The sequence below is a fragment of the Dyadobacter bucti genome, from assembly GCF_005869225.1.
Taxonomy (GTDB): domain Bacteria; phylum Bacteroidota; class Bacteroidia; order Cytophagales; family Spirosomataceae; genus Dyadobacter; species Dyadobacter bucti.
On the sequence record NZ_SWFP01000007.1, the window covers coordinates 1 to 57,671 of the forward strand.

48 protein-coding genes (1 of these 48 running past the window's edge) are annotated in these 57,671 nt (G+C 42.8%); 24 read left to right on the top strand and 24 right to left on the bottom strand.

From position 1 onward, the window contains the following. Window positions 1–608: 608 nt before the first annotated feature. The gene (locus FBF61_RS21785; protein ID WP_138481346.1) at window positions 609–4,409 is read right to left on the bottom strand and encodes an nSTAND3 domain-containing NTPase; all 3,801 of its coding nucleotides are present in this window, start codon (window positions 4,407–4,409) and stop codon (window positions 609–611) included. Window positions 4,410–4,906: 497 nt separating this feature from the next. Between FBF61_RS21785 and FBF61_RS21790 the strand changes: the two genes are divergently transcribed. From FBF61_RS21790 to FBF61_RS21800, 3 genes are read left to right on the top strand one after another with little or no spacing between them, the layout of a single operon-like run. Then, window positions 4,907–7,012, top strand: coding sequence for an ATP-dependent nuclease (locus FBF61_RS21790; RefSeq protein WP_138481348.1), 2,106 nt, complete (start codon window positions 4,907–4,909; stop codon window positions 7,010–7,012). Beyond that, the gene (locus FBF61_RS21795; RefSeq protein WP_138481350.1) at window positions 7,003–8,757 is read left to right on the top strand and encodes a UvrD-helicase domain-containing protein; all 1,755 of its coding nucleotides are present in this window, start codon (window positions 7,003–7,005) and stop codon (window positions 8,755–8,757) included. The genes FBF61_RS21790 and FBF61_RS21795 overlap by 10 nt, the downstream gene beginning before the upstream one ends. A 22-nt stretch (window positions 8,758–8,779) precedes the next feature. Next, on the top strand, window positions 8,780–9,355 hold the full coding sequence (locus FBF61_RS21800; protein ID WP_138481352.1) for a hypothetical protein: 576 nt from the start codon (window positions 8,780–8,782) through the stop codon (window positions 9,353–9,355). Window positions 9,356–9,444: 89 nt separating this feature from the next. On the opposite strand, the gene FBF61_RS21805 is transcribed toward FBF61_RS21800, so the two are convergent. The 14 genes from FBF61_RS21805 to mnmE form a co-directional block, all read right to left on the bottom strand. Beyond that, window positions 9,445–11,289, bottom strand: a complete 1,845-nt coding sequence (locus tag FBF61_RS21805; RefSeq protein ID WP_138481354.1) for a UvrD-helicase domain-containing protein — start codon at window positions 11,287–11,289, stop codon at window positions 9,445–9,447. Continuing rightward, on the bottom strand, window positions 11,286–13,274 hold the full coding sequence (locus FBF61_RS21810) for an ATP-dependent nuclease (protein ID WP_138481356.1): 1,989 nt from the start codon (window positions 13,272–13,274) through the stop codon (window positions 11,286–11,288). Before FBF61_RS21810 ends, FBF61_RS21805 begins: the two co-directional genes overlap by 4 nt. A gap of 175 nt (window positions 13,275–13,449) precedes the next feature. Further along, window positions 13,450–13,746 carry a helix-turn-helix domain-containing protein gene (locus FBF61_RS35640; RefSeq protein ID WP_374756628.1) on the bottom strand — a complete coding sequence of 99 codons (297 nt, stop codon included), beginning with the start codon at window positions 13,744–13,746 and terminating at the stop codon, window positions 13,450–13,452. Further along, complete coding sequence (locus FBF61_RS35645; protein WP_138481358.1) at window positions 13,704–14,120, bottom strand: recombinase family protein; 417 nt, start codon at window positions 14,118–14,120, stop codon at window positions 13,704–13,706. The genes FBF61_RS35640 and FBF61_RS35645 overlap by 43 nt, the downstream gene beginning before the upstream one ends. A 375-nt stretch (window positions 14,121–14,495) precedes the next feature. Continuing rightward, window positions 14,496–14,969: a hypothetical protein gene (locus FBF61_RS21820; protein WP_138481361.1), complete on the bottom strand. Its 474-nt coding sequence runs from the start codon at window positions 14,967–14,969 to the stop codon at window positions 14,496–14,498. 315 nt (window positions 14,970–15,284) lie between these two features. Next, window positions 15,285–15,812 carry a hypothetical protein gene (locus tag FBF61_RS21825; protein WP_138481363.1) on the bottom strand — a complete coding sequence of 176 codons (528 nt, stop codon included), beginning with the start codon at window positions 15,810–15,812 and terminating at the stop codon, window positions 15,285–15,287. Next, window positions 15,805–16,503 carry a P-loop NTPase family protein gene (locus tag FBF61_RS21830; protein WP_138481365.1) on the bottom strand — a complete coding sequence of 233 codons (699 nt, stop codon included), beginning with the start codon at window positions 16,501–16,503 and terminating at the stop codon, window positions 15,805–15,807. The genes FBF61_RS21825 and FBF61_RS21830 overlap by 8 nt, the downstream gene beginning before the upstream one ends. After that, on the bottom strand, window positions 16,503–16,862 hold the full coding sequence (locus tag FBF61_RS21835) for a hypothetical protein (protein WP_138481367.1): 360 nt from the start codon (window positions 16,860–16,862) through the stop codon (window positions 16,503–16,505). The genes FBF61_RS21830 and FBF61_RS21835 overlap by 1 nt, the downstream gene beginning before the upstream one ends. 286 nt (window positions 16,863–17,148) lie before the next feature. After that, the gene (locus FBF61_RS21840; RefSeq protein ID WP_229215169.1) at window positions 17,149–18,357 is read right to left on the bottom strand and encodes a VapE domain-containing protein; all 1,209 of its coding nucleotides are present in this window, start codon (window positions 18,355–18,357) and stop codon (window positions 17,149–17,151) included. Window positions 18,358–18,463: 106 nt separating this feature from the next. Then, window positions 18,464–18,802: a helix-turn-helix domain-containing protein gene (locus FBF61_RS21845; protein WP_138481369.1), complete on the bottom strand. Its 339-nt coding sequence runs from the start codon at window positions 18,800–18,802 to the stop codon at window positions 18,464–18,466. 52 nt (window positions 18,803–18,854) lie between these two features. Then, window positions 18,855–20,108: a hypothetical protein gene (locus FBF61_RS21850; RefSeq protein ID WP_138481371.1), complete on the bottom strand. Its 1,254-nt coding sequence runs from the start codon at window positions 20,106–20,108 to the stop codon at window positions 18,855–18,857. Between the two features lie 4 nt (window positions 20,109–20,112). Then, the gene (locus tag FBF61_RS21855) at window positions 20,113–21,240 is read right to left on the bottom strand and encodes a site-specific integrase (RefSeq protein WP_138481373.1); all 1,128 of its coding nucleotides are present in this window, start codon (window positions 21,238–21,240) and stop codon (window positions 20,113–20,115) included. After that, window positions 21,240–21,590, bottom strand: a complete 351-nt coding sequence (locus tag FBF61_RS35650; RefSeq protein ID WP_138481375.1) for a helix-turn-helix domain-containing protein — start codon at window positions 21,588–21,590, stop codon at window positions 21,240–21,242. Before FBF61_RS35650 ends, FBF61_RS21855 begins: the two co-directional genes overlap by 1 nt. A gap of 258 nt (window positions 21,591–21,848) precedes the next feature. Beyond that, a complete protein-coding gene (gene mnmE, locus FBF61_RS21865) occupies window positions 21,849–23,243 on the bottom strand; it encodes a tRNA uridine-5-carboxymethylaminomethyl(34) synthesis GTPase MnmE (protein ID WP_138481377.1) in 1,395 nt (464 codons plus the stop codon). Between the two features lie 170 nt (window positions 23,244–23,413). Between mnmE and FBF61_RS21870 the strand changes: the two genes are divergently transcribed. The 6 genes from FBF61_RS21870 (at window position 23,414) to msrB (ending at window position 29,597) form a co-directional block, all read left to right on the top strand. Then, complete coding sequence (locus tag FBF61_RS21870; protein ID WP_138482078.1) at window positions 23,414–23,995, top strand: 7-carboxy-7-deazaguanine synthase QueE; 582 nt, start codon at window positions 23,414–23,416, stop codon at window positions 23,993–23,995. Then, on the top strand, window positions 23,995–25,893 hold the full coding sequence (locus FBF61_RS21875) for an OmpA family protein (RefSeq protein WP_138481379.1): 1,899 nt from the start codon (window positions 23,995–23,997) through the stop codon (window positions 25,891–25,893). The genes FBF61_RS21870 and FBF61_RS21875 overlap by 1 nt, the downstream gene beginning before the upstream one ends. 179 nt (window positions 25,894–26,072) lie before the next feature. After that, on the top strand, window positions 26,073–27,032 hold the full coding sequence (gene trxB / locus FBF61_RS21880) for a thioredoxin-disulfide reductase (protein ID WP_138481381.1): 960 nt from the start codon (window positions 26,073–26,075) through the stop codon (window positions 27,030–27,032). 82 nt (window positions 27,033–27,114) lie between these two features. Further along, a complete protein-coding gene (locus tag FBF61_RS21885; protein ID WP_138481383.1) occupies window positions 27,115–28,188 on the top strand; it encodes a peptidoglycan DD-metalloendopeptidase family protein in 1,074 nt (357 codons plus the stop codon). A gap of 10 nt (window positions 28,189–28,198) precedes the next feature. Next, window positions 28,199–28,930, top strand: coding sequence for a bacillithiol biosynthesis deacetylase BshB1 (gene bshB1, locus FBF61_RS21890; RefSeq protein ID WP_138481385.1), 732 nt, complete (start codon window positions 28,199–28,201; stop codon window positions 28,928–28,930). Between the two features lie 100 nt (window positions 28,931–29,030). Then, the gene (msrB, locus tag FBF61_RS21895) at window positions 29,031–29,597 is read left to right on the top strand and encodes a peptide-methionine (R)-S-oxide reductase MsrB (RefSeq protein ID WP_138481387.1); all 567 of its coding nucleotides are present in this window, start codon (window positions 29,031–29,033) and stop codon (window positions 29,595–29,597) included. 63 nt (window positions 29,598–29,660) lie between these two features. Here the strand turns inward: msrB and FBF61_RS21900 are convergent, their stop codons facing one another. The 3 genes from FBF61_RS21900 to FBF61_RS21910 are packed head-to-tail and all read right to left on the bottom strand — an operon-like array spanning window position 29,661 to window position 31,686. Continuing rightward, the gene (locus tag FBF61_RS21900; protein ID WP_138481389.1) at window positions 29,661–30,350 is read right to left on the bottom strand and encodes a DUF3575 domain-containing protein; all 690 of its coding nucleotides are present in this window, start codon (window positions 30,348–30,350) and stop codon (window positions 29,661–29,663) included. Next, on the bottom strand, window positions 30,347–31,111 hold the full coding sequence (locus FBF61_RS21905; protein WP_138481391.1) for an LVIVD repeat-containing protein: 765 nt from the start codon (window positions 31,109–31,111) through the stop codon (window positions 30,347–30,349). The genes FBF61_RS21900 and FBF61_RS21905 overlap by 4 nt, the downstream gene beginning before the upstream one ends. A 38-nt stretch (window positions 31,112–31,149) precedes the next feature. Beyond that, window positions 31,150–31,686 (bottom strand): LVIVD repeat-containing protein, encoded by a 537-nt coding sequence (locus FBF61_RS21910; RefSeq protein WP_138481393.1) that lies wholly within the window; start codon window positions 31,684–31,686, stop codon window positions 31,150–31,152. 210 nt (window positions 31,687–31,896) lie between these two features. Between FBF61_RS21910 and FBF61_RS21915 the strand changes: the two genes are divergently transcribed. Next, window positions 31,897–32,871, top strand: coding sequence for a c-type cytochrome (locus FBF61_RS21915; protein ID WP_138481395.1), 975 nt, complete (start codon window positions 31,897–31,899; stop codon window positions 32,869–32,871). A gap of 12 nt (window positions 32,872–32,883) precedes the next feature. Here FBF61_RS21915 and FBF61_RS21920 read toward each other — a convergent pair whose 3' ends face one another. The 5 genes from FBF61_RS21920 to FBF61_RS21940 form a co-directional block, all read right to left on the bottom strand. Next, window positions 32,884–33,594, bottom strand: a complete 711-nt coding sequence (locus FBF61_RS21920; RefSeq protein ID WP_138481397.1) for a pseudouridine synthase — start codon at window positions 33,592–33,594, stop codon at window positions 32,884–32,886. A gap of 19 nt (window positions 33,595–33,613) precedes the next feature. Beyond that, window positions 33,614–34,306, bottom strand: coding sequence for a DUF1361 domain-containing protein (locus FBF61_RS21925; RefSeq protein ID WP_229215170.1), 693 nt, complete (start codon window positions 34,304–34,306; stop codon window positions 33,614–33,616). Window positions 34,307–34,457: 151 nt separating this feature from the next. Further along, on the bottom strand, window positions 34,458–35,747 hold the full coding sequence (locus tag FBF61_RS21930; RefSeq protein ID WP_138481399.1) for a DEAD/DEAH box helicase: 1,290 nt from the start codon (window positions 35,745–35,747) through the stop codon (window positions 34,458–34,460). A gap of 198 nt (window positions 35,748–35,945) precedes the next feature. Then, on the bottom strand, window positions 35,946–36,311 hold the full coding sequence (locus tag FBF61_RS21935) for a DUF779 domain-containing protein (RefSeq protein WP_138481402.1): 366 nt from the start codon (window positions 36,309–36,311) through the stop codon (window positions 35,946–35,948). 17 nt (window positions 36,312–36,328) lie between these two features. Then, window positions 36,329–37,882 (bottom strand): aldehyde dehydrogenase family protein, encoded by a 1,554-nt coding sequence (locus tag FBF61_RS21940; protein WP_229215171.1) that lies wholly within the window; start codon window positions 37,880–37,882, stop codon window positions 36,329–36,331. Window positions 37,883–38,117: 235 nt separating this feature from the next. Here FBF61_RS21940 and FBF61_RS21945 point away from each other — a divergent pair, with 235 nt between their 5' ends. Then, window positions 38,118–39,050, top strand: a complete 933-nt coding sequence (locus FBF61_RS21945) for an AraC family transcriptional regulator (protein WP_138481404.1) — start codon at window positions 38,118–38,120, stop codon at window positions 39,048–39,050. 960 nt (window positions 39,051–40,010) lie between these two features. Beyond that, on the top strand, window positions 40,011–40,826 hold the full coding sequence (locus tag FBF61_RS21950; protein ID WP_138481406.1) for a LytR/AlgR family response regulator transcription factor: 816 nt from the start codon (window positions 40,011–40,013) through the stop codon (window positions 40,824–40,826). A 1,052-nt stretch (window positions 40,827–41,878) separates the two neighbouring features. On the opposite strand, the gene FBF61_RS21955 is transcribed toward FBF61_RS21950, so the two are convergent. Next, window positions 41,879–42,520: a 3-keto-disaccharide hydrolase gene (locus FBF61_RS21955; protein ID WP_138481408.1), complete on the bottom strand. Its 642-nt coding sequence runs from the start codon at window positions 42,518–42,520 to the stop codon at window positions 41,879–41,881. Window positions 42,521–43,058: 538 nt separating this feature from the next. Between FBF61_RS21955 and FBF61_RS21960 the strand changes: the two genes are divergently transcribed. The 12 genes from FBF61_RS21960 to FBF61_RS22015 form a co-directional block, all read left to right on the top strand. Beyond that, window positions 43,059–43,796, top strand: a complete 738-nt coding sequence (locus tag FBF61_RS21960) for a tyrosine-protein phosphatase (protein WP_138481410.1) — start codon at window positions 43,059–43,061, stop codon at window positions 43,794–43,796. Between the two features lie 225 nt (window positions 43,797–44,021). Further along, on the top strand, window positions 44,022–44,828 hold the full coding sequence (locus FBF61_RS21965) for a polysaccharide biosynthesis/export family protein (RefSeq protein ID WP_138481412.1): 807 nt from the start codon (window positions 44,022–44,024) through the stop codon (window positions 44,826–44,828). Between the two features lie 34 nt (window positions 44,829–44,862). After that, window positions 44,863–47,241 (top strand): GumC family protein, encoded by a 2,379-nt coding sequence (locus tag FBF61_RS21970; RefSeq protein ID WP_138481414.1) that lies wholly within the window; start codon window positions 44,863–44,865, stop codon window positions 47,239–47,241. A gap of 359 nt (window positions 47,242–47,600) precedes the next feature. After that, window positions 47,601–48,923 (top strand): UDP-glucose dehydrogenase family protein, encoded by a 1,323-nt coding sequence (locus FBF61_RS21975; RefSeq protein WP_138481416.1) that lies wholly within the window; start codon window positions 47,601–47,603, stop codon window positions 48,921–48,923. Window positions 48,924–49,279: 356 nt separating this feature from the next. Continuing rightward, window positions 49,280–50,800 carry an oligosaccharide flippase family protein gene (locus FBF61_RS21980; protein ID WP_138481418.1) on the top strand — a complete coding sequence of 507 codons (1,521 nt, stop codon included), beginning with the start codon at window positions 49,280–49,282 and terminating at the stop codon, window positions 50,798–50,800. Further along, window positions 50,797–51,918, top strand: coding sequence for a polysaccharide pyruvyl transferase family protein (locus tag FBF61_RS21985; RefSeq protein ID WP_166444582.1), 1,122 nt, complete (start codon window positions 50,797–50,799; stop codon window positions 51,916–51,918). The genes FBF61_RS21980 and FBF61_RS21985 overlap by 4 nt, the downstream gene beginning before the upstream one ends. A gap of 52 nt (window positions 51,919–51,970) precedes the next feature. Then, window positions 51,971–52,909, top strand: a complete 939-nt coding sequence (locus tag FBF61_RS21990) for a glycosyltransferase family 2 protein (protein WP_138481422.1) — start codon at window positions 51,971–51,973, stop codon at window positions 52,907–52,909. A gap of 48 nt (window positions 52,910–52,957) precedes the next feature. Continuing rightward, the gene (locus FBF61_RS21995; protein WP_166444583.1) at window positions 52,958–53,824 is read left to right on the top strand and encodes a glycosyltransferase family 2 protein; all 867 of its coding nucleotides are present in this window, start codon (window positions 52,958–52,960) and stop codon (window positions 53,822–53,824) included. A 65-nt stretch (window positions 53,825–53,889) separates the two neighbouring features. After that, entirely contained in the window at window positions 53,890–54,996 is a 1,107-nt protein-coding gene (locus tag FBF61_RS22000; RefSeq protein ID WP_138481426.1) for a glycosyltransferase family protein, read from the top strand. Window positions 54,997–55,006: 10 nt separating this feature from the next. Next, window positions 55,007–56,254 carry a VpsF family polysaccharide biosynthesis protein gene (locus FBF61_RS22005; RefSeq protein ID WP_205748310.1) on the top strand — a complete coding sequence of 416 codons (1,248 nt, stop codon included), beginning with the start codon at window positions 55,007–55,009 and terminating at the stop codon, window positions 56,252–56,254. Between the two features lie 92 nt (window positions 56,255–56,346). Beyond that, complete coding sequence (locus FBF61_RS22010; protein ID WP_138481430.1) at window positions 56,347–57,447, top strand: glycosyltransferase family 4 protein; 1,101 nt, start codon at window positions 56,347–56,349, stop codon at window positions 57,445–57,447. 182 nt (window positions 57,448–57,629) lie between these two features. Then, window positions 57,630–57,671 carry the beginning of a nucleotide sugar dehydrogenase gene (locus FBF61_RS22015; RefSeq protein ID WP_138481432.1) on the top strand. It continues 1,266 nt past the right edge of the window, so the window shows 42 of its 1,308 coding nt (coding positions 1–42); the start codon lies at window positions 57,630–57,632; its stop codon lies beyond the right edge, outside the window.

Consider the following 57,671-nt stretch of genomic DNA (forward strand, 5'->3'; position numbering starts at 1 on the left):
GGATGGAAGACTACAATCGCTTTCATCCGCATCAAGCACTGGCTGGCTTAGCACCGGCAACGTTTGTCAAGAAACTAGAAATGGATAAAGTCTAAACGTACACTGTCCTCATTAGGGTAAGGCTTCACTAACACCATCGTCCGATAAAGGTGGCACCACCTCCGAAATGTATTTGAATGCATCATCAACTTTAGGTACTGTAATATTCATAAGCAGAAATGTGATTGGAAGTTAAAGAAGTATAACAACGCGACAGAATAATTTATTCATAATTCTGACCTTAAATTCCATATATGAACATCAATATAGTTCAAATAAAATTGCTATGCTTTATGGCAGCCAGTTCCAGAGAGGAATGTTTGAGAATTGGTAAATTTAAAGTCTTCAATATTCAAAGATGGCCGTGAGATTTCCATCTAGCAAACGTCTCACTAGAAAATCAGCTCTACCGAACCTGCGGTACTTTCTGTTCAATCTTTTAATTTAACCCGTTTGGGAATGTTAGGAACTGGCAAACACTGTGTAAGCAGTGCCATGACGGCGAAGAAACAACGAATTGAGAATGTCAACCAGGCTAAGCGGATCAGCGGCGATGGGTGAAAATGATTTCACTCACCCAATTCAATAAAATCTCTTCTCATTTCTCGTAACTTATCCTGCTTGGAGTATTCAATCTCGCGCTCCCAGTCTCGAATATAATCCAAGTAGTCCAGTGAATCAGGCAGTCCTTTGACCAACTCAATAAGCGATTTTAAGAACGTGATACGCGCCTCAATTCTTGGCACTCGGCTACCTGTGTATACTCCGTTGGTTTCAAGCCAGTATACCTCTAAAAATTTCGGCTCCTTGTTTACTGTTAAAAGCTGTGTCACAAAATGGAGCAATTTGTATCTAAATTGGTAAGTAATTACATTGAATATCAAACGTATATGTTTGCGAGACTTACAATTTTTGGAGATAAATGAGCTTATATAGGCTTCAACGCGATCAGTTAAGTCTTTGATACTTTTGTCTATTCGGAAAAGAACTCCCGCCTCTCCTTCAAAATTTGAGGTAAACGGAAACTTTTTCATGATTGATTCAATAGCAGAATCCACAACGTCTGTATAATCAGGCTCTTCCCAAACGAAACTCAAATCTAGGTCACTGAACCAATAGCTAGCTTTCAATTCCTTCCTTGGTAGCTTATCTAAGAGATTTATTATAAAGCGCTTATCAATTGAGGTGATGGCCTGAATCTCTTTTCCACCATGATCGTAGCGTGGATCTTTCTCCCGCTGATAGTAGAATATTTCTTGTAAGAGATCAGGTCTATCTGTAAAATATTTGACACTTAATTCGCAAATCTGATCTTCAAATACCAGATTCTTTTTCTTCAATCTCACTAGCAGATTCTCAACTAAGTATGTCACAATGTTCGGGTTTGACCCTAAGTCTTTATCGGGAATTAATGATGTCGATCTATATACATTTTCGAATCTGTCTAAATTTTCGAAGCTATAAAAATATAACCTCTCATCTGTCCTGGATAGAAAATCGAAATAATTGACTAATACTAATTCATTGATGCAGGTTTCGTCAATAGATTGATAGTAAGAAAGCATCATGAGATGTCTACGAATGTAACTCTGATTATCAATCGACTTAAAGATTTCATTGCAAGGCAGCAGCTTCATTCTTAGTGGATAGGATATTAGTACACCATAATCAATTTCAAATGAAAACTTATCACTCAATATTAAGTGTAATGCTTTATAATATAATTCTGGTTGTTTTTCTGCTAATGAATGAAACAAGTAATAGATTGCGGTGCCTACCCAATGGTTATTTCCGTTAAGTGTGTTTGTTGATTCAAATATCTTGTTACAATTGCTGATGATATCTCGAACTGTTTCAAATGTTGCACCATCCGTTCGTTTTTGAATCGCCTTTCTCAATACCTCGTATCGCTCTGATCCTGGCAAATTTGTATCTCTTATTATTGACTTAAATTCATTTGCAAATTTGAGTATTTCAGAATTTTCAAAATTGTCAAAAATATCATCTACGGGTTTGTTATGTCTTATGAGAACATCTTTGTAAATAATCGCTATTACACAATGAGCATATTCCTCGATTGATAAATTGGAATTTACAAATTCATCTACTAATGATTTTTCGGCCTCTGCAATATTCTCATCAAAATGCTTTAATGTTCGTAGATATCCATTGAGTGTGTTAAGTACCTTAGCCGGATACTCAGAAAATAGTGAGAATAGCCGTTTAAGGATCAGCACACGGAGCTCGATTAGTTTATCTGTTTTAACTGGCTTAAAGGTGTAGATAACAAAATGCCCGCCTGATCCTCCTTCGTGTTCGCGATACTCGGCTTCTAAAAAGGACCATGCAGTTGACAGGAAGATCCCATCACTTATTTCCTTCTGGCTTTTTCCGAAAACTGTTTTACTCAAAGACTTGAAAAGCGAGAACTGTCTTACGTAATCTCTTTTATAATCATAGCGTTTGAAAGACGTATGTTCTACTAAGAATTTTAATATCTCCGGTATCCGTGAAGGTTGCTGATGCATCAATTTGATTCCGAGATCGATAGCCTGGGTTGTGTAGGGAGTGTCTGTCCGCCAGAACTTCATCAAGAGGCTGATGTAAGGAGGTGCTGACACGAAATCATTCACTTCATAGTCATATTCTATTGTGTCAACCTGAATGGGGTCAGCTGGCAAATGATCTATCCAGCTCTTTACAAAGTATAGTGTATCAATCTCGCGATAAAACCAAAAAATGTCGAAGAATCGGTGCAGATCTCCGCTTCTGGACGCTACCAAATGCTGGATTTTTATTACTTCGCTTTCGAGAGAAGGTTTGAGTTCTTCATACCCAAATGTATTTATAAGATCGATTACATTCTTTTCAATTGTGTGTGGAAATTTGTCAATAAATTCGCTTATCCATGTTGAATAATCTAATGAATATGTGCGGCTATCAATGAATGTTTTGTACATCGAGTAAACAGCCAAAACTTGATCGCTTACTTTTGCAGTCTCTCGATTAAAGATGTCTACCATTTCTGATTTTTCAAGATCTAGCAGATTTTCCCACAGCTCGTTCCAGTTTAGGCTAAATCTTGTTTGCAGAACTTGTTTTGTTACTTCATCATTTTTGTCGAGTGTTCCGAAGAATGATAAAATTCCTAATGCTTGAAGCTTTGTTGATTGTTCAAATGCTGATATATCAAGTCTAACGTTCTTAAAATATTGATCGTAAAGTGAGAAAATGTCTTTTAAAATTTCAATATCCATTTTTCGTAATATAGACGTAATCGCCATTATCGCAATTCTGGTGTTGCCTTTCGAGATCGAGACGATTCGATCTATAACCTGTTCATTGACATAAATGCGTTCGGGTATTTGCTCGTCTATTATTTTTCTCAGGTCAGATTCATTTTGTGTCGATATGGTTAGCATTTGATGAGGAAGGTTCACCAAGCTTTTTTCCAGTTGATGGGTAACGTAATCCCGCACCGTCACTATAACTTTTACTGATCCGGTCTGTCTCCCCTTGATGAACTGAACAAGATATTCGAGATTAGGAAGCGCTTTATTTGCGTCGTCGAAAATCAATACATATTTATGTTCCGGTAGAAGAAAGTTTTGGAGATCGTCCCAGATGGGAACTGGACTGCTATCGATAACCCTTATTTCATAACCTTGCTCTTTTTCCATATGTTCTGCCAAATGAACAGCGAATTTCGACTTTCCTACACCTTGCCCTCCCTTTAAAACTAGTAAGTCACTAAATGACAGCATTGTAAGCGCTTCTTGAATCTCGGCTTCTCTTCCAACAAATGGATTAGTTAGGGCAGGTTGAATGCCGCGTTCAGAAATAGCCAGAAAATCGGGCAACGTATAAAATGTCCCCTGGGTGGTTTTTACACCGGGAATGTACTTATCTGCAAGGCCTGGATAATACAGCAAGCGGAACGGAATTTCTTGAATTGAGTATATGACTAGTTCAGCAAGTGAATTTTGTTTTTTGACCAGATTGTTAAGCTCCTGGATTTCATTTGGCTTAATTTCCTGGTTAAAAGCAAGAATCACTTTCGAAATATGCTCCATTGCAATGCCAGTCTTCTTGACATTGAAACAATGAAGAATGTCTTTTCGCAATTTCTTTTGGAAAGTCGCGCCCGAAGAGAGCTTCTCTTGTGTAGTCATCTCACAGAACACAAACAGACCGTCACTTTCAACGAAGAAGCTGTCAGGACTTCCTTTGCTTGTTTTATTCTTACCAACAACAGATCCAGGAGATGAAATGAACTTATACCCTTCCAGGAATAAAAGATGATTCATCATCTTTTGAAATGTCGCTTGATCGATGCCTAATAGGTATTGTTCGATAATAGTTGTGACCATCCTTGTCCTTCTCAGTTTAATGTCAATATAAAAAAAAGTCTAGCAAATGGTGCGGTGACAAATTGGGGGCTAAAAGGTTGATCAGTTTAATGAGAAGATTTAATTGTTCGGTTCCAACAAGTCGTCATCGCGCTTGAAACGGGTGGTTCGATATAAAATCGCTGAAGCATTTCTTAGTTCACTCCACCAATGAACTAAATGGCTAGCACGCCTATGCATAAGCCATATTCAAATCCATTCGAAAGCCCAGCGCTGCCCAACACTGACAATCCTTTTCTGAATGACGACGCTCTAAATCTACTTCAGGTATTTCAAAAATATGTAAAATCACTAATAAATACCTGTTACATTTCCAGGCCAGCTCATTATTAACTTATAATACACTAAAAACATAATATTTTTTGTAAGGAAAATGCTAGTTTTATGGCATAAACCTTCCGCAAACAGGTTGGATATAAAAATCTAATGCTGTTGCTCCATGCCTTAGCAATTGCTTTATGTACATATCTAAAATCATTATTGAGGGATTCAGAAATTTCCCAAACAATACAATTGAGTTTAATGATGGCGTCAATGTAATTATTGGCCATAACAATGCAGGAAAAACCAGTCTATTAAAGGCGATAGGTCTTCTCATAGATCACAACATGCCCAAAAGGCTAGAGATCGACGATTTTTCAAAGAATGTTGCACTGAGCGAATTACAGGCTGAACCTCCTAAGGTGAGCATAACGCTGGTGATAGATCAGACCACCGGTGAAGATTTAACGGGCGATGACCTGGTTACGGTGGCCGATTGGTTGACCAAGCTTGACGAGCCTTATAAGGCTGTCTTGACCTATAAGTTCTTCCTTCCCTATGAGAAACACGAGGATTACAAAAACACCCTCGCTACATGCGCGAATAAAAATGACGCGTGGATTGCCATTAGACATGATTTTTTGAGATTCTACACTAATAAAATCTATGGCGGAGACCCGACCAACAAGTTAGTTGCTGACAGCAATGCGCTTCAAAAATTTGACTTTCAATTTTTGAATGCTATTAGGGATGTAGAGAGGGATATGTTCACGGGAAAAAACACAATGCTTCGTGACGTCCTCGATTTTTTTATGGACTATGACATCAAATCTGCCGATGAGAGCGTAAAAAGCAAAAGTGCGAAGCACGCAGAAATTAAGGGCCTAAAGTCTGAGTTCACAACAAAGGCCGGCGGACTTATTGAGGACCTGCAAAATCGCATGAGAGCAGGCAAACAACATATTTTATCATATGCTACCCAGACAGGAGCTACGTTCAATAACGCGCTTCCGGACTTCGACGGCGCGATCTCCGACGTAGAACTGTACTCCGCGCTAAAACTTATTATAGGCTATTCCGGACTGGACATCACCATACCTGCAACGCACAATGGGCTGGGATACAACAATCTCATTTTTATGTCCCTTTTGCTTGCCAAAATGCAAGTCAACGCCGACGGCAATTATCTAGGCAGCAATGCAAAAATTTTTCCAGTCCTGGCAATAGAAGAACCAGAAGCTCATCTCCACCCTTCGATGCAGTATAAGTTTCTCAAGTTTCTGAAAGAAAACATGAGCGAACGCAAGGTAAGGCAGATATTCGTGACGACTCATTCAACCCAAATTACCTCTGCTGTTTCGTTGGACGAGATTATCTGCCTGCATAACGAAAATGGCATTATCAGCGCCGGGTATCCGGGCAAGGTGTTCCCAGATACTACTGATGGTAAAGAAGCTAAGGCGTATGTCCAACGTTTCCTCGATGCAACACGATCCGATATGCTATTTGCCCAGAAGGTTATGCTAGTCGAAGGGCTAGCAGAGGAGCTGTTGATTCCTACACTAGCAAAGTACTGCAATAAACACCTTGAGGACCACCATATTGCTGTCGTTCCAGTCGGAGGCAGGTTTTTTGACTATTTTCTCATGCTTTTTGATACTGACAACCCCTATGCTATTCCTAAAAAAGTCGTTTGTATCAAAGATCGTGATCCGGAACGAAAGCTAAATGATGATTCCTACTTTGTTAGGTGCTACCCGTTCGAATTTGAACAGGATGCCGCGAATTATACTTATCAGGATCATTTAACCACGAAAATATCGAAGTACGTTGCTCACCGTAACATCCGGTTCTTTGGGCAAAACCATCCAAAGGGCAAAACATTTGAGTATGAACTCAGCTTGTCAAACGCAAACTCGAAAATACTTTTAACCAAGTCAATCACAAATAGAAAAGAGCTCGTGGATCTGATAGATTTTTATGAGAAAGGAAACCCATTGAGTGATTTTTTGAACCGACTTGGACGGAGCGATTCTAACATCGCGTTAAAGGCGTCAATTAGCGCCAACGTCGATCCCTCTTGGACGGATGAGGATAAAAAGAAAGCTTTGATAGCTACACGATATCTAAATTCTGTCGGTAAAGGTGAGAATGCACTCGAACTTGCCAACCACCTCGAAGCAAATCTTAAATTGCCGACCGTAGCAACTGCTAGTCCTCAGGGAGGCCAGGCTATGCCCACCAGGGAAGCATTCAATGTTCCTTTCTATATACAAGAATCAATCAATTGGATATGTCAGTAACTACCATTGCGTCAGATGATGCAATTGATATTGAAAAGCCTTTCAGAGTCAAAGCAGGTCCAGGAGCGGGAAAAACCCACTGGTTGGTAGCTCATTTAAAAAACGTCCTCACAAACTCTAGAAGATTGGGGTCTTATCGAAAAGTTGCCTGTATCACCTATACAAACACGGCAGCGGACACAATAATTAGCAGGCTTAATGAAGGCGCCGATAGGATCGAAACTTCTACCATACACAGTTTTATATACAATAATATCATCAAGCCTTACATGCATTTCATTGCCAGTCAATATGACTTCAATGTCAAGTATATGGACGGCCACGACGAACATTTCATTTCCCGTAAGTACATAAAGGAATGGGTCGATGCTCATCCTAACCTTGCGAGGCTAAGCAATCCATACACTAGAAACCAATTGCTGAAATTGGAAGGCAATTTGAAGGCATTAGGTAATTGGTTGTCGTCCATTGATTACAAATTCGAGGGCAGGGACCTAGTAATCTCAGCAGATAATTCCAAAGCATATGACATCGCAACAAATACACGCCTGGGAAAAACAGGATGTCTAGATAAGCTGGCACCGGCATTGCTCGAGTATAAGAAGATCTTCTGGCGTAAAGGGAGGCTACATCATGAGGATATATTGTTTTTTGGACATAAGCTCATAACTCAATATCCCTTCATTGTCACCGTCCTGCAAGCAAAATTCCCGTACTTTTTTATCGATGAGTTTCAGGATACAAACCCGGTACAAACGGAAATTATTAAGCTTATTGCGCAGAAAGAGACCATCGTAGGGGTTATCGGAGACAGGGCGCAAGCGATCTATAGTTTCCAGGGAACATCCTCTGCGGACTTCGACAGGTTCACTTTAGTCAATCAACAAGATTTTCTTATTGAAGACAATAGACGAAGCACCGACAAAATTGTTCAGGTGCTGAACCACCTTAGGCCTGACATTCGGCAAAAGCCTTTGCGAAATGTTCCAGGTGCAAAACCAGTGCTTTATGTGGGCACCAAAGAACACGCTTTCACTTATGCACAAAGTATTTGTGGGAACGAAGCCCTTATAAGTCTTTCGCGAGACAACGTCATGGTCAATGCCATGAAACGACTTTACAATGCCGCTATTCCAAGCGTAAATCTTTTGGACGAGCTTTTTGCTAAGGACAATGCCGATCGGGTGAAGGTAGTTGTTCGATGCATTAGGGCTGTGGAGCTAGGCGTTGAGGGCAGATATAAAGAAGCAATAAAAGAAATGGAAAAGAACAATAGCGGTATTTCGGACAAAGTGCTACGGAGGAAAAAATCCTTCCACCAGTTGTCGTTGCTACTGTCCCGATACTCCTCATATAATAATGAGCCGCTCTATTCTTTTTACGAACTTGTAAAAACACATGTCAATGCTTCGATCCCTTCACTTATACGTGGAACGATCAAAGACTTTTACATGAACAATACTTTTGCTCAGGTAGGATTATTTGTGGACACAAAAAATGACATGTCTCCCTGTAAAACGATCCATAAGGCGAAGGGTGATGAATTTGACAATGTGTTTGTGACCATGCTTGGCAGCTCCGACGTTGGCTTTCTGATGTCTCCGGATTTGAATGTTGAGGAACAGCGAGTGAGGTATGTCGCTTTGAGCAGGGCAAGAAATAGATTATTTATTAGTGTTCCTTCTCTAACGGCCACTCAGGAAGCTACTCTCACGACATTATTTGACATCCAGCGGCCGATTTAGAGAGCTTTATCATCAACTGTTAATGTTATTTATTATTCTTATGCGAATCGGATGTATTGGGTGGGGATCTCTTATCTGGAAGCCCGGCGACCTTCTGGTCGATAAAAATTGGCGCGACGATGGGCCTCAACTACCTATTGAGTTTCTAAGAACGTCGCAAGATGGCAGACTCACGCTGGTAATTTGCGATTTGTTCCCCGTTATTTCCACCTACTGGTCATTGATGACGACAAGCAATATTCCGGAAGCAATTGAATCGTTAAGAGACCGAGAAAACTGCCCGACGGCCAAGCCAATTGGTATGCTAAAGAGGCTTGACCTAGTCCCAGAAAATGCCGTTAAAAAGACGATACATAGTTGGCTTCAGAGCAAGGATATTGATGCCGTTATCTGGACGAATCTCGGGCCCAAGTTTAACGATGAAAGAGGGCGAATCGCAACAGTAGAAGAAGCATTGGATTATCTGTCTAATCTGTCTCTCAAAGAACAAGAGCTAGCTGAAGAATATGTTCGGAAAGCACCTGGAAAAGTTGCTACCGTATATCGCTCTAAGTTTGAAGAGGCGTTCGGCTGGGTACCGATCTATCCTGTACGATAGTCGAGCATTCCGCAGCGCCAATCAGGTCTTAAGGTTTACATTATGGGCTCGTCTCTCTACCAAGGTATCTTGGAGTTTTCGCTTGCTATTTACATGTCGGCCACGTCCACCAAGCCGGATTGCATAAGCGTGTCGACAATTTCCTTTATTGCACTTACCTTTTGAATACGAATGTTTCCATAGGCATCCGTTCTGGATCGGGAGAACGTGAAAACCACCCTTTGCTTCGCCCGCGACAGCGCCACAAAGAAAGTGCAGTTATCTTCGCTAGCTTGGTCTTTATAAGTCCAAAATGCTCTGTCTTCCAACCCCACAAAAATTACTGTGTGATATTCCAGGCCCTTGCTTTTATGAACCGTCATTACTGGAATTGTATTTTCCCCAGCAAAACGATTTATTGCCTTTACTATGCCTTGACCGGGAACCACATTTAGTTTCAGCTCTTGAATGAACTGGATAATAGTCAGATCCAGAAAGGTATCGTTCGTATAGATTGGATAAGCATTTTTTATACGGCTCCTTCCTGCAAATTCTATCAATTCCTTAACAATCAGATCAATTTCACTCTTCTTAGAAGGTTTATAAGTCTCCCGGACTTTGCGCGTAAATTTATAGAACGATTTTTCTAATGAAAGCAGATGCTCGTCAGTCATCTCGGTGCTGGTATTAGCCAAAAACGAGAGACAGATCCTTTTTGACTCTCCCGACCTTTCGTCATAGATGACATAAAATGCGTGAATAAAGTATTGCACCAGCTCCTGGCCAATCAAATCCTGCAATAGACTTTCATCCCTGGCAGCTAAGCCATTTTCCTGAAAATAAGCAATTAGATTGCCCACATATGTTTGCAGGCTCCCTTTGACCAAGATGCAGATTTCGTTTGCTTTTAGTCCGTCAATTTCAATCCAATATTTAACTTGTTTTAGAAGGGAGGCCATTTCAGCTTTCTCTGAGCTATAATTCCAGAGAAAACACTCGCCCTCATCCAACGGTTTCCGGCTGTCCGCTTCCGCAAAGTCAGTTTTCCCTAAAAGATGTTCGGTTAAATAATTAAGCAAGGCTACTAGGCGTGGTGCACAGCGGAAATTCATTTTCAACGTTTTCAAAATCGCTTGCAGTTCTTTTTGATAATCTTCAAAAACATTTTCCTTCGCACCTGCCCACAACATTATCCGCTGTTTGTCGTCACCCACGGCTGTAAACTGGCAGTCACTTCCCCAAAAACAGCTCTTAAAGAACTCGTACTGAATGGAGGTAGCATCCTGAAATTCGTCGAGGAACACATGACTATAGGTCTGTCTAAGGAAAGACCTAACCGGTTCATTGTTCGTAATGATATATTCGGCAAGACGCATGATCATCTTGAAAGTCAGCTTGGAAGGAACCGAGCCAAGCATTTGTCGCCAGGCATTTATTCGGGCAATGTCCCCCTGTGAATTATTCTGAAGCGGAAACGCAGAAAGGGTGTGAAATGACATCAGGTCCGTGTCTTGATTTTGAAAGCGAAAGTCGCGATCAACACTTTCGTAATAGTCTAGTATTGCCTTGTCATTCAATAATACCTGGTAGTCCTTCGAAACTTTCAGGTCTTCATACAATTGGTTACGAAAGTGGTCGAGTAGCAGTTTTGCGAACGTATCAAAAGTCCATGAGTCAAAACGCAATGAAAGCTCCTTGCCGCAGCGGAGACGGGCACGGTCCTTTAAGTTGTAGGCCGCATCCCTTTTGAAGCTTATAGCAAGGATACGTCTAGGGTATTTGCATTGATTGGTCTGTAGCAAGAAGGCAGCTTTCTGTGCAAGCAGTTCTGTTTTTCCGGCTCCAGGGCCTGCTACTACCAAAAAGTTTCCGGCCTGAGTGATTACGTCAATGGCAACTGGTTCAAGTTGAAGACCGCCATAGGGTACCCAATCCGTTGGTTTAATTTTTTTCATCCTCCATTGTTTAGCTTTTCATTGATCCTTTCGAAAATTTCGTTAAAAACGAGCGGAAGGCCTTTCTTTAATTCCTCGTCTGTCATCAGCGACATTGCCTCAATGTGTGTGGCCGGCTTCCCCCGGCCAAGAAAATGATAGTTATACCAGACCATTAATTCCTTTTGTTCTTGGCTATACGAGTTTCCTTCCGCTTTTTCAGACTTCAAGGTAGCCCTCACGGCAGTCTCTATTTTCTTGTAGAATTCATCCGGATCATCCCCGGGGTCCGGAATGGCCGGTCCACCTCCATCTGGGATGGCATCCTTATAAAATTCTTCATAACTACTCAACATAAGGAAGTCGATATCGAGTGGAGCAGAGTAGAATACATCATAATTCTTGACACGATTTACCCACGCATTCAAGTTTTGTTCGTTTGCGATATCCCATGTATGCATAGTATTCAAAACTTGCTCAGACAGCACACTTTTGTCACCAAGTACCAAAAGGTCGTTTTGCTCAAATCCAACTAATAATAATTGCTGAAGTGCATATTTGATTCGGCCCCATGCGCCACCAGTTCTCTCGAGATCAAAATCCAACAATGTCACATACGGGATATCCAATGCATCGAGCAACTTCCAGATATGATTCACGAACCTATGACCAAGCGGGGCAAACGTAATGATGTTATCGTCAAAATCAAGGTCGAACACGCTCATTAGCCGGTTAAAAATGACCTCTTCACTTTCGCCTTCACCAATAACCACGACCTTGGCAAAATATATCTCCGGATAATTAATTACCGCTTGGCGGATATACTTATAAGCTTCTGAAGTTTTTTTCGGCAAAGCTATCTTACGCACCTTCGTCTGATAAGACGAGCTTATCCGGAAGTGTCTAATAGCTTCAGGATCGATCCTTTTGATAATGGCCGGAGTATGTGACGAAAGGATCACCTGAGAGGTGCCGGTCTTGGAAATCCTATCAAGAATACGAACGACCCTGCCTAACAGTTGCGGGGCTATATGGTTTTCAGGTTCCTCAATGGCAAACAATGTCAGCAATGGTCGGCTTCTTCCTATTTCATCTTCTTCGGCTTGAGCAGCAAATTGTTCTTCGATGTCTAGGAACGAGCAAACAAGGGTCAGATAAAATAGTGAGCGGAGTCCATCACCAAGTTCATCGATCCGAAAGTCACTCCTTGTCGAGGTTGGGCCGAAGGAGATTTCGAGTTTTTTCAGAATCGAATCGAAATCACTGTCCCCAAACCCTACTTTGGTCTTCCGGTATCGTTCCTCCCTGTGAAATTGTTGCCAAAATTGGTTTATGGAACGTTCTACCATATCAAATTCCGGCAATGCACTAAATCCTTTATTAATTTCTTCTATCTGCTCCTTAAATGTTTTGGTAAAAGCCGCAGACCATTTTATTTTTCTTAGAACCCGATGCAGGAGGCTTCCTGATGCATACTTCAGGTGCTCGGAAGGGCGACGGATGGCCGGTACGTAAATGACTTGGATAAGGCTGCGCAGGTGATTTGGAAAAGGAAGTTTATCACCATCGGAAATCTGCTCGCCCTCCGGCACCCGTATAGAGTATAGACTCGTCTCGATCTCCCCGTCGGGTTCGATGTGAGATTTTTTCCAGTTGGACTCCAGCCGAAGCCTTAGATAAGGAGTTTCTCCCGACTTGCCGGCTACCATTCCAGAAAAGAAGTGTGGGACCGCCTCGGGATTGTCACCAAAACTAAAACGGGTCTCAATGGACAGGAAACGTTCAGCAACATCATCGGTGACTTCGTCCTTAAAATGGTGAAAGTCTTTCGCCTGGAACTCGCGCTCAGAAAAAGTTGAACTAAACATCTTCCTAAGTGCGTCCATCGCCGATGTCTTGCCGGAACTATTCAATCCAATAAAACCAGTTAGATGAGGTCTTATTTTGATAGTAACTTCTTCGCCAAAAGAACGAAAACCTTTGATTTTTACTTCAGCCAATCTCATTGGAATGTTAGGGAGGTTGTAAAGTTTGTTGTTTTTGACCAAATAAAAGCTAGTAATGTAAAGAGCTACATGGATACATTAGATCGCGTGTGAACCAATCGAGGTATGGAATTCAATAACGTTACATTATAATATTTTTTGGAACTTTAGGCCTATTGGGTAATTCTGAATCATGCTAATCAATCTTCTTTTTATTATTTCTTTCCCAACCCTCAATCACAATTCCTTCATGTCGAAGATAATTGTATAAGGTAGTTTTACTACCAATTTTCAATTGTCTACAAATCTGCACAGTGGTATACTTCTTACTTTGGTACAAAGTTGCCGCTAAACTCGCTACCTGCTTCGATTTTTTAGTTAGCCCTTTGGGTCGCCCTCCTACCCTACCGCGTGCCCGTGCAGCCTCCATTCCGGCAAGCGTCCGTTCCATCAAGATTTCTCGTTCGTTTTCCGCAAATACCGAGCTGAGCATATACCAAAGACGGCCATTTTATTAGAAGTATTAATTCCTTCTGAAATACTCCGGAAGTCCACGCCCATTTCTTTCCATTCAACCATCAGCTTGATCAACTCATAAGTTGTTCGACCCAGCCGATCATTTCTCCGGACTACAATAATGTCTCCTTTGCGAAGTTCCGAAATCATCCTTATATATTCCGGCCTTTGCATTGAGGCTCCAGATATCTTTTCGTGATAAATTTTCTCACAACCTGCTTTCTTAAGAGAGTCAAATTGTGAGTCTTGATTTTGCTTGATCTTTGAAACCCGTATGTATCCAATACCATCCAAATAGTACAGTTCAACGTGCCAGTTCGAAATATACAGTAATTTGTTTTGGTGTACCACTCTGTAATTTCAAAGTGCCGAAAAGGGCTATTCTTTGAACTAAAATGGAAGAAAAATCAAGGGGTCTGATTGTACATAAATACCACGGTATTTATGTACAATCAAAGTTCTTATCATATTTGGATGGCGTCGATTAGTTCAGCTATTGATATCTATATTCGAATTCCCAGGACTCACCCAAGCTGAGCCAGTACAGGGGTGTGGAGCTAAATGACTGCCGCAAATTTGGCAAATGGAAAGAAAGTTGGCGAATTTTACGGTTTCTTACCTCTTTTACCAGTTAAGATTTTACACGTTCCAGTAGGGAGGTTTTAGAAGATTGATAAAAGAACAAATGGGAAAGAAATTCCTTTCCCATTTGTCTAAACCGGCAGCTCAGTCCTCTGAAATGCCGTACTGCCCTGCAAACACCATCATCCTCTCCTCAATCTGAGAAACACAGCTAAGTAAGTACAAAATTACCTCGATGTTCGTCGATTCCCTTTGCAGGTCCAAGACTGACTTTTTCAAATCCTTAACGTGCCGGATCAGATTTGGAATTAAACTTTTGCTGAGCACAAGTTCATTAATGTGATAGTTAGCTTTTTGGATAGCCGTTCTCAACTCAGTTGCCATTCCTGAAAATTCCCGGCTTACTAGCACATCGTATTCTGTTCGTTTCGCGATTAACAACAAACTCCCTGTCATTTTAAGCAAGTTTGTCATCTCGGCCCTTACCTCTGGATCTATCGGTTTAGATAATGTCACGGCTTCTCTACTAAGAAGCTTTTCACGGAGGAAAACACCAAAATCAACTATATAACCTTCATGCTCTTTCCTCAGCTGCTCAACCTCCAATGGTGTCAACATAAGAGTCACGTTTTGCCTGCGTTCTTGCTCCGGCAATCGGGGCCTTCCGCCCTTTTTTCGAAATTTTTTTTGTTCCATAATTATTTACAATGAGCCGTAGGGCGAATTGACTCCCAAAGGGCAAGCGGTTTTCCCGTGGACAGGAGACGCGCAGCGGGATTCTGACCATGTGAAAACATAGCTTGCTATTGAAGGAAATCCCAAAAAATTAGAATTGTATCGAAATCGCCCGATTCCGGTCGAAAAAATTTGAAAAATATTGAATTGATTAGAAATTGATTGAAAAAGGCACAAATGGGAAGAAATTTGCCTTGTTTACTTCTTACCTAGCGGAATCAGAATTCGTCCTAAATTACCGTCATCGATATACTCCTGTCCTATAAGGATGTCTCCAGATTTTTGATCCGCCTTTCCCATAATTAAGCATAGATGACCATCACGTTCGACAATCTTACCGTACTTCATCAGATTCTCATATGCTGGCGCATTTATGTATTCCTCTATAATTTGCTTGCGAAGTACGTATTCCCGGGTGGTCGTGCTATACCAAAGAACCATCGCTGAGATAAAGGTTCCCATGGCAGCAAACGGTAATGATAACCCAACCCCGAATCGTATTGCCTCGCTATTATTCCGGAAATTAATCTGGTTGACCTTGCCCTTGATATTTTTTGCAGCTTCATCAATCTGAATAACCGATCTGTTTACCTCGCTTGTAAGAAACATAAATCTTTGAGAGATTTCCGTCATGACCATGGCTGACCAATCGTCCATTTCGATTCCGTATTTCGCGGAGAACTGGCCTTTAAGCCTTGTCATTTGCTCTGTGCTGATTTCACTCATGGCTGAAATTCTCTTTAAGTTCCTTTTTCATCCTAATCCTTGCCCCAGGGCCGTACTCGTTTATAGAGTATCCCCTTCGTATGCCGTCCAACACCTGTCCGCCAAGAAGCGTAGAAGGATCAAAGTCCCCAAATCGTTTGTATGAGATGTTCAATTGCTTGCAATTTTCAGCCAGTTCAGTCGACAGGGCAGGAAACTGGTTGAAGCTTGTAATATTCTCCCAGGCGACAACTTTAAATTCGTTGTTGAGCAAAGACGTCATTTTCTGTAAATAGTTGACAGAAGCTTTGTACGCCCCACCACCACCGATGACTATATTGAAAACAATATCGAAACCAAGCTCATCACAGAATTCTCTGAATGGAATATCCCTTTGTATAAGCGCTGGAATCTGTTCTGATTCTGGTGCGCCAAAATCCATATAGATTTTTTCAAAGCTACTTTCTGCTAGACTCTCCATGTAGCCCAAAAACGTATCCCGCACCAGCACATCGCGATTATCAAGAAGAGAAATGGTTTCCAATCTGTCGGCACCTAGAAATTTGAGTTGACGTGTAGACGTCTGCGTGGAGCTATCCACGTCAACAAAAAGTGAATGCTCATCCGGCACAGAAAGCGCTCGGAAGTAAGTGTGGAAGCTCTTACCTACCCCTCCCTTGGATTGTAGGGTAAATTCAATAATACGACTCATTATTTTGAAAATTTAGATTTGATAATTTGATTTTGACTGGTGCTCAGCTCATCCGGATCTGACCATTGTACACCTGACCGGGAGTCACATGCCTTCGCCTTTTCTTCGCGTCTCGATGGCATAACCATTGAAGAGCGTATTTTCACAGCAGTTTTCATCTTACCATGAAAATAGAACCGGCAGTATTTGATATCGCCAACCGTTACAAGACCTGGCGTTCCCAAATCTCCATTGATAGTCTCGGCAATAAATACGGATGACAACCCTGGCTCAAAGTAGTCCTGGTATAAACTGTACAGAATCTTCCTGCGCTTACGGTCCTTCTTTTCAAAAAGACGGATTAAGATTTCGTTATCCATGACGTGTCAAAGTTTACGGTTGCCTAGAACCGCATTTGTTAAATATTAAACTTGGAAAGTGATTATTCTTTGAAAACAGGTACTACTACACCCGCTACGTTACTACATAACATTATAGAAAGCTCTCTATCAGCTATTTGCGCAAGAATCATTAGTCACTTCACTTACTACACTTCAATCTTGCTCCTACTTCACATTCTTTCTGAGCCCATCTCGTAGTAACTCGTAGTAATAGCATAATAATTGTCTTACTTCACTCAACTTTAAGATTATCAATGCAATAAGCCTATTTGTAGTAGGTAGTAAGATCATTATGTAAAATATAATATCCTTTTACAGGAAACCTTTGCTCCTCGTGCCCTCTTTTCTGAGTTTGAGTGAACCCCAAGAATTTAAGTGCTTTACCGATCTCGACTGGGCTAATTTTCAGTTTTCCGTCTGTTCTGATAGCTAGGTTCTCACACAGATCAGTTGCGGTGTAAAACTGATCAAAACGGTCCTTTGTGGCCGGAGAATAGAATTTTTGTATCAATTCGAACTCGATGGTTGTGGTCTTATACTTACTGTTTGCCAGCTCATTATCTAAAATTTCGTGCACTGTCATCTCGTATTTAAATCCCGATTTGTAGAGTTGATAAGCTTGCGACCAGACAACGTTGATATCAATGTCAGATTTGTACGCCCAATCAATCTCTCGAACTCCGAAACACAACCATCTGACGCTGCCAGTTTCATCAACCAAGAACTCAGCTTTGTTAGTCGAACCCCAGATAGATGCTCGTCTCGGTTCCATCTTTGGCCTTCGATCGTATGGGTGACGTACCTTAATATACGACTTGCTCATTAAGGTCTTTTGCGCATTGATCTCTGTCTTGGACAAAGTAGAAAGTTCATCTTGAATGACACCGAAATTCTGACACAATGCGATCAGACTATCCTTGTCAACAGAAATGTTTTCGACCTGATAATCTCTAAGCACCTCAGGAATCAAAAATCTTGTCAGCGTCGTTTTTCCACTATTTTGGTCATCCTGGACAAATATTAGCGCCTGCTTGTTGAAGTAATCATCGTTTAATGCACATACAACACAGCGAACCAACCATTTCTTAAACTGAACAATAAATCGTTGCGGATCATCGACACTGATGTACTGAGCAAACTTTTCAATATAATCGCCATGTATTTCTTCCTCCCACAGATGTTCGCTTGACTCAAAATAGGATTCGAACGGATTGATCCTGGGGATATAATCTGAACACAAAAACGTGTTAATCTCTCCGACACTCGTTTTATGTCCAGCCTCCCTGGCTTCAATGTACAGCGTATTCAGATTGGCCGGATGGTATTCGGACGTACCTTTCTCTCTAATAAGCACTTCATTTAAGATTACATTGTAAAGAAAATCGTACTTGGAAGACAAAAATCTGATCAATTTGACAGTGGAACTCTTCGAGGTCAGGCTAATAGATTTTACTCCCTGATGTTTTTTCATCATTCTGCATAGATATTGATTATCATGAACAGAAATGGTATATTTGTCTCACCACAAGCACAATACCATTTCAAGAAATTGAGGAAGCGAACCCTACAAGGTTCGCTTTTTACTTTCTCGCACTAGACGGTTGTCTGTTTGCAACATATGAACGGGCTTCGTCTTCGATTTCCTCTATTGTCTTTCTTCTACCAGTTCTGATATAATCTAAAAGCTCCTTACGGGAAAAATACAATCTCTTCGACTTTTTCATCACGGGTATCCGTCCGGCAGACACTAGATTGTAAACGGTAGGTACCGCAAGCTCCAATATTTGTGCTGCCTCCGTAATGTTCACAAACTTGTCGGGCATAGCACGTGTAGCATTAACAGTGTTTGATCTGAGCTCCATTACCAGAGATTCAATTCTCTCTAGTCGTTGGTCAATTACAATAAAAGGATTTTCCATTTGCAGTTATGTTTTGTTTCTGCAAGGATATGGGGTTTTATTAGGTGTTTTTTCACTTTTGTACTGGTTGTAAATTTTGTATGTCATTTTTGTACCGTTTTCTCACTTCTGGTAAGCAACTCTTCTTAATTGACCTGAAATTCTTCAGTATTGTATCAAAGTCAAACCCATCAAAATGATCTGTCAGTAGTCGTAAGTATCTTTCTCTATCTTTATTTTCATATAATTCATTAGAAGTTTCCTGCATAAACCGGTGAAAGACGTCCTGAGTTACGCCAACTTTAAATCTATCCAGCTTGATCTTTTCACCTTTCACTTCCCCCAAAAATGCCATTTTCAAAAATCTAGTAAAATCTCTTTTTGCCATTTGAGGAATGTCATTTTTGCATGCAGAACAACACATGACGCCAAAGTAGTCAATCACCTTCGGCATGGGCATTCCGTTGAACTGATTTTTCTGCTGACTAATTTCAAATAACTCAAGTTGGAACTCACTGTCGGCGTAAACTGCTGTTACCTTCGCATCGAACGAACCCTGGTTATCTGCAACGACAATATTATTGCTAAGCTGATGATCAACATCCGATGTTAGTTTGCGAGTAGCAGCACTATCGGCTTGATCAATCTCCATTATTCCTTCGTTGGCTTCCATTTTCACATCATCCGAGGTGGAAATTGTGACTGTATCTTCCTGATCGCTCCGTAAGTCGATTAACCTAGGATTATGATTAGACTGAGGCTCTCCGGCTTCAATTCTAGAGACTGCTCCTCCGGTAGTCCGTTCAATGCCATACTTATGAAAGTCTCCTTTAAAAATTTCCTTTGCCAATTTTTCAAAAATCAGAGAATTCTCCACCGAGGCATTTTGTAATTGAACAATATACTGGCTTGTTGTAAGCGCCCGTGTCGTGTGGATAAAATTCTTCCGTATAGTTCTCATTAAGCTCCAGAAAATTACCGAGATAAAACATGTTGAAACTCCGAAAGTCACGTACGCAATTGTCAATCTCTGTCCAGTCAGCCCCTCCCAAAACTTAGATTTGTAAATAAGGAAGCAACCTAAGGCAATTAGTAGTACATTAATCAAGTACACGAAGCGATTAACCCGCTTATGCCTTGTAGAATGAAAAGCTACAAAAAGATCAGGCGATAAAGCATAGGCATCGAAAAGCCTTAGTCCAATCGCCAAATACTTAAGTCTTAATGCTAAGTCTGAGCTTCTATCGTAGACGCATCGGTACTCACGCAGTTTGTACTGATTGATATTGATTCCCTGAATTGCCGGAAATACCTTGTTGTTTTCCATTCATTTACAGTTTTATTCGATTAGCAGCTTCAATTTTCTTTTTATCGATCACCTTGGTGTAGATCTCAGTCGTCTTTAAATGTCTATGCCCTAGCATTTTTGAAACAGTGTAAATGTCAGTTCCAAGTGTCAGTTGCAGCGTTGCGAATGTGTGCCGGAAACAGTGAAATGTAATTTTCTTGTTGATCCCTGCATTCATTATCCAACGAGAAAGTATCAAATTCGTATGCGCCGAATATTTGAGTCCTCGGAAAACACGCTCTTTATCATCTTCCCTATCCCCCATTTGTTCATATGCCTGCTCTGGAATATGGAGGGTTTCCGCACCTTTGGTTTTTTGCTGGGTAAATCTGAGAAAGTAGCCATCGATTTCAGAATGCTGCACTTCTTTCCAGGTCAGTTTTATCATATCGGACCATCTAAGTCCTGTCAGTGCTGAGAAAATTGCAGCACGCTTCAAAACTGGGTGCTCGCATTCAGTTAGGTAAACGGCTTTGAGCTCCTCTAAGGTTAGAAATTCGCGGTGGGTTTCTCCCTGCGACACGCCTTTCACTCTCAGCAGCGGGTTAGCTGCGAAGAGCCTGTCTTCAAATGCTTCTTTAATACACGCCCGAAACTTATTGTAGTAGCTATACTTGGTATTGGTAGAAAGGACTGCCTGCTCCGACTTTATGGATTTTACGTTATCTAAAAACGTCTTAAACCCTTCGCAAAACTTCTCATCAACTTGGCCGAAGGTGCATTTACCCTTTGTATAGAGATCCAAGTATTTATATGTCCCATACCAGTTATCATAATTGCCCTTCGACTTGTTTCGCTTCGCAGCCATGGCTTTGAAATATGCCAAGAAGTCCTTTTTGGCATTGAGCCTATCAGCGAAATCAAAATTTTGATTGATAAATTGAAGCTCTCTTTCCGAACGAATGCTTTCTGCCTTTGCCTTGCTTATCCGATTGTATTCTTTCTGAGTGGGATTCGCCGGCTTATCATACAAGTAAATTTTCAAAAACTCTCGCCGAGTTTCTTTCCCCGTTTCCGGGATGTAAATCGCAGGGTAATAATCCAGGTAAAGACTTTTTCTCCCGTCTGACAATATTTTTTCCCTAAGCTTTACACTTCTTGTCCTTTCCATTATATGAATAGTTTATCTATTGAACTTCTTGATATCACAATGCGGCGACCCAGCTTGACGGATTTGATCTTCCGATCACCGATGAGTCTCCATAATGTCGTCCTGCTAATCGTTAGCAACGAGCATGCATCCGTTATCGATAAATAGCTCTTTGCCGACACATCACTTTTTGCGATTTGCCTCTTCTCAATTGTCTCCTTTTCGCTCTGCTCCACCTTGCCCTGACGAACCCTCTTTTTGTAGTTCCTCCTGTTACATTTTAGGCAGCAAAATCTGGTCTGCGTAGTCCTCGCGGTGAACCGTTTACTGCATTCCTGACAGATCCGTACAGTCTCGATTGTTGAGCTCATTTTGAGATTTTTTTAAAGTGTTTCAGCATGTTTCTCAACGTTTCAGAATGTTTCAGTTTGTTTCATCATTTCCCCCCTAAATCGTTATTTTTTGTACCTTTTTGTACCTCGGCCTAAAAATACCATAAAAGGTACAAAAAGGTACAAACCACCTAGATATTATCGCAAAATATCAATAAATCAAAAACCCCATCAGGAGTGTCCTGATGGGGTTTTACTTACGTTTGTTTATATATATTTATGGTTACTTACTACTTATTACTTGCCGATACAAAACTTCCTAAAAATATTCTCCAGCAAATCATCCGTCACAATAGTCCCCGTAATCTCCCCCAAGTGATGTAGCGAGAGCCGGATATCCTGGGCCAGGAAATCGCCAGTGATGCCGGTGGCTAGACCGTGGAGGACGTCGGTGAGGGCTTCCTGGGTTTTTAAGAGGTGCTCGTAATGGCGGAGGTTGGTGACGACGGTATCGGTGGCGGACTGGCTGTGGACGAGTGATACCAGTTTGTCGGTGAGCGCTTTAAGGCCGATCTGATTTTTGGCCGAAATAGGCAAGATTTCACATTCTCCGAGCGATTCTTCCGGCAGTGCCTGGCTGATGTCTATCTTATTGAGCACAAATAAAATGTGCTTGTCGTCGGAGAGCAGGGCGGCCAGCTGCTGGTTTTCTTTTAATGTTTCTTCGCTGTCGAACAGAAAAATCACGATATCGGCTTTTTCCATCGCATCTTTCGAACGTTCGATTCCGATAGATTCTACCAGATCGGTCGTTTCGCGGATGCCGGCTGTGTCTATAAAACGGAATTTCAGACCGTCGAGCACGATGGTGTCTTCAATCACGTCGCGGGTAGTGCCTGCAATGCTGGTGACAATGGCCTTTTCTTCGTTCAGCAATGAATTGAGCAAAGTAGATTTTCCCACATTCGGCGACCCAATAATGGCTACGGGCACGCCCTCCTTTACGGCATTTCCAAAATCAAATGAATCGATCAGCGGCTCGATTGTATTGAGCAGTGCCTCAATGAGGCGTTTCAGATCGTCGCGCTGGGCAAATTCCACATCCTCTTCGCCGAAATCCAGTTCCAGTTCTATTAAGGAAGCAAAGTGGATCAGCTCGGTTCTCAGTGAAGCCAATTTTTTGGAAAAACCGCCTCTTAAATGGTTTAATGCAGTTCTGTGGCTCGCTTCACTGTCTGCCGCAATGAGGTCGGCGACGGCTTCGGCTTGTACCAGGTCGAATTGTCCGTTCAGAAAAGCGCGCTGGGTAAATTCTCCCGGCTTGGCGATCCGGGCCCCTTTTTGTATTAATAATTTGAGGATCTGCCGGATGATATAGTCGGAACCGTGGCAGGAAATTTCTACGGAATCTTCTTTGGTGAAAGACCGGGGCGTTTTGAAAACAGTTACCAATACTTCATCTATTACTTCTGCGGCAAACGGTTGTGCGTCAGACGTATCTGTTGTGGAATTAATTGTACCAAAATGGACGGTATGACTCTCCGCTTTTTCAAGATCTTTTCCCTTAAAAACCGAGTTGACCAGCGCGATTGAGCCCAGCCCCGACACCCGTATTACTGCGATGGCACCCACTCCCGAGGGTGTCGCCAGCGCACAAATTATTTCCTGCTGATAGATTTCCGAAGTATTCATAATACAAATATGCGACTAAATCGAGGATTGATCATGGAAAGGGGAAATTTGAATTTCATACATTTGTAGCATTTTTTGTAACAAATGTTTGTTACGATTTTACTGAACAATTCACTTTTTGAACCGTGTTAGCAGAAACTTCACCCATCGTTACCCAGCAACTTCCCGTTATGGAGGCCTTCTACACTTTGCAGGGAGAAGGCCAGCATAGCGGCAAGGCTGCCTACTTTATCCGGCTTGGCGGCTGTGAGGTAGGCTGTCACTGGTGCGATGTAAAAGAGTCGTGGGATGCGAGCATTCACCCCAAATTCGACATCGACTCGATCGTGGCGGGGGCATTGCAATTTCCCGGGCGATTGGCGGTGATCACAGGAGGCGAACCGCTGATGTACAACCTCGACGAACTCACCGCTGCATTACAATCGGCTGGTTTTCAAACCAATATAGAAACTTCGGGCGTTTATCCATTTACCGGGCATTGGGACTGGGTGTGCTTTTCGCCCAAGAAATTCAAGACCCCGCATCCCGACATTTATACCAAAGCCAATGAGCTGAAGGCGATCATTTATAACAAAAGTGACTTCGAATTTGCGGAAGAACATGCGGCGCTGGTGCAGGACAATTGTACCCTTCTGTTACAACCTGAGTGGAGTAAGCACGAGCAAATGTTGCCTTTGATAATTGACTATATCAAAGACAATCCCAAATGGAAAATGTCGTTACAAACTCACAAGTACATGAATATTCCATAATGCGCCGCGGTTTCATCATTTTCCTGTTTTTCAGTTTTGTTATATCAAAAGTATCCGCCCAGGATGCAGCGATGTCGAAAAAAGCCAGGGAATTGTTTGAAAAGGCTCAAAAGGCCTGGCAGGGAAGACAGCTGGTGGAGGCTGTCACATTGTTTGAAAAAGTCCTCGAAACAGAGCCGAACAGTTACGAGACAAACCTCAGGCTCGCCCAGATCTACGAACTTCAGAAAAATCCCGAACTCACCAGAAAGCATTATGCCAGGCTTATACAATTAAAGCCGGACGCTCCCCAATCGGCGACGGCATATCAATGGCTCGGACGGTATCATTTCGAGTCGGAGCGTTACGATTCTGCGCAGGTATATTATGAAAAAGCGTCGGCGTTATTTCCCGCCAGATCAAGCCTTTCCCGATTGGCCGAAAAATCAATCGCCTCTTCAAAATTTGCCCAAAATGCGTTAAAAAGCCCTTTAAAAATTCGAAAAAGATCTTTGGGGGACACGATTAATTTTCTGGGCACACAGTATTTCCCGGTAATGACCGCAGACAATGAGACACTGATCTTTACCGGCCTAACCGAAAACAGGGACGAAAATATCTATGTTACCTACCTGAAAAAAAATCACTGGGACGTTCCCGAGGAAATCTCTGCGGCCATTAATTCTGAAAATAATGAAGGTACCTGCACCGTTTCGGCCGATGGCAGGACGCTGGTTTTTACAGCTTGCAACCGGCAGGACGGCTATGGAAGCTGCGACCTTTATATATCAAAAAAAGAAGGCAAAGACTGGAGCCCACCCGTAAACCTGGGCGAAAATGTCAACACCCGTGACTGGGAATCGCAGCCTTCGCTGTCGGCGGACGGACATACTTTATACTTTGCTTCGGATCGCAGGGGCGGCCAGGGGAAAAGGGATATCTGGGTAACACAACTGGACGAAAAAAACACCTGGAAAACGCCCCGCAACCTCGGTCCGGTCATCAATACCTCGGATGAAGAAAATGCTCCGTTTATCCATGCCAACGGGCGTACCTTGTTCTATGCTTCGAACGGCTTTCCGGGTATGGGCGGTTTCGATATTTTCATGACGCAGTTGATGGATACGCTCTGGTCGGAGCCGAAGAATATTGGTTATCCTATTAATACGGTTTCAGATCAGGTGGGGCTGTTTATTGCTTCCGACGGTGAGCGCGCCTATTATACCGACGACAGTTCTGAAAAAGGAAAAGGGCGATCGTTGTTATATACCTTCGAACTTCCCGAATCGCTGAAGGAACTGATCACGCCTACCCGGTATGCAAAGGGAAAGGTATTTGATAAAAAAACACAAAAACCGTTATCCACAGGCATTGACCTGTATGATCTGAACACGCAGCAAAAGGTTGGTGAATTTTCCTCGGACGGGCAGACGGGTTCTTTTCTGGCGGTTTTGAACAAAGGCAGCGACTATGCGTTTTATGTATCTAAAGCCGGCTACCTTTTCAAAAGCCTCACTTTCTCCGTCAACGATTCCACTTCGTTTGTAGATCTTGATATTCCTCTGGAAGCCATAGAAAAGGATCGGGTGGAAGTTTTGAACAATATATTTTTCAAAACCGGTGAATACCAGCTCGACGAAAAATCGAAAGTTGAACTGGATAAAATGGTAGATTTCCTGGTTCACAATAAATCTGTGCGGATAGAAATTTCCGGACATACGGACGATGTGGGTTCGGATACCGGTAATCTGGAACTTTCCAAACGGCGGGCACAGTCGGTGCAGGAATATTTGAAAAAATCGGGGATCACCGCAGACAGGATTTCCTCTCTCGGTTATGGTGAAAGTAAACCGGTTGCGCTAAACGACTCTGACACGAACCGGCAAAAGAACAGGCGGATCGAATGGCGGATTCTCTGAGAGAATTTGCATAAAGAACCTAAATTTCGCACTTTTGTCGATCAGCCAATGTTATAAATGACGAGTATAAACATTGCAATGCTCCAATAGGCACACTATATAACGCCCGGTTTTGGCCCTGCTTTATCTTTTTGAAAGGAATTACCGCATTCGTCAATAACATTTAGTATTAACTTAACATGACATCTGAAAAAGTTTCCTGCCTTATTATTGGTTCCGGCCCTGCCGGTTATACCGCGGCAATATATGCATCAAGAGCGGGATTGAATCCTGTACTTTACCAAGGTGCCCAACCTGGTGGCCAGCTTACGATTACGACTGAGGTTGATAATTATCCCGGCTATCCTGACGGAATTACCGGACCTGAAATGATGATCAATTTCGAGAAGCAGGCAAAAAGGTTCGGAACCGATATCCGTTACGGATTGGCCACTGCGGTTGATTTTACAACTTATCCGCTTAGCGTCACCATCGACGGCAAACATGAAATCATTGCTGATTCTGTAATTGTTTCTACAGGGGCTTCTGCGAAGTGGCTCGGTCTGGAAGATGAAGAGCGGCTTAACGGACGTGGCGTTTCTGCCTGTGCGGTTTGTGACGGTTTCTTTTTCCGTGGTCAGGATGTAGTGGTGGTTGGTGCGGGCGATACGGCTGCCGAAGAAGCAAGTTATCTTGCTAAACTGGCACGGAAAGTATATCTGCTCGTGCGCCGGGACGAGATGCGTGCTTCCAAAATCATGCAGAAACGTGTAGAGATGCTTCCTAATATTGAAGTATTGTGGAATACCGAAACTGTGAAGCTGAACGGTGAAGACGGACTGGAATCTGTTTTAGTAAAAAATAATAAAACCGGCGAGGAGCAACTTCTGGACGCAACTGGTTTCTTTGTAGCAATTGGTCACAAACCTAACACGGATATTTTCAAGGGTTATCTCAATATGGATGAAACCGGATATATCCAGACTATCAAAGGAAGTGCATGCACCAATGTAAAAGGTGTGTTTGCTTGCGGTGACGCTCAGGACAATGTTTACAGACAGGCTATTACGGCGGCAGGTACCGGATGTATGGCTGCCCTTGATGCTGAGAGATTCCTGATGGAGCGTGAAGTAGAGACTATTATTGAAGAAACAGCTTAATATTTGCCCAACCCCTAATTCTGAATCAGGCTGTCACGTAGCACTTGTAGCACGGGGCGGTCTGATCTGGTTTTTTATTAATATGAAATTAAAGCTTATTGTAAGTTTGCTATTCACCGTGTGTTTGATCTCCTGGAACACGCAAGCGCAAGAGCGAGGAAAATTCCAGAAAAATCCAAAAATCAACCAGTCCGGAAACAATGCCAACGAAGGACCTACCCGGATCAGCGCCCCCCAGCCTGAGGACGAATACCAGGTAGAAACATCCAATCTGAAATTTCAAAGCCAGTTTGAACCGGTAAAACCCCTTAACCCTGTTGTAAGCGAAGACACTGCCACGATCGATGAAGGCGAAACCGACGTCGTTGAAGTCGTTGATTCTTTACTTGTGGCAGATGAATGGGTAAAGTCGGCGGAATATTATGTGATTTGGGACGCCCGAACGATTAACCCTTACGGGCTGAGTCCGCTGGAATTCGACGAACCGGTGGACTTGAAATTATACGATACTACGGCGAGCCGGCTCTGGAGCACGCCCATGCTCGCTACCAGGCCTACGTCCAACTTCGGCTACCGCTGGGGAAGATGGCATAACGGCAGTGACCTGGACCTGGAAACCGGGGACACTGTGCGATCCACTTATGACGGAATGGTCCGGATCGTTGCCTGGGACGGCAGCGGTTATGGTCGTTTTGTCGTTGTACGGCATTATAATGGTCTGGAAACACTGTACGGGCATTTGTCCAAACAACTTGTAGAATCCGGTCAAATGGTTAAAGCTGGTGAAGTACTTGGGCTGGGCGGCAGCACAGGCCGTAGCACGGGATCACATCTCCACTACGAAAACCGGTATGAGGGAAATCCGTTTGACCCCAGATATATTTTTGATTGGGACAATAAAATGATCAAGTCCGACCACTTTTTGCTAACCAGCAGCGTTTGGAACCACCTTCGGGGGAAGTCCAGCAGAAGCGAGTTCGAGAGTGGCGATGCACCGGTTGCCTATACACGTTCTGTGCTTCACCGCGTAAGATCCGGCGATACCCTCAGTTCTATTGCAGGAAAATATGGCGTTAGTATTTCTTCCATAGCCCGTCGCAACCGTATGTCGACACGCGCCACATTGAGGATCGGGCAAAAGCTTCGCATCAAATAATTAAAAACTTATGAAACTTGATATTCTTGCCATCACTGCACATCCGGACGATGTGGAGTTATGTTGTGCAGGTACGCTTCTGGCGCAAATAGCCTTGGGCAAAAAAGTAGGTATTGTTGATCTGACCAGGGGTGAACTCGGTACCAGGGGAACGCCCGAAGGACGTGTTCAGGAAGCATTGGACGCAGCCAAACTACTGAACGTGGCGGTGAGAGAAAATGTAGGGCTGGCTGACGGGTTTTTCCAAAATAACGGGGCACATCAAAAAGCGATCATACCCTACATCCGGAAGTATCGGCCCGACATTGTGATCACCAATGCCATCGACGACAGGCACCCTGATCACGGCAGAGGCGGGCAGCTTGTTTCCGACGCCTGCTTTTATTCGGGATTGAGAATGGTCAAGACGTGCGATGAAACGGGGAAGGAGCAGGAAGCATGGCGCCCGGGCAGGGTTTTTCATACCGTGCAAGACCGTTACATCAGTCCAGACTTTATCGTAGATATCTCGGATTTTCATGATAAGAAAATAGAAGCCATTCGTGCCTTCAAAAGCCAATTCCATGTACCGGAATTTGACGAAAACAGCAATGAGCCCCAGAGCTACATATCCACACCCGAATTTCTTGAATTCGTTATTGCACGGGCAAGGGAAATGGGCCATGCGATCGGAGTTACGTTCGGGGAGGGTTTCACTTCTGCTAGGAAACTGGGCGTCAAAGATCTTTCCGCTTTTATCTAAATTTTTCACGATGAATTATTGTTAAATAAAAGTAAGATGATTTAACCTTTTGAGCCTCTGTTATCGTATCTAAAGGAAATTATTAAAAACTATAGACAGCATGAAAAATACATTGGCGTCTTTGCTCGTGGCAACTTTTGTTATCCTTCTTCAGAATTGTTACGGGCAGTCTTCGCAGCAAGGAACGGATCAAAAAAAAGGTACCCCATACTCGCGAACTGACACTTCAAAAGTCATCAAAAGCAACCAGGAATGGCAAAAGCTTCTTTCTCCGGAGGTTTACAATATTGCCCGTTTAAAAGGAACAGAAAGGCCATTTACGAGCAAATATGAGCATTCAAAAGAGATAGGAACGTTTTATTGCGCAGTCTGCGGAAACGCGCTTTTCAAGAGCGATGCAAAATATGAAAGCGGCTGCGGGTGGCCGAGCTTCTTTGAGCCGATCAGCAAAAAATCAATTATTGAGGCAAAGGACAACAGCCTGGGCATGCAAAGAATAGAGGTGATGTGCGGCCGCTGCAAGTCACATTTGGGCCATGTATTCGATGACGGCCCGCCGCCTACCGGTTTGCGTTATTGTATCAACGGTGTGGTACTGGATTTTGAAAAAGCCAAAACTGCAGAAAAGAAGTACAACAAGAAAACCAAGCCCGAGACAGGGAGCTAGACTCACATCTCGTCTCTATAACCCAGGGTTTAAACCCTGGGTTATAGACATGCACGAGGCAGACTAGTCCTCAAACTTCCCCAACATAATACCGATATTGAAACCCATCGCCAGGCTCGGGAACGTCTCAATCGAACCGGGCCTGTTGTTTTCCCAGAAGTACCCGGATCCGGAAAAGTTAAAATCGTCAACCCCATCAGACAGGCTTCTGACCCTGTACTGACGAAGGCCGAAACCAGTGAAAACATCCAATGTCATGCGGTTGGAAAAATAAAACTGCCATCCGGCTTTCACATGCGCAGCACCGACCGATCTGGCCGATTTGATATCCTTGTTTTCGAAATAACCGCATGTTCCGTTGACACAGTCCATACCGACGAACTTATTCTCCCTGTAGATTACTTTCTTGAACATAAACTCAGGACCCACATAGCCCCTCGCCCACTTTTTTCCAAAATAATAATACCGGAGCTGTGTCCGGGTTTTGAAGATTTCCTTATCAGGCCGATAATCGTAGCCGGAATACCATATACTAAATGACGAATGTCCATAGCCCAGATCCTGCTGAAGGGTTAGTTTTTCATGTCCAAGAGGTATTTCCACACCAAACTGGACTGTGTTATCGATATCAAATAACGTGAGCGGCGAAAATTTCACGATTACGTGCCCAGGTGCGGATCTGGCATTTATTTGTGCAAAACATGGGCTAATAAAAAAAAGCAGCGTTACTACTAATCCGGACACTTTCCTCATAAAACCGGTATTTTACTTAGAAATTCAACATTGTCACTATTATCATATCTATATTGAAAGAGTCCTTTCTCGCCAGTGATGATAAGATTGTTATTCCGGACGATCACATCGTACGAAGGTAAGTCCTCAAAATGATGCTTCAAAACAGGATTTCTTGGCTCAGTGATGTCCATAACCTTAAAGCCATTTTCTCCTTCACAAACAAAAAGTTTGTTACCTGAAACTCCAAGCCCGTAGGGAGAAGTCATCGCCTGAGTGCTCACCATTACCGGCTGCGATTTGTTGCTCACATCTACTACGTCCAGGGAACTGAACGTATTGCCCAAGCGGCAAGCTACTCCCGAACGCAAAGTCACATACGCATACTGGCCCTGTACGACCACAGGATCACAAGACTGGATGTGGGTGTATTTTGTTACAAACGAAGGATTGTTGGGATTGCTGTTGTTGTAGATGTACATCCCATCGTTAGCACCGATGAAAAGATGGTTCTGATACGGAAAAATGGTTTCGATACCAACGTTCATGTCTTTTTTTTGCGCCTTTACAGGGTTTCCGGCATTGGCGATATCGTACACTTCCAGGGATTCTTTTGAAACAATATAAAGGGTGTTGCCTGTAATCGCAAATCTCGCCATGGAGCCGCCGACACCAGTCTGGGGTGAGACGCTTGAGTCGGCATTTTCCTGGCAGCCGATCAGTAGCATGATCAGTCCGATCAGCGTGAGGCCAATAAAAAAAAGAGGGGCTAATTTTTTCATAAGCAGCGTATAGTTTTCAGGAATAGTTGGATGAAGAATTAACGGTAACATTTAGGTCTTTCTGACATAGGTACTTTCTCCCAGCCTATCACGATACCCTTTTTATCCTCCGCACATTCAAAATAGATATTCCGGAATGACGGGTAATTATTGACCGGGATTGCATCTGCAATTGTTTTGGTCAGCTTCGGGGACTTGGGGTCACTGATGTCGAAAACAACCATATTTGACATGTTGTCCGCATATAGCCAGCTACCCTTTGCAGCCATATCATAGTTTCCCGGAATTGAAATAAAGGACAGGTTTTCCGGGTTTTTGGGATCGGAATTATTGATAACATGAATTCCTTCACCTGACTCATTGACAAAAATATAAGGATCAAGAAGGTAAATTTTACCGGGCTTGGATAAGAGCCGCGGCTCCTGGATTTGAATTTTCGCTACCTCTTCGGCAGTCGCATAGATCGGCCGGTAGCCGGTGCCATCGAATTCTATTCCGTTAAAAGGTACGCTGTCATCTGTGATACAGGACAAGGAGGCAAATAGAAGCAGAAAAATGGGCAGAATATTTTTCATAGAATGGTATAGTATTAAACGTTCCTTTTCCTTTCGGACACAACGTTGCAGAAAAACGTTGCACAGGCAGTTCAAAATAATCAGGGAGCACCGAAATTTTACCGTTTAATATGTTTTCAGGCAAAAAATGGCCCTTACGTACCTCAGAACGAGTACACACTACATGTTTTCCATAGTTTTGCATTTTTAACGTTCCTGTACCTATTCACTATGAAAAAAATTCTAAAAATCGCCGGCATTCTCGTGCTGGTTCTAATCATGTTTGCACTCGGGGCGGTTGCTTATGTAAAAACAGCCCTGCCCGATGTAGGCGAAGCTCCTCAGCTCAACATTGAAAAAACACCCGCCCGTCTGGAACGCGGCGAGTACCTTGCCAATCACATTACGGTTTGTATGGATTGCCACAGCACACGTGACTGGACCCTGTACGGGGGACCTTTGAAAGAAGGAAATTTGGGAGGTGGCGGCGAAGCCTTCAACAAAGACATGGGCTTTCCGGGCAATTTTTATGCGAGAAACATTACACCTTATGCACTGGGAAACTGGACAGATGGTGAGATTTTCAGGGCTATTACGACCGGTGTAAGCAAAAATGGAAACCCTTTGTTTCCTGTAATGCCATATCACGGTTACGGCCAGCTTGATACCGAAGACATTTACAGTCTGATTACTTATGTAAGATCCTTGAAGCCGGTTAAAAACGATGTACCTGCTTCTGAAGCTGATTTTCCGGTTAATATTTTGCTCAATACCATGCCCGCCAAAGCAAATCCCGGTAAACGCCCGGATGAAACCGACATACTGAACCACGGTAAATACCTTGTCCTTGCTGCCAATTGCGTCGAATGTCACAGCCAAACCGAAAAGGGCGCAAAAATACCTGGTACAGAATTCAGCGGTGGTATGGAATTCAAATTTCCCTCTGGCACCGTGCGTTCGTCCAACATCACTTCCGACAATAAAACGGGGATCGGTTTGTGGAGCGAAGACGCTTTCGTAAAACGTTTTAAACTGGATAACGACTCGGGGTATGTTCCCCACAAGGTTGGACCAAAGGATATGAATACGCCAATGCCTTGGGGCATGTACAAGGGAATGGACGAAAAAGACCTCAGAGCTATTTATAGGTATCTGAAAACAATCAAACCGATTGAACATCAGGTTGTCAAATTCACGCCCAATTAAAACACAGTGAGATCAGCGCGAGAAACCCAGCAAGTCCATCATTCCCAGGAACTCAGGCTGATATTCTGCGCTGATCTTTATTATCCCACCCGAAACAGGGTGTACAAATTCCAGTTGCGTGGCATGCAGTAACATGGTCATCATCTGGAATTTGTCTTTAAAAAACTTGTTCTGCTTATTGCAACCATGCGGCCGGTCTCCGATGATCGGATGAAGAATATGAGCCATATGCTTTCTCAGCTGGTGCATGCGGCCGGTCGTGGGCGTTAATTCGACCAGTGAGTACCTCGACGTGTTATGTTTTCCAATAGCAAAAGGTACCTCTTGCCTTTGTAATGTTATATAAGAAGTAAATGCCTCCTGAACAGTGCCGTCTTCTTTTTGTAACGGATAGTCAATCTCCCCTTTGTCGTCCGTAAATCCCCGGACAATCGCCCGATATTTCTTTTTCACCTGCCCGTTGGCAAATTGTACTTGCATCAAACTGTTCATTTCTTCGTCTAAGGCAAATAGCAATACACCAGCTGTTTTTCGATCCAGGCGATGGACAGGATATACTTTCTGGCCAATCTGGTCTCTCAGAATCTGTACCGCAAAAAGATCTGCGTCTGCCGCCATAGAAGTACGGTGCACCAGAAGCCCGTGGGGCTTATTTATGGCTACCAGGTCTGATCCCTGATAGACAATATCCAGTTGAAAACGATCGGTTGAAAGCAACTCCATTGACATCCAAATTCCGGGCTTAGTCGGCCGCTTCAATAGTTTTCCTGCTATGCCTGATCCGGAACCTGATGATTGCCCATAAGACGAGATAAAGTATTCCTAAAAGCATTCCTATCTCCATGCTGAAAACCAAAGCTGTACGGTCCAGGGCACTTTCAAACAAATTTTTGAGGATTGCCATCGGATCATGCAGTATATCCCAGCTGTTCATACGCCTTACCCGCCCCAAATACACGCCGAACCCGGCCAGCGGCAGGCTCATTAAAAGAAAAACCGTACTTACACTCCTGCTAAAAACACGCCGCCAGGAGCGGTGTATCCAATACAACGAAACAAGCCCGTTGAAGAGGCTGACTTCCGCATAAAAAAACAGCATGATGGTATCATGCCAGGTAAGGTCCCGCTGATAATCCACAGTCAGATGCGCCAGATCGGTGATCATGTACGGGGCATTTGGGAAAAAAGCAAGCCATATGAAACTTAAAATGATAAGCCACACGGGAATTTTACCAAAACGTTTGGTGAAATTATCGGCAAGGAAGGCTACGATCAGAGGAATCCAGCTTAAAAACAGATTCCAGTCCATTGAAAAATCAACGGGAGAATTAAAATAAATCCTGATAAGATGAAAGAATACTGCCACCAGGCTGAGTACCAGCAGGAGCAGCAGTGAAAACAACCCCTCCATGGTAATAATGGGAGGATCTGACACGCTAAACTTATAATTTCTTATCCAATCAATTAAACGGTCCAATAGTTATTAATTTAAGTTCATGCATGACGATCTGAAAAAATCAATGCCAAGCAAAAAGGATAAACACTCCTTGATGCTGCTTACGTCTCTGACAAACTCTGAATGGCAGTTATGCCTGGGTGGTTGGGTTCGTTTGTTCCCTTTTGGGCTTACGTCTGTTTTTTCTTCCGGCAACTTTGCCCGTTGGCTTATTGCTGCCAGCGTTACCGCTGCCGGGTTTCCTTCGTCCGGTGGTTCTGAAACGTTTGGGTTCGAATACTGGCGGCTCGCCTAGCCCCAAATCCTGTGTAATACTTCTTTTTTCAACTTCTTTTTCAAAAAGGCGTTCAATTTTCAGAACGTATTTCTGATCCGCTTCATTTATAAACGTAATCGCAGTCCCTTTTGATTCAGCACGCGCTGTTCTTCCGATCCGGTGCACATAGTCCTCCGGATCGCGCGGAACATCATAATTTACGACATGGCTCAGGTTATCAATATCAATACCCCGGGATAACACATCTGTCGCCACTAAAACGGGAAAAGTTCTGTTTTTGAAATCCCTTAGCACAATTTCACGGTCGGCCTGTTCCGAATCCGACGAGATCCCCTGCGCCCGCAATCCAAGCTTACGCAACGACCTGACGATCGGCTCCACAGTCGATTTTCTCGAAGTGAACAGTACCATACTTGTATTCTGAACCTCACTTAGCAAATGAATCAGCAACGGAAGTTTTTGCTCATCTTTTGCCATATAAAACTGCTGATCGATCCTGTCAACCGGTCGCGACACGGCCAGTCTGATTTCTTCCGGATTGTGAAGAATCCTTTTAGCCAATTCTCCGATTTTGGAAGGCATGGTTGCAGAGAACATCAGTGTTTGCCGCTTTGCCGGAAGAAAACTCATGATTTTGAGAATATCACTCAAAAAACCCATATCGAGCATCCGGTCTGCCTCGTCAAGCACCAAATGTTTCAAATGTGCAAAACTCACGTACCCGAGCTGCAAATGTGCAATCAGACGACCAGGCGTAGCGATAATAATATCCGCACCTTGTGTAAGCGCTTTTTTCTGCTGGTCCCATTCAGGGCCTTTATTGCCTCCATACACAGCAATGCTGGTAGCTCCGACAAAATAACCCAGCCCCTGGATCTGCTGATCGATTTGCACTGCCAGCTCGCGTGTAGGCACAAGGATAAGTGCACCTGTCTGCTCGTTGGTTTCGTGGGCCACCTTGTCAAGAATCGGAATGAGGTAGGCGGCTGTTTTACCCGTACCTGTTTGTGCGCAAGCCAACAGATCTTTACCGCTAAGAATAGACGGAATCGCTTGTTCCTGAATAGGTGTGGCTTGCTGATAATTCATGGAGTCCACGGCGTTCAGCACGTCTTCGTGGAGTTCAAATTCATTGAAATTCAAAATTCAGCTTGTAAAGTCTATAAAAACTGTATTTACAGACAAGTTAATAAAAGCTGACATTAATTTTCCAAGTCAGCAAACCGCTTGATTTGAACAAATATAAAAAATATCGGGCTAAAAAGAAAGAAGCGCGGGAAAACAGGAATGCCAGAATTTACCGGCACGCCCGTCGTCCTGCGCTCGATCACCCAAATGGAATTACCCGTTTACCGCCACCAAGTCCTTCGCCTCCTGTTCACTGTACAGCCTGGATTTGGTAATAAAGCGTATTCCCATCGGAATTTCCAGAGAAAAACTAGATCCTCTTCCCGGCGTGACATCAATGGTGAGCTGGGTATGTTTCCAATATTCGAACTGATCCCTGCTCATAAAGAATTCACAGCCGGCTATTTCTCCAAGCAGCACATCGCTGTCGGATGTCCTGAATTCTCCTTTTTCAAAACACATCGGTTGCGACCCGTCACAACATCCTCCGCTCTGGTGAAACATCAGATCTCCGTAACGCTCCTTCAGTTCGTCAACAACTTTTTCTGCCTCAGGCGTTATTAATACCCTGGATGTCATATCGTTGCTTATTTTGTTCAGAAAAATCCCAACTTATTTTTGTCATAGGAAATCAGCATGTTTTTGGTCTGGCGATAATAACCAAGCATCATTTTATGGTTTTCGCGCCCAAATCCCGATTTTTTATATCCACCGAAAGGCGCGTGAGCCGGATAGGCATGATAATTATTTACCCATACCCGGCCAGCCTGTATAGCGCGCGGCACCTGATAAATCTCGTGGGCATCGCGGGTCCACACTCCTGCTCCCAGACCGTACAAGGTATCATTGGCAATTGCAATCGCCTCTTCTGTGGTTTTAAAAGTGGTTACGCAGACAACGGGTCCAAAAATTTCCTCCTGAAAGACCCGCATTTTGTTATGCCCTTTAAAAATAGTAGGCTTGATGTAGTACCCACCCGAAATACCGTTTTCAAATGTCTGCGCATCGCCGCCTGCCAGCACTTCCGCTCCTTCTTCTTTTCCTATCTTTAAATACGAAAGGATTTTTTCATACTGATCATTGGAAGCCTGTGCGCCCATCATCGTAGTTGAATCCAGCGGATGCCCCATTTTGATTGCATTGGTACGCTCAATAACACGGCTCATAAATTTATCATAGATACTTTCATGAACCAGGATCCTCGACGGACATGTACATACTTCTCCCTGGTTGAGGGCAAATAAAACTGCGCCTTCAATAGCTTTATCAAAAAATGCGTCGTCTTCATCGGCCACCGAAGGAAAGAAAATATTTGGTGATTTTCCACCCAGCTCCATTGTCACCGGAATGAGGTTATCCGATGCATACTGCATAATAAGCCGGCCTGTTGTGGTTTCGCCCGTAAAAGCGACCTTGGCGACCCGAGGGGAAGAAGCAAGTGGCTTACCTGCCTCCACACCAAATCCGGATACAATGTTCAAGACACCCGGGGGAAGAATATGGCCGATCAGTTCCATCAGCACCATAATAGAGGTTGGAGTTTGTTCAGCTGGCTTCACCACAACGCAGCAACCTGCCGCAAGGGCGGGCGCTATTTTCCAGGTAGCCATAAGCAAGGGGAAATTCCAGGGAATAATCTGCGCTACAACACCCAGCGGCTCATGTAAGTTGATGCAGACCGTATTTTCATCATGCTCCGACACACTTCCTTCCTCCGCTCTGATCACGCCTGCAAAATACCTGAAGTGATCCACACACAAGGGCAGATCCGCCGCACGCGTTTCACGGATGGCTTTGCCATTGTCAATTGTTTCCACAACGGCCAGATATTCCAGATTATCCTCAATAACCTGCGCGATCTTTAACAAAAGATTACTTCTGCCAGCAGCAGATGTTTTGCTCCACGAAGGAAATGCCTGATGCGCTGCATCCAGTGCGTTTTCAATATCTTCTTTAGTAGACCTTGCAGCTTTTGTAAACACCTGGCCATCGATCGGGGAAACATTTTCAAAGTATTCGCCCTTAATGGGCTCCACGAATTTCCCGCCAATGAAATTTCCATATTTTTCCTTGAACTCCGGCCTCCTGGCCAGGTTTTCACTGACGTTCGCCTTAGGCTCAGCAACTGGGTTTTGGGTTTCTGCACTCATATCATTAAGGGATTAATTAATTGAACATTGAATACAAACTTACCTCCGAGCCTCGTTAATCATTGGTACAATCGTTCCATATTGTAGCATAAATATCTCATTTTATCAAAAAAGAATTATATTTATTTAACTAATTTGAGCGGGCAAAATGGAGGACATGGATCAGGGGCAGATGAAAAAAATCCGCGAGAATGTATGAAACAAGCTATACATTACGTAAACGCTCCCATTAACTATGTCCGCCGGATACAAATTAAACCAGGTAGCTCTCTCAGCAGAAAGATCCCTCAAAACACTCGTCGAAAACCGGCGTGCTTTTACACTTCAGAATTGCGAGCTTAACCTTTTTGAAACCCTGCAGACCTCTGAGCTGGTGTCGCTGACTTTCCCGGATTTTGTGGTGACCAGTATGCTAAGAGGGAAAAAAGTAATGCACCTCTTTGATAAGCCTGGCTTTGAATACCTGCCGGGAGAGTCGGTCATTGTGCCGGCGCACGTCACTATGAAAATTGACTTCCCGGATGCCACCAAAGAAAATCCCACTCAGTGCATCGCGCTGGCCCTCGATCACATCAAAATCCAGCAGATCATCGACCGCCTCAATGAACAGTACCCAAGACAGGGGCAGCATCAGTTCTGGCAGCTGCATCATAACCAGTATCATTTCCTGAATAACATCGAGCTGGCCCAGACAATGAACAAGTTGATCAGCATTTGTTCGGGTTCTTCCCTAAGCAAGGACATTTTCGCTGACTTAACCCTGCAAGAGCTTGTCGTCCACATTATCCAGACACAAAACCTGCAGACGGCCATTGATGATCCCCACGCGAATACAGACAGTCCCCTGGCTTACGTAATCAATTATATCAGGGCGAACATTACAGAAAAGATACAGGTAGATGAGCTCAGCGAAAAGGCATGCATGAGCAGAACATCATTTTACAGGGCATTTAAGCGCGAATTCAGCATTAGCCCGCTTGACTTTATATTGCAGGAAAAAATCAAAAAAGCCAAGCATTTACTCTCGGAAACAAAAGCAAGCATTTCTGACGTATGTTACCAGCTTGGATTTTCTGATCTAAACTATTTCGGCAGGCAATTCAAAAAATCCGAAGGTATATCCCCTACCCAATATCGAACTGTATCGGGTGTGAACGTTGGGAAATAACGCATACAATTTCCGACTATCTAAGCTATATCATGAAAAAATACAATCTGCAATTTTCCTTCGGTCTGTCATTTTATTCCGTTAGCTCAATTGTCAAAATAGTTTGATTCATTAATATTCCTAGAGTTTATTAAGGCTTCAAAAACAACCCAACCAATCACTTCTCAAAATCCGCATTGGGCTGCTATTTGCCTTGCTATTATGCATGTCCATTGTTAAGACACAAAATATCCTTCAAGTAACCATCAACAATTATTTCTATTAAAAATACCTCATTTACAGATCATTAAATTAAAATACCGGGAAATATTATTGGTATTGGAAGGTGATTGGGTGCGTTACCGTTTAATAAGTTGCGGATAAAAGAAGACAAGCAAATTTTTATTGAGGGTAATAATTTTTTCAAAGTTCATGCATCGGTTAAACACCCTATTACTCAATTCTTTATTAGCGGTTACAAATTCAAGTCGGCGAGTTTTTGCAATTTAATATTGGATTTTATTCCTATCACAAGATATTCTCCTGGCGTTTTTATTGTTTTTTTAAATAAAATTTGTTTGTATATTTGATATGATAAATCCTACTTATCATATCCCGGAATTTCATATAACAGGGCAGATTTAAGTTGCAAAAACATCAGGCTTGGTAAGCCGCTGCTCTATCCGGTTTCATTGTTAAAAATGTTTACGGACAATGAATGAAATTCGGTTTGTGTCGTATCAGTTATTCTTAGATAAAAGCGATTGCCCGGGTCACTATGTGCCGGAGTTGCAGATAACATCAGTTCCTGAGTAATTCGTTAGCAGGTCTGTCAATAACCAAACATGAAAGAGTAACGTCATACCAACTGGTACCAAGCAGGCATTGAAAAATGCAGAAAAGAAGTACACACATTTTAAACTATCACCACTGAAAACCTATGAAGAAGAAATCCATTTTTAGTTAAATTTCCCTTCGACTATGACCAACGTTATAATCATTGAAGACGATTCAAAAGTAGCCTGCGAATTAAAGGAAATGATTGAGCAAACCGGCTCGGATTTTAAGGTTTGCGCCATACTTCACACAGTTCTGGATGCCAGAGTATGGCTGATGAGCAATAAAGCGCCACAGCTTATTTTTTGCGATATTCAGCTGGCAGACGGACTGGGGTTTGAAATCTTCCGGAATCTTCCGATAGCTGCGCCGGTAATTTTTAGCACTTCCTATGATGAGTATGCGCTCAAAGCCTTCGAAAATAACGGAATAGACTATCTCCTGAAACCAATTAATAACACCAGACTTCAGAAAAGCCTAAGGAAATTTGTTCAGCTAAAAGAACTATTCGTAGAAGGTAACTCACTGTATAACAAGAGGATAAATAATTCGGTATCGTACATGAACGGATATAAAAGTTCGCTCCTGGTTTACTACCAAGACAAAATTATACCCATTAGTATGGACAAGCTGGATTTTATCTATTACAATAACTACACGGTAACTGTACATTCGCAAAACACGCATTATGAAACGCGCGATACACTGAACAATATCATCACAACCCTTAACCCGCGCGATTTTTTCCGCGCCAACAGGCAGTTCATTATCCATAGAAAAGCCGTAACGAGCATTCAGCAGTATTTTGGCAGGAAACTTTTAATCGGAACTGTCTCACCTACTCCGGAGCCAATTATTATAAGCAAGGCAAACGCATCTGAGTTTTTGAAATGGGTGGAAGGCGTAAATTACCAAAGCCCGCTCCCTTTAATATTGGAAAATGCCCGCTTTATAAATTAATTTGCCCGACTAGTTGAGGTTTTATTTGGATATGAATATAATTTGTACACATTTGTTTCACCAATCATATCGAGCGTATCAATCCTCTGTTGAAATAAGTTTTCAAAACATCAGTCAAAGTCAAGTAAAAGATTCCATAAATTTAAAATCCTAGTTATTAGTCAGTTATCTGCCTTGCGGAGAGGTTATGAATGTTATATAAACATGGTAATCAGAAGGCTCAGTAATTTGGTGGTTAATGATGGTAATTCAGAATAATGCTGCATATCGTAAAATGATTACGAATTGAATTGTAGAATTAGCTCTTACGTATACCAAAATCCGTTAAAGTTGACTTACCTGTCTACTTAATTAAAGCCAAGTCATAAAATGGTTATTGGGGTTTCAAGTTCGTCTGGATAATTATCTATTCAACCATAAACTAAATAATATGATATATAAGTTTACCATAAAAGCACAAAATATCAAAAGTAAGTTTCAATGAGAGTTATAGTAGTTGTACTTATTTTGTAGAAATTATTTTAAACGTATATAGAAATACGTAAATAAAGGGTTTGGAGATAACCCAAAACAAATTCACTACATACGAAGCGACCGCTGAGCACGTGTAACAAAATGCAAATCGAATTTCATAAAAACCTAAGTTGAACTTATTGCAAATCTTAATGCCGTTACAGAGATGATCATCCTGACTTTGCCCGTCCCCTGAAAGAATAAAATAAAAAGTTAACTTAATATACACCTAGATGATAGAAGAAATTACTATTAGTCCAATCAATCAAGGCGACATCGCGCTATGCCCGGGAACGTTACCCGTAATTGCGATCGCTACAATCCGGATGTCTGATTTTACTCAACGATAAAATAAAGAAAGATACTAATACCTCGAATGACTGTCAGAATACAGTGGCCAAATTCAAAAAGGTGCACTGCCCAATTGTTCTCATCGATATGATTCAATAATTCCTTCACAGCCCCTATTCGAAACAAAAAAATTGCCGCAGTGACCTGATCACTACGGCAATTTACAAGTTCAAAATCACGATGACCACCTACTCGGTCAAAGGTCTCACCTGAATGTCTTTATAAAATACCACGCTTTTCGGGTCATGTGCCTGCAAGGCGAAGGTTCCGCTACTCAAAATCCGATTTTTCATCCCCTCGGGTCTCTTGTCTGCATCTGTTTCCTCATAGTCAACCACAGTTTTATCATTGATTTTAATAGTAATATGTTTCCCTTCTACCTTGATATATTCGGTATACCACTCGTCATCCTTTACGTAAGTTTCCTTAACATCCTGAATATCATAAAGGCTCCCGGTCCTCTTCCAGTCGGTATGCGAATTATTGACCTGAATTTCATATCCTTTGGACGGCCAGCCACCTTCCTGATAGGTCGTATGAATGTAAATCCCAGAATTTGCGCCTGGCTTGGTTTTGACCTGCGCCCGGAATTCAAAATTTTTGAACATATGATTTTTTACCGGCCCGTCATAAAACAAATGTGCACGGGGGCCAGCTACCTGAATCGTCCCGTCCACAACCTTGAAAGAGGATGCGTTCTCTCCAACTTTCCATCCGTCCAGATTATTTCCATTAAAAATAGAAACCCAACCATCCTGGGCAAAGGAAGCAGCGGAGGCAAGTACACTGAATGCCATACCCGCGGCTAATTTGATGAATACTTTCTTCATATCTCCAAAATTATAATTTGTAAAATTTTAATAAACTCGCCGCTACTAAGTACATAAAATCTCGAAAACAGACAAAACTACTCCCACAAGATTAAATATTAATATTCCAATCTTCGGACTCTTCACAGACCTACCGGCAGCATTGAATTGCATCCTAGACTAAGCACTATGGTAGGTGAGCGACCTCGGCAAAATCCAAGGAAAGTTAGGCGTCAAGCGCATAGTAATATATCAAAATCCGTTTTAGGAGAATTTTACGCTCCTTCGCATAGTCTCATTTTACCGGTTGGGTTTCTGGCATCCATATCAAAATATCTCAAAACAGTGGTTTATAAATTGATACACAACCCATTACTCAAACAACTTAATAATGTTACCTATTTTCATAATTTTGCTCATTTAAAAAAAAATCAGCGTATCACACTGCAAAGTCTTATATTTTTTATCTTAAATTTGTCCAACTTTACACAAAATCAAAATTCCGGTTTCAGCGTATCGTTGCCCTGTAAATTGCGCCGATAGACAAAACCGAATTCTTATGCTTGACTGGTTATTTGATAAGAAACAGAAAAAAGAATTGGATATGTCCCACATAGCGATAGACATCCATTCTCATATGATCCCTGGAATAGACGACGGCGTTGAAACTGTTGAAGACGCTGTTGAAATGGTCAGGAAACTGCAGGATCTGGGTTATAGCAGAGCAGTAACCACTCCTCACGTGATGTGGGACTGCTATAAGAACACCCCGGAAATAATTCTGTCCGGGCTGGAAGATGTTCGAAAAGCATCAAAAGAAGCGGGCCTCACTTTACAGATCGATGCCGCAGCGGAATATTTCATTGATGAGCACTTCATTGAATTGCTGACAACCGGCCAGCAATTGCTGACATTACCCGGTAATCGTCTTTTGGTGGAATTGCCCTATTCGACGCCACTGATGAACACTTCCGAGACGCTTTTTTCGATTCTGGAGAGGGGTTATCAGCCAGTTCTCGCCCATCCTGAGCGGTATACCTACTTCTATTCAGATCCATCTGTGTATAAAAAACTGGCAGATCAGGGATGCGAGTTGCAGGTCAATGTACTGTCACTTACCAGCTATTACGGGGACAACGTAAATAAAATGGCAGAATGGCTTCTCAGGCATGATTTGATCTCGTTCCTGGGTACCGATGCCCACCGGATGCAACATCTGGAAATGATTAGAAAAAGCGATAAAAACAAGTGGATATCCAAATATCCCTTTCAAAATGAAAAACTTATTAATATTTAATGATGATAAGTTGAATTTAATCTACATTTGTTCTAAAATGGGATACTCGCCCGTATTGGATAATATTAAGAACTAAACTCACACATATGTCATAGAAAGAATCTTCAATACCCAGATCTCATACCGATCGTCAAAATTGCTCCTTTTCAACGATCGACTATCCACGAATTTTATCACTTAGAATCAGTTCATTACAAATAAAAATACTTACTCACCGCCGATTTCATGAACATACACCGCTCTAGCCTCACAAAACTATTTATTATACTCCCTTTCGCTTTTCTTGCGATTATCGGTGGAATCACCTCATGCGTTTCGCCAAAAACAATTGTATATTTCCAAGGTGACACTGCGCGCTACTCCTCAGCTAAGATCACTCAAACCTATGTTCCTGTGATCGAAAGCAACGATATGCTTTCCATTGTTGTAGGTAGTTTGAACCAAGAGGCAAATGCCATTTTCAACGCAGCCAATGAATACGTGACTTCGTCAACCAGCTATGGGAACTCGGCGCGTCAGCCTTTCGGCTATCTGGTGGATACGCAGGGAAACATAGAACTTCCTCTGGTGGGCAAAATATTTGTCCAGGGACTTACCACCCGCGTCGCTTCCGACACCATCCGGGCACGTTTACAGCTCTATCTTAAAGAGCCTTCGGTCAACATCAAGAATATCAATTTTAAAGTGTCTGTCCTGGGAGAGGTCAACAAGCCGGCGGTTTATGTAATACCCGATGAGAAAATCACGCTCCCTGAAATTTTAAGCCTTGCAGGTGACCTGACTATCTACGGACGCAGAAGCAATGTGATGATCATCAGGGAAGAAAGAGGAGAGCGCCAGTACATAAGGGTTGACCTTACTTCACGTGATATATTCGAGTCCCCATATTACTACGTACATAAGAACGACGTAATATATGTGGAGCCAGTTAAGGCAAGAATGAATACAACAGACAGGGCAGTCCAGTTAGCGCCATTGTTTATCAGTATGGTAACGGCGTTTGCATTAGCCTTCAACAGATTGAGGCTTTAGATTAACAATAGAAGCACTACTAATTACGACTTGCATGAATACTCAACATAATGAATTTTACCAGGAACAGACGGAGGAACAAGAGCCGAAGTTTGATATACACGCTTATTTGCGTGGCTACCTCCGCTATTGGTTCTTGTTTCCGATATTCCTGGTTTTTACGTTAACGATTGCTTTTTTCTACCTGCAGATATCACAACCTGTCTATCTCTCAAAAGCAACATTGCTGATTAAGGACGAGAAAAAAGGCATTTCAGGAGGATCTGGTGACATTATCGAACAGATGACCCAGTTCACTGGCAACAAGCTTGTAGAAAATGAGGTTGAAATTCTGAAGTCTCAGACGCTTATGGAACAAACTGCAAGCGAACTGGGACTGGATGTGAGCTTCGAGGCCACCGACGGACTTAAGACAATAGACCTCTACAAAACAAGCCCGATTATCTTAAATGCTGAACTGATCTCGGACTTTGCTTATCAGAACCCATTGGTTGTGCACGTACGGGACAGTCTTCATTTTTCGATCAATGATGAAGAAACACTTCGGAAATATGGTCAGAAACTAAGGAACGCCTGGGGGATTTTTACTGTGTTCAAGGGCTCCGAATCGCAGTATACCGATATAAATGTAAATTTCAGCAGCATCTCAGGTCTAGCGGTTAACATGCTGGGTCGGCTTGAAATATCGGCCCCAAACCCTAAAAGTACGGTACTCGAATTGACCTTTGAAGATACTTCCGTTCAGAGAGGAAAGGATGTCCTGAATAAACTTCTGGACGTATATGTACAGTCTTCGCTGAACGATAAAAATAACGAGGCAAGCAATACACTCAAATTCATTGAATCCAGGCTTGGACTGATAACCGGGGAGCTAGGTGATGTGGAACGTGATGTTGAATCCTACAAAACATCGCAGGGTCTTACAGACATTGGTGCTGAATCCAATCTCTACTTACAAAATATAAAAGAAAATGATTCGCAGCTTAATGATGTGAATATTAAGATCTCCGTGCTTGAAAGTGTAGATAACTACATCAAAAACGCAGGCGAAGGCGCTCCTGCCCCTGCTACCTACATGATCACCGATCCTGTCCTTGTGTCCTTGCTGACAAGATACAATGAACTGCAACTGCAGAGAGAAAAATACGCGCAAACCACGCAGGCCAACAACCCACTTCTGGGAACTATTAATACGCAAATTGCAAATACGCGCCAGGCTATAACCGAAAATCTTCAGAATGTACGCCGCGGGCTTGATGTGACCAAAAGAAACCTTGAAGCTGTAAATTCCCGCTTTTCAGCAGGTTTGCGTAGTATTCCGCAAAAAGAACGTGAATATGTGGGCATCAAGCGTCAACAAACCATCAAGGAAGGATTATACCTGTATTTGCTCCAGAAAAGAGAAGAAACTGCACTGGGTTATGCCGCTACGGTTACAGACAGCAGGCTGGTGGATGCACCACTGGCTTCTTATCTGCCGATCAAACCTAAAAAAGGTCTTGTCTGGGCAGGGGCAGGTCTTGCTGGAATTTTGCTTCCTGTACTGCTGATTAATGTCCTGCTGCTGCTAAGCAACACGGTCCAAAACCGGGATGAAATTGTAAATGTTACGCATTCTGCTGTTTTGGGTGAAATCGGACATATGAAAGTATCCAAAGATGAACCTGCCGATGCTGCCATTATCAAAATGACAAGTCGCTCAGCGGTTGCTGAACAATTCAGGGCTTTAAGGACCAACCTGCAATATCTTGGAGACGGCACTTGCCGGGTGTTGATGTTTACGTCCTCCATAGGTGGTGAAGGTAAAAGCTTCGTAAGCGTGAACCTTGCAGCCAGTTTGGCATATTCTGATAAAAAGGTGCTGCTGATCGGGCTTGACCTGCGCAAACCTACGCTCCATGAACGTCTTCATGTATCCAACAAATACGGAGCTTCCAACTGCCTGATCGGGCAGGGAAATATTGATGACTTTATCCAGCCAACAGGAATACACCCGAAATTTGATGTACTTACCAGCGGCCCGATTCCGCCAAACCCCTCTGAATTGTTGAGCAACGGACGCCTGCCAGTGCTGCTGGCTGAGTTGCGCGAGCGTTACGATTACATTTTGATCGACTCCCCTCCTTTCGGATTGGTGACGGACTCTGCATTAATTGCCAAACATGCAGATGCTACACTTTATGTGGTAAGGTTTAATTATACGCTTTTGGATCACCTCAAACGAATCGGGGAAATTCAACGCGGTGGCCGATTCTCTAACCTTTCTGTGATCTTCAACGGTGTTAAATACGGTGGCGGATACGGGTATGGTTACGGGTATGGAGGCTACGGTTATGGATACTACACCGAAGACAAAGAGAGCAAAGTTCAGGGTCTGGAGTCGCGTATCAAGAAAATATTGACAAGAAGCTAGATTGGTTTTATCCGGCAACTTCCATGTAGAACTTATTTCACACCGAAAAAAAAGAGTTGGAAGTTGCTGGACAATAACAAGATGTTGTTTTCTTTCTTGGAGAAAAACCAGATTAAAATTTGAAACCATTTAAAATTGTACTATTTTCAGTTGATCAAATGTAAAAGCGTTTGATTTCATTACAAAAAAGGTAAATATTGCTTTCAATACACCTTACTCAACGTTACTATGAAAAATACTCTTCTCCCCTCCCTCGAACAGTCGGATCGGTCCGTTCACAATGCGTATCACTCGCAGTTAATGTCCTCATTCTAAACCCACCCCCTCAAAGAATTCATTAATCTTATTTTATAAAAAGTATGAAACTAGCAGTAGTTGGAACAGGATACGTGGGCCTGGTTACAGGCACATGCTTTGCCGAAACCGGAAATCAGGTTACGTGTGTCGATATAGACATCAACAAAGTTGAACGTCTTAGAAATGGGGAAATTCCTATATATGAACCAGGTCTTGATGTACTGTTCGACCGGAATGTGGCCGAAGGCCGCCTTACCTTTACTACCAACCTTCAGGAAGGTATTAAAGATGCAGAAGTAATTTTCCTTGCCTTACCTACCCCTCCGGGAGAAGACGGATCAGCCGACCTTAAATATATCCTGAAAGTAGCGCAGGATCTGGGGCCGATTCTTGAAAATTATGCCGTGATCATTGACAAAAGTACTGTGCCGGTAGGAACTGCCGAAAAAGTACATGCGGCCATAGCTGCGAATGCAAAAGTTGACTTCGACGTGGTTTCCAACCCTGAATTTCTTCGGGAAGGTGTTGCGGTGGAAGATTTCATGAAGCCCGACCGTGTCGTTGTTGGAACAACATCTGACAAGGCCAAAAAGGTGATGGAGAAACTTTACGCACCATTGGTGCGTCAGGGAAATCCGGTAATTTTTATGGACGAACGTTCAGCTGAAATGACCAAATATGCTGCCAATTCATTCCTGGCCCTGAAAATCACTTTCATGAATGAAATCGCAAACCTTTGCGAAAAAGTGGGTGCGAATGTAGACGATATCCGTCGTGGTATAGGTACTGACAGCCGTATCGGTAAGAGATTCCTTTTTGCGGGGATCGGTTATGGTGGCAGCTGCTTCCCTAAGGATGTACAGGCACTTGCAAAGACATCGGCAGATTATGGTTATGACTTCCGTACTTTGAAATCTGTAATGGCGGTAAATGATGATCAGAAAAAGAAATTGCTTCCGATCGTCACTGAATATTTCGATGGCGACCTAAGCGGCAAAACTATCGCAGTATGGGGACTTGCTTTCAAACCGTACACAGACGATATCCGCGAAGCTCCTGCTTTGGAAAACATCAAAGCTTTGATTGCTGCCGGTGCCAAGGTTACAGCTTATGATCCTGAGGCTATGGAGAATGTAAAACGTATTATTCCTGAAATCACCTACTGCCATACTGCATACGCAGCTTTGGATGATGCGGACGCATTGATGATCTTCACGGAATGGCCGCAATTCCGTACACCGGACTTCGCGAAAATGGGCAAATTGCTCAAAGAAAAAGTCATTTTTGACGGAAGGAATTTGTACGAACTTGATCAGATGCGTGAGCAAGGTTTCACTTATTACAGCATCGGCCGGGAAGCCTTGAATGTAAAGGAACTGGCTTAATCCCGTACCGGATCCGTTTAGGTATAGGAGATTGTATGATATTCGGCAGCGGGTAATGCCGCTGCCGTAACCTGTTTTTCTTGCAAAGGACAATCCGGTCTTTGGGGCCCTCCCTCATCATCACACCACACAGGAAAATGTTATTCAATTTGCTCAGCTTTGTACCATTCCTTCGTTCCTGACAGCCTCTTTGCTGATAAAATCCACCTGAACCAGAACGGTGTTGATGCCTTTAACAACAAGCTGATGGAAACCCTAGAAAAAATCATGATAATTACTGACCGAGATTTCCCCCGGGAGATCAGTGTAGCCACAAGCCCAGGCCAGCTTATTATCCTTCCAGTAAATTTTGCAGAATGAATACCGCCAGCGCATTAAAGAAAAATTTAATATCCAATATTGTACTGTTCGTTCTTAACGGGATGATCAGCTTCTGGCTACCTCCTTTCTTGGTAAGAAAGCTGGGTATCGGAGCCTATGGGCTTATCCCACTCTCAACATCTATTATTGGATATGCCGCCATTGTAACCGTTGCCATCAATAATTCCTTGTCCAGATTTCTGGCCCTGGACCTGGCCAACCATGATGACGCGGCAGCCAACAAAACATTCAATACTGCATTCACCTCGCTGTTTGTGCTGATCTCACTACTTGCACCGGGGCTGTTTATTTTTTCCTATAATATATCATCATTTATCTCGGTACCTTCCGGGATCGGTCATGACGCGTCGGTACTTTTCATGTGTGTGAGCGTGGGATTTATCATGTCATCCTTCACGTCGGTTTTTAACTCTTCTGCGTATGTAGCCAATCGGCTTGACCTGGTTAACCGGGTTTCGGTTATTAATACCTACATGCGGGTTATCCTCATTTTCGCGATATTTTTTCTTGTACAGGTCTCTCTTGCAGGTTACGGAACTGCCATTCTTTTCGCGAGCGTCATATCGAGTTCTTACAGTTTCTACCTGTTCAGGAAGTTTACACCAAGTATCAGGATCAACTTCAAGCTTTTTGATAAATCCAAACTAAGTGAAATGCTTTCCATGGGATGGTGGTTAATTGTCATCCAGTTGGGGAGCATTCTTTTTTTACAGATAGACCTGATCGTGATAAATAAGCTTTTAGGAAACGTACAGGCAGGACGTTACGGAATTATTTTGGGATGGAGCCATATCATCAGGACCCTCGCGATAGCACTTTCCGGTTCTCTGGGGCCATTGATTCTGACCCTTTATGCAAAAAAGGAATTTGATCAGATGATCAAACTGACACAGCTTTCCAATAAAGTCCTGTCATTATTCATCGGTTGTATTGTCAGCGTGTTATGTATCATTGCCCCTGCCCTGCTCTCCATCTGGATATCCCCGGAATTTGCTTCTCTGAAATGGTTGTTTATGCTCGTGCTGCTTCCATTGCCTATCAACCTGGGGGTATTGCCATTATTCTCCCTCAACCGGGCATATAATAAACTTCGTATTCCCGGAATTTACACGGTTATTATGGGCGCCGCCAATCTCTTTCTGGCAATTTTTTTGGTCAGCGAAACCAGCCTTAAACTTTATGGCGTTGCGGTTGCCAGTGGTATTGTGCTCACGTTCAAGAACTTTATTTTTATGCCGATTTATGTTGCAAGTAACATGGGCGTCAGTAAACTTACATTTTTCAAAGCTTCTCTGAGCACCATGTTCCTTTTGATAATAGCGGTCGGCGTCAGCCTTGTCTATTTCAATTATTTTGTAATTAATGACTGGTTTCACCTGATTATCCATAGTGGAGCCTTGTTTCTGATGTTTGGTGCAATATCATTTGTATTGCTGACCGGCACGGAGAGAAAGATGATCCTGAATACTTTGCTAAAAAAAACTAAATCAAAGTGAACAATATAATTTTTTTTAAACCCGCGAGGCAAACTGAAAATATCGGTGACTTGCTGATCAATCTGGTAGAAGTTGAATTGCTGCGCCCTTTCGGTCAGATCGTGGTGGACGACATTTCAGCTCCGGCCTGGTTTGTAGATGAAATCAGTACTTCGCCGACTGACCAGCGCTTGTCCAAAGTTTCGGGGGTACCTCTTTTAAAAACTTTGTATTCTCTATTATCGAAACAATTATTTTCTTCCAAAAAGAACCGCTATTATCTTTTTATCCAGCCCGGACACACGTCCAGGACAGGATCTGAATCTGCTGTTTCTAATTTTCGGATCAACGCTAAAATGCTGATGCTGAAAATGATGGGGTGCCGGATTGTCCGCATAGGGTTTTCGATCGGGCCGTTTGATAATTACAATGCCTGGGCTGAGTCTTTTGGTTCACAGGCTTATCATTACTACGCCGTGCGGGATAATGAATCTTTGAAAATCGCGCAGAAATACTCCTTCAAAAAACCGGAGTACTTTCCTGACCTTGCCTGGGCTTACGCTCCTGAAAAGATACAAAGAGAGCAGACCGAAGAGTATGCTGTGATCAGCATGCGGTCCAATGCCTTCGGTAAAGAACATAACTCGGCTTACCTCCAACCCTTAATCGAAAAATTCAGAGAGCTGCTGATCAATACCAATCAGCAATCATTGAAAATTGTGGTGACTTATCAGGTAAAATATGACGAGGAAGCCAGCCGGCAGATTTTCGAAGGCCTGAAAAACGAATTCAATGTAGAATTTATTGACAGCAAGCTCACTTTGCAGGACGCAAACCGGATTTATGGCAGTGCCAAATTCATTGTCAGCAATAGGCTGCACGTGCTCCTGCTGGCCCTGAAATGCGGCGCGCTGTCCTTCCCTCTGGTTGACCAGAAGGATAACACGAAAATCACAAGCATCTTTCAGGACAATAATCTGAAAGATCTGATTCTTGATGTGAAAGACGATAGCAAGACGAATAGTGACAAACTAGCCGAAGGGATTGCCAACACCGAGAAAGTGATGGCGGAGTTCAAAAATATTCAGGCCAAAAATAAGAAAGTGATCCAGGACAAACTGGCGGGTGTTTTCAAATAGTAAATACGCGGATTTAATTGCTTGATTTCTTTTGATCAAATAACATACGAAAATGGTATCTATCATCATCCCCTGCTACAACTGCGAAAGCTTCGTTCACCGTGCAATAGCAAGTGTGATCGGCCAGACATATCGTGAGTGGGAGTTGTTGCTCGTCAACAACAATTCTGTTGATGGTACCCAGCAAGTTCTTGAATCCTACCAAAAGCAGAATCCCGGACAGATATTTGTTTTTCAGGAAGGCAAAAAAGGCGCTCCCGCTGCCAGGAACAAGGGACTAAGTCACGCGAAAGGCAAATGGGTACAATATCTGGATGCCGATGATGAACTACTCCCGGAAAAACTCGAACAGCAGGTTCAGCTTGCAGAAAGTGAAAACGCAGACTGCGTCATAGGAAATGCTACATTGGTGGAGTTAAAAGCCGGAAAGCTCGAACATAGTCTAAGACCTTTATATAAAAAAGATATCTGGATTGGTTTGATCACTTCTCAGATGGGCATCACCAGCGCTATCCTCTGGAAAAAGAAAATTCTTGACAAAATAAAGGGATGGAATGAAGAGCTGACCTCATCGCAGGAATATGACATGATGTTCAGAATGCTGAAATCAGGCGGAAAGGTAGTGATCGACGAGCATGTGAAAACCCTGATCCATAAAACCGACAGCTCCATTTCAAAAGATCCGGACCGAAGCAAAATGGTGAGGATCATCGACAACAGAGTGAAGCTCCGATTGCAGATCATGGAACACCTGACAAATATCAACGAGCTTACAGAAGAGAGAAAAGCCATGATTCACAGGTACATCTATCTGGAACTGTACGGTAATAAAATCGATGTGAAAGAATATCAGTCAACAAAGCTGAACGGTCTTGTCCTTGAAATACCACTTAAACTAAGGTTAAGCAATTCCTGGAAAGACACCAAGAAAAACATCAAGGCCGGCCTGAAGTCACTCTTGGCCGGTAAAAGAAAACTGGCGACAGAATAAACGTATCCCGAACAGAACCATAATTATTTCAGATAAACCATCAGCATCGTGTTAGTTTCCATTATTATTCCCACATATAAGGATTGGAGTCGCCTTTCGCTATGTTTGAAAGCTTTGGAAGAACAAAGTTTTCCAGCCGGTGAATTTGAAATCATTGTGATCAATAACAATCCGGCCGACGCTATTCCTGGCAATTACCATATCCCTGCCAATTGCCAGATCATCGCAGAGGGAAAAGTGGGCTCCTATGCAGCAAGAAATGCGGGTATTGACCTCGCAAAAGGGGAAATATTGGGATTTACGGATTCGGATTGCATTCCGGAAAAAGACTGGATTGCGAACGCTATTGCCTACCTCAAAGCCAATCCGGATGTTAGCCGGATAGCAGGTAAAATCGAGATATTTTACAAAAGCAATAACCCGACTCCTGCGGAATTGTATGAAAAGGTTTATGCATTCAAACAGGAAGAGATTGTGAAGCTGGGGTTAAGTGTGACCGGTAACATGTTTGCCTACAAGCATGTTTTCGATTCCGTCGGAAAATTCAACGAAACATTGCTGTCAGGTGGTGATTATGAATGGTCAAGACGGGCACAGGACGGCGGTTTCAAAATCGTATTCGGAAATAACATTACCATCAAACACCCGGCCAGAGATAAAATGGCCGATTTGATCAAAAAAACGAAACGCGTGGTAGGCGGCGACAAGGTTACAAAGTCTGAAGCCCTCGTTGACTTTTTCATTAGTGTGAAACCGCCGATGACCATTGCGAAACGTCATTTTGCGAAATATGCCAACGGTCTGAGCTTTGGACAAAAGGCAACAGTATATTCAATTAAATACTATCTGGCAGTTCTTTGCAGTGTGGAAAAGATCAAAATTGCGTGGGGTAACAGGGAATTGCGGAGGGAGTAATAATACCTCAGGTTCTTTGCGCGGATAAAGCCGGGACCGATTTACCAAAATTATGAACGTTCACCATGAAAAATTCGCATAAAATACTGATTCTCTGCAACGTAATTGATTTCAGCGCCTACACGAGAAGGGCTACGCTCGAGTCGATCGCTAAACTTTCGCCAGGGACAAAATGCATTTCCACGATATCGTTCTGGTTTAAAAAGGAAACGAACCTTTTCAGTGATTTTATGGAAATTATTCCATTTTACTATTATTTCCCCTACCCGCTGATCAGACGTTTTGCAATCCTTAATTTCATCAATCACAAGATCAACACAATACGGACCGGTCTGGATTTATCAGAATTCGACACTGTAGTTCTCTCACGCCCGCACAATCATATCTTCCGCCCATTTATCAAGGACAAGAAGAAAGTGGTGATTCTGAGTGACGCTTACCATACAATGGGGAATACTTTGGCGGAGACCAGAAAAGTAATTGAAATGGCGGATATAATAATGGCTACAAGCATGGCATTAAAAGACGTATATGTGCAGAAGTACTACTCTATAACAGATAGAAATATTATCTATTGGCCAAATTGCGTGGATTTAGACGTGTGGGATCCGACAAAACTTCCGAACTTCAAGCCGCATTTGTTATCCGAGAAGATTGTGGTTGGTTTTGCAGGCAACTTCATGGAAGCTACTGACATAGAACTGCTCCGGGATATTACCGACCGGATGAAAGCGGTAACTTTTGTACTCGCAGGCAAATGCAATTACAAGGAAGATTCTGAAGAATACCAGATATTCCAGCAGATCATCAAATTGCCAAACGTCGATTACCGAGGATATATACATTACACAGAATTGCCGCAGGAAGTAATGAACTGGGATATTTGCATTATGATCGATGCCATCAGCGAACATGCCTCGTACCATCATCACAACAAAATGTACCAGTACCTGGCGCTTGGCAAACCTGTAGTGTACCAAAAGAACCATGAGGATTACCGGTCGTTGGACGAAGCTGCGGTGGGTGTAACAGGCTCGGCCGAGTTTGTGAAGGAATTGAAAGTACTGGTTGAAAAACTGTTGAACGGCGCCGATTTCTCGGAAAAGGCAAAATATCTGGCTTCTCAGAACTCCAGTGTCAAGAGGGCCGAGCAACTTCTGAGTATTATTTAAAATATGCACTATGGTCATTTTCGATAAAAAATGGTTCCCCTTGATTGTCACGATACTTTGCGTATTTGCAGGTCCCGGGGTCTTATTCATGCTTAAATATCCACTTGGAGAAGCTGGTGGCGGGGCGATTTTCAGGTTCCACCCCGTTTCATATTTTCTTGTATTATTGACGATTTATAACCTGGTCCGATATAATTACCACATTGGTGAACTTAAGAAGTATTATGGTTTTACATTGTGTGTACTTATCGTTTTGATCTACTCCTTAACCTTTGGGTCCTCCAAGGGTAATTTGTTTTTATTCAACGTCCTTTTTTGCCCATCGCTGATCATTTTTAATTTCCAATTCATCAACTATAAGACTATCAATATTAAAATATGGAAGCAGCTGATGTTTGTTCTGCAATTCTTTTTTTATGCAGAATGTGTCCTCGCGATCCTGGAACACGTTATTCACGCCAAATTATTTCCGATCAATGAAACGGCGATTTTGTTCAGATCCAATGCTTTTCAGGGACATCCGCTCAACAATTCCCTGTTTCTGATATTTTTCTCCCTTTTCTTCTATTCCTATGAGAAAACATTTGTGAAAAGAATGATCATTATCGGGCTTACAGTTGGCGCGCTTGCAAGTTTTGGTGTGAGGTCCGGACTCGTTACTTATTCACTCGGGATCACCTTGATTAGTCTCAAATTCATGGAAAACGGGAAATTCAATTTCTCGATGAAAAATATAGCAACGCTTGTTATTCTTGTACTCAGTGTTGTGTATATTGTTTTTTATACCCCTTTGGGAGCCAGGATTACGTCTGCCGGTACTTTCAATGATAACAGCTCTTCGGTTCGTTACGGTGTATATAATATGTTCAATTATATCTCCCTGCAGGACATCATCTGGGGTGTGCCTCAGGAAACCATTGATTACCTGATGTATATCAATGGGATAGAGATCATTGAAAACTTCTGGATCATCTGGATATTCAAGTACGGAGTTGTTTTCACCGTTTACCTTGGAATTTCCTTTATCCTGTTCTTTTACAGAATGACCAAACTTGCCTTTCCTGTAAAAGAATATGAGCGGCTGGTAATGCTTTGTGTTTTTCTGCTGGCGGCGTCGTCCAACAATTCACTTGCTGTAAATACGACTGTAATCTGTGCCATTACTATCTTGTGCCTTACACAATATAATATCCTCAGGTACAGACCGGTAATAAAAAAGAAACCGCGGCCCGTACAAGCTGAACTCGTCAATTTTTAATATGGTTCTCTGTACCGATATCCATTCATCAACACCCCGGAAATTGAGCCATCGTAATAGCCTGACCGGTTATCTACACTTTAAGGAATAATATGAAGATAAAAATATTACATGTTCTCAACAGCCCTTCCATAGGCGGTATTGAAACCTTTGTGTATTACCTGACCAAAATGCAACAAAGTAATCCTCAACTTGAGGTTTCAATCCTGTTTTCGAGGTCAGAGGGGAATCTAAAGGATAGATTTATTTCCACCGGTATCAAATGCTATTTTCTGGATATCAAACCGTTTGACCTGGATGTCAGAAAATACATTCGTTTTGCAAAGATTTCGAGCAATTTCGATATCCTGCATTTCCATACTTTTCTGCCCATGCGGGAGCTGATCGCGGCGCGGTTGACGCCTAAAATTGTTTATACGCAACACAGCGTAGATGGGTTTGGGCGGGTAAAGAAAAAAACGGATGCTTTCAGAAAGCTCGTTTTCCGTCGTTTTTTAAACCATCAGAGCGACTACGTTACTTATAATTCCGAATATACCAGAGAATTCTGGAGCCAACGGGGAGTATCCAATTCACGGAGTAAGGTAGTTTACAATGGGGTAACATTTGAAACAGGCCCGGTTTCTCATAAAAACGACGAGCCGGTTTTTCATATCGATCCGGGAAAATTTGTCATAGGCACATCATCCAGGTTTATCAGCTGGAAACGGGTAGACTTGCTGATCCGCTCTTTCGCGACTTTTCAGACTGGTAAAGAGGACGTTTTGCTGCTGCTGGTGGGCGATGGTAGCGAGATGAAAGAGCTTGTCAAACTGGTAAAGGAGCTAGATATAGAAGACAAAGTTGTTTTCACAGGTTATACTACCAATGTCACCTATTATCAGTCTTTGATGGATGTGTGTGTGTTCCCCTCGACCACCGAGGCTTTTGGCCTGGTAGCCATTGAATGCATGTACCTGGGCAAACCGGTCCTGGTATTCAATGACGGAGGAGGTATTACGGAACTGATCCGGAAAATCGAGCCGGAAAATGTTGTAAACGACCCTGATATGCTTGCTGGCTCGCTTAACCACTATTACCACAACCGGGAATTGCTCACCGGTGAAAATGAAAAGAAGCGCAAAAGTTTTGCCGAAAGTTTTGACATGAAGATCGCAGAAAACCAGTTCTACGACATTTATACCCAGCTGTAATCACAGGGTAGCCTGCCAACCACCTGATTTCACCAGTTGCCGGTTTTGGAAAATTTCGCATTAAGCTCTTCCATCCCGAACGGGAAAATTGTGAAGTATTAAAGCCATTTATTGAAAATAACAAGACACCATATTAAGTAAATCTATTTATCAAAACACTACAATTAAATTAAATCTGCGTTATGAACATAAGTATTTTCGGTTTGGGTTATGTAGGCTGTGTC

Excerpts from the sequence above, each read along its gene's own strand:
- FBF61_RS21785 (WP_138481346.1), bottom strand. The coding sequence starts at position 4,409 with ATGGTCACAACTATTATCGAACAATACCTATTAGGCATCGATCAAGCG.
- FBF61_RS21790 (WP_138481348.1), top strand. The coding sequence starts at position 4,907 with ATGTACATATCTAAAATCATTATTGAGGGATTCAGAAATTTCCCAAAC.
- FBF61_RS21795 (WP_138481350.1), top strand. The coding sequence starts at position 7,003 with ATGTCAGTAACTACCATTGCGTCAGATGATGCAATTGATATTGAAAAG.
- FBF61_RS21800 (WP_138481352.1), top strand. The coding sequence starts at position 8,780 with ATGTTATTTATTATTCTTATGCGAATCGGATGTATTGGGTGGGGATCT.
- FBF61_RS21805 (WP_138481354.1), bottom strand. The coding sequence starts at position 11,289 with ATGAAAAAAATTAAACCAACGGATTGGGTACCCTATGGCGGTCTTCAA.
- FBF61_RS21810 (WP_138481356.1), bottom strand. The coding sequence starts at position 13,274 with ATGAGATTGGCTGAAGTAAAAATCAAAGGTTTTCGTTCTTTTGGCGAA.
- FBF61_RS35640 (WP_374756628.1), bottom strand. The coding sequence starts at position 13,746 with ATGCTCAGCTCGGTATTTGCGGAAAACGAACGAGAAATCTTGATGGAA.
- FBF61_RS21820 (WP_138481361.1), bottom strand. The coding sequence starts at position 14,969 with ATGTTGACACCATTGGAGGTTGAGCAGCTGAGGAAAGAGCATGAAGGT.
- FBF61_RS21825 (WP_138481363.1), bottom strand. The coding sequence starts at position 15,812 with ATGAGTGAAATCAGCACAGAGCAAATGACAAGGCTTAAAGGCCAGTTC.
- FBF61_RS21830 (WP_138481365.1), bottom strand. The coding sequence starts at position 16,503 with ATGAGTCGTATTATTGAATTTACCCTACAATCCAAGGGAGGGGTAGGT.
- FBF61_RS21835 (WP_138481367.1), bottom strand. The coding sequence starts at position 16,862 with ATGGATAACGAAATCTTAATCCGTCTTTTTGAAAAGAAGGACCGTAAG.
- FBF61_RS21840 (WP_229215169.1), bottom strand. The coding sequence starts at position 18,357 with ATGATGAAAAAACATCAGGGAGTAAAATCTATTAGCCTGACCTCGAAG.
- FBF61_RS21845 (WP_138481369.1), bottom strand. The coding sequence starts at position 18,802 with ATGGAAAATCCTTTTATTGTAATTGACCAACGACTAGAGAGAATTGAA.
- FBF61_RS21850 (WP_138481371.1), bottom strand. The coding sequence starts at position 20,108 with ATGGAAAACAACAAGGTATTTCCGGCAATTCAGGGAATCAATATCAAT.
- FBF61_RS21855 (WP_138481373.1), bottom strand. The coding sequence starts at position 21,240 with ATGGAAAGGACAAGAAGTGTAAAGCTTAGGGAAAAAATATTGTCAGAC.
- FBF61_RS35650 (WP_138481375.1), bottom strand. The coding sequence starts at position 21,590 with ATGAGCTCAACAATCGAGACTGTACGGATCTGTCAGGAATGCAGTAAA.
- mnmE (WP_138481377.1), bottom strand. The coding sequence starts at position 23,243 with ATGAATACTTCGGAAATCTATCAGCAGGAAATAATTTGTGCGCTGGCG.
- FBF61_RS21870 (WP_138482078.1), top strand. The coding sequence starts at position 23,414 with ATGGAGGCCTTCTACACTTTGCAGGGAGAAGGCCAGCATAGCGGCAAG.
- FBF61_RS21875 (WP_138481379.1), top strand. The coding sequence starts at position 23,995 with ATGCGCCGCGGTTTCATCATTTTCCTGTTTTTCAGTTTTGTTATATCA.
- trxB (WP_138481381.1), top strand. The coding sequence starts at position 26,073 with ATGACATCTGAAAAAGTTTCCTGCCTTATTATTGGTTCCGGCCCTGCC.
- FBF61_RS21885 (WP_138481383.1), top strand. The coding sequence starts at position 27,115 with ATGAAATTAAAGCTTATTGTAAGTTTGCTATTCACCGTGTGTTTGATC.
- bshB1 (WP_138481385.1), top strand. The coding sequence starts at position 28,199 with ATGAAACTTGATATTCTTGCCATCACTGCACATCCGGACGATGTGGAG.
- msrB (WP_138481387.1), top strand. The coding sequence starts at position 29,031 with ATGAAAAATACATTGGCGTCTTTGCTCGTGGCAACTTTTGTTATCCTT.
- FBF61_RS21900 (WP_138481389.1), bottom strand. The coding sequence starts at position 30,350 with ATGAGGAAAGTGTCCGGATTAGTAGTAACGCTGCTTTTTTTTATTAGC.
- FBF61_RS21905 (WP_138481391.1), bottom strand. The coding sequence starts at position 31,111 with ATGAAAAAATTAGCCCCTCTTTTTTTTATTGGCCTCACGCTGATCGGA.
- FBF61_RS21910 (WP_138481393.1), bottom strand. The coding sequence starts at position 31,686 with ATGAAAAATATTCTGCCCATTTTTCTGCTTCTATTTGCCTCCTTGTCC.
- FBF61_RS21915 (WP_138481395.1), top strand. The coding sequence starts at position 31,897 with ATGAAAAAAATTCTAAAAATCGCCGGCATTCTCGTGCTGGTTCTAATC.
- FBF61_RS21920 (WP_138481397.1), bottom strand. The coding sequence starts at position 33,594 with ATGGAGTTGCTTTCAACCGATCGTTTTCAACTGGATATTGTCTATCAG.
- FBF61_RS21935 (WP_138481402.1), bottom strand. The coding sequence starts at position 36,311 with ATGACATCCAGGGTATTAATAACGCCTGAGGCAGAAAAAGTTGTTGAC.
- FBF61_RS21940 (WP_229215171.1), bottom strand. The coding sequence starts at position 37,882 with ATGAGTGCAGAAACCCAAAACCCAGTTGCTGAGCCTAAGGCGAACGTC.
- FBF61_RS21945 (WP_138481404.1), top strand. The coding sequence starts at position 38,118 with ATGTCCGCCGGATACAAATTAAACCAGGTAGCTCTCTCAGCAGAAAGA.
- FBF61_RS21950 (WP_138481406.1), top strand. The coding sequence starts at position 40,011 with ATGACCAACGTTATAATCATTGAAGACGATTCAAAAGTAGCCTGCGAA.
- FBF61_RS21955 (WP_138481408.1), bottom strand. The coding sequence starts at position 42,520 with ATGAAGAAAGTATTCATCAAATTAGCCGCGGGTATGGCATTCAGTGTA.
- FBF61_RS21960 (WP_138481410.1), top strand. The coding sequence starts at position 43,059 with ATGCTTGACTGGTTATTTGATAAGAAACAGAAAAAAGAATTGGATATG.
- FBF61_RS21965 (WP_138481412.1), top strand. The coding sequence starts at position 44,022 with ATGAACATACACCGCTCTAGCCTCACAAAACTATTTATTATACTCCCT.
- FBF61_RS21970 (WP_138481414.1), top strand. The coding sequence starts at position 44,863 with ATGAATACTCAACATAATGAATTTTACCAGGAACAGACGGAGGAACAA.
- FBF61_RS21975 (WP_138481416.1), top strand. The coding sequence starts at position 47,601 with ATGAAACTAGCAGTAGTTGGAACAGGATACGTGGGCCTGGTTACAGGC.
- FBF61_RS21980 (WP_138481418.1), top strand. The coding sequence starts at position 49,280 with ATGAATACCGCCAGCGCATTAAAGAAAAATTTAATATCCAATATTGTA.
- FBF61_RS21990 (WP_138481422.1), top strand. The coding sequence starts at position 51,971 with ATGGTATCTATCATCATCCCCTGCTACAACTGCGAAAGCTTCGTTCAC.
- FBF61_RS22000 (WP_138481426.1), top strand. The coding sequence starts at position 53,890 with ATGAAAAATTCGCATAAAATACTGATTCTCTGCAACGTAATTGATTTC.
- FBF61_RS22005 (WP_205748310.1), top strand. The coding sequence starts at position 55,007 with ATGGTCATTTTCGATAAAAAATGGTTCCCCTTGATTGTCACGATACTT.
- FBF61_RS22010 (WP_138481430.1), top strand. The coding sequence starts at position 56,347 with ATGAAGATAAAAATATTACATGTTCTCAACAGCCCTTCCATAGGCGGT.